At 65.6% G+C, this 54,743-nt stretch carries 55 protein-coding genes and 5 pseudogenes (2 of these 60 cut by a window edge); 35 read left to right on the top strand and 25 right to left on the bottom strand.

The genetic code is table 11. The annotated features are described in order from the left end of the window. The 3 genes from BKK80_RS11020 to BKK80_RS11010 all read left to right on the top strand — a co-directional run. Window positions 1-182 carry the final stretch of a TetR/AcrR family transcriptional regulator gene (locus BKK80_RS11020; RefSeq protein ID WP_071012747.1) on the top strand. It extends 433 nt beyond the left edge of the window, so only the last 182 of its 615 coding nucleotides appear in the window; its start codon lies off the left edge, out of view; its stop codon occupies window positions 180-182. Window positions 183-267: 85 nt separating this feature from the next. Then, window positions 268-1,407, top strand: coding sequence for an efflux RND transporter periplasmic adaptor subunit (locus BKK80_RS11015; RefSeq protein ID WP_071012745.1), 1,140 nt, complete (start codon window positions 268-270; stop codon window positions 1,405-1,407). Beyond that, window positions 1,404-4,541 carry an efflux RND transporter permease subunit gene (locus BKK80_RS11010; RefSeq protein ID WP_071069415.1) on the top strand — a complete coding sequence of 1,046 codons (3,138 nt, stop codon included), beginning with the start codon at window positions 1,404-1,406 and terminating at the stop codon, window positions 4,539-4,541. Before BKK80_RS11015 ends, BKK80_RS11010 begins: the two co-directional genes overlap by 4 nt. A gap of 141 nt (window positions 4,542-4,682) precedes the next feature. Here the strand turns inward: BKK80_RS11010 and BKK80_RS11005 are convergent, their stop codons facing one another. After that, window positions 4,683-5,648, bottom strand: coding sequence for a TIGR01777 family oxidoreductase (locus tag BKK80_RS11005; protein WP_084545552.1), 966 nt, complete (start codon window positions 5,646-5,648; stop codon window positions 4,683-4,685). Between the two features lie 509 nt (window positions 5,649-6,157). Here BKK80_RS11005 and BKK80_RS10995 point away from each other — a divergent pair. The 3 genes from BKK80_RS10995 to BKK80_RS10985 are packed head-to-tail and all read left to right on the top strand — an operon-like array spanning window position 6,158 to window position 9,254. Next, window positions 6,158-7,360 carry an SAM-dependent methyltransferase gene (locus BKK80_RS10995; protein WP_071036941.1) on the top strand — a complete coding sequence of 401 codons (1,203 nt, stop codon included), beginning with the start codon at window positions 6,158-6,160 and terminating at the stop codon, window positions 7,358-7,360. 2 nt (window positions 7,361-7,362) lie between these two features. Continuing rightward, window positions 7,363-8,160 carry a DUF1295 domain-containing protein gene (locus tag BKK80_RS10990; RefSeq protein ID WP_071012738.1) on the top strand — a complete coding sequence of 266 codons (798 nt, stop codon included), beginning with the start codon at window positions 7,363-7,365 and terminating at the stop codon, window positions 8,158-8,160. Then, window positions 8,157-9,254 (top strand): SAM-dependent methyltransferase, encoded by a 1,098-nt coding sequence (locus tag BKK80_RS10985; RefSeq protein WP_071012736.1) that lies wholly within the window; start codon window positions 8,157-8,159, stop codon window positions 9,252-9,254. The genes BKK80_RS10990 and BKK80_RS10985 overlap by 4 nt, the downstream gene beginning before the upstream one ends. Here the strand turns inward: BKK80_RS10985 and BKK80_RS10980 are convergent. Beyond that, a complete protein-coding gene (locus tag BKK80_RS10980; protein ID WP_071023256.1) occupies window positions 9,244-9,804 on the bottom strand; it encodes a DUF2878 domain-containing protein in 561 nt (186 codons plus the stop codon). The genes BKK80_RS10985 and BKK80_RS10980 overlap by 11 nt on opposite strands. A 54-nt stretch (window positions 9,805-9,858) precedes the next feature. Here BKK80_RS10980 and BKK80_RS10975 point away from each other — a divergent pair, with 54 nt between their 5' ends. Together BKK80_RS10975 and BKK80_RS10970 are read left to right on the top strand one after the other, a co-directional pair. Beyond that, window positions 9,859-10,422, top strand: a complete 564-nt coding sequence (locus BKK80_RS10975; RefSeq protein WP_205683693.1) for a lipocalin family protein — start codon at window positions 9,859-9,861, stop codon at window positions 10,420-10,422. 55 nt (window positions 10,423-10,477) lie between these two features. Beyond that, window positions 10,478-10,987: a chalcone isomerase family protein gene (locus BKK80_RS10970; protein WP_156811590.1), complete on the top strand. Its 510-nt coding sequence runs from the start codon at window positions 10,478-10,480 to the stop codon at window positions 10,985-10,987. Between the two features lie 112 nt (window positions 10,988-11,099). Here BKK80_RS10970 and BKK80_RS10965 read toward each other — a convergent pair whose 3' ends face one another. Then, window positions 11,100-11,942 carry a DUF1365 domain-containing protein gene (locus BKK80_RS10965; protein ID WP_071012732.1) on the bottom strand — a complete coding sequence of 281 codons (843 nt, stop codon included), beginning with the start codon at window positions 11,940-11,942 and terminating at the stop codon, window positions 11,100-11,102. After that, complete coding sequence (locus BKK80_RS10960) at window positions 11,939-13,234, bottom strand: NAD(P)/FAD-dependent oxidoreductase (protein ID WP_071069411.1); 1,296 nt, start codon at window positions 13,232-13,234, stop codon at window positions 11,939-11,941. Before BKK80_RS10960 ends, BKK80_RS10965 begins: the two co-directional genes overlap by 4 nt. Before the next feature lie 144 nt (window positions 13,235-13,378). Here BKK80_RS10960 and BKK80_RS10955 point away from each other — a divergent pair, with 144 nt between their 5' ends. Further along, window positions 13,379-14,002: a TetR/AcrR family transcriptional regulator gene (locus BKK80_RS10955; protein ID WP_071036944.1), complete on the top strand. Its 624-nt coding sequence runs from the start codon at window positions 13,379-13,381 to the stop codon at window positions 14,000-14,002. Between the two features lie 124 nt (window positions 14,003-14,126). Here BKK80_RS10955 and BKK80_RS10950 read toward each other — a convergent pair whose 3' ends face one another. The 5 genes from BKK80_RS10950 to BKK80_RS10930 form a co-directional block, all read right to left on the bottom strand. Further along, the gene (locus BKK80_RS10950) at window positions 14,127-15,722 is read right to left on the bottom strand and encodes a TolC family protein (protein WP_071069410.1); all 1,596 of its coding nucleotides are present in this window, start codon (window positions 15,720-15,722) and stop codon (window positions 14,127-14,129) included. Then, window positions 15,709-17,763: an FUSC family protein gene (locus BKK80_RS10945; protein WP_071069408.1), complete on the bottom strand. Its 2,055-nt coding sequence runs from the start codon at window positions 17,761-17,763 to the stop codon at window positions 15,709-15,711. Before BKK80_RS10945 ends, BKK80_RS10950 begins: the two co-directional genes overlap by 14 nt. Next, a complete protein-coding gene (gene mdtN / locus BKK80_RS10940) occupies window positions 17,744-18,793 on the bottom strand; it encodes a multidrug transporter subunit MdtN (RefSeq protein WP_071069406.1) in 1,050 nt (349 codons plus the stop codon). Before mdtN ends, BKK80_RS10945 begins: the two co-directional genes overlap by 20 nt. Beyond that, on the bottom strand, window positions 18,790-19,086 hold the full coding sequence (locus BKK80_RS10935; protein WP_071012721.1) for a YtcA family lipoprotein: 297 nt from the start codon (window positions 19,084-19,086) through the stop codon (window positions 18,790-18,792). Before BKK80_RS10935 ends, mdtN begins: the two co-directional genes overlap by 4 nt. Window positions 19,087-19,506: 420 nt before the next feature. Beyond that, window positions 19,507-19,941, bottom strand: a complete 435-nt coding sequence (locus tag BKK80_RS10930; RefSeq protein ID WP_418235896.1) for a CBS domain-containing protein — start codon at window positions 19,939-19,941, stop codon at window positions 19,507-19,509. A gap of 346 nt (window positions 19,942-20,287) precedes the next feature. Here BKK80_RS10930 and BKK80_RS37380 point away from each other — a divergent pair. From BKK80_RS37380 to BKK80_RS10920, 3 genes and pseudogenes are all read left to right on the top strand, one after another. Next, window positions 20,288-20,481 (top strand): annotated as a pseudogene (locus BKK80_RS37380) (hypothetical protein); the annotation flags it as partial. 22 nt (window positions 20,482-20,503) lie between these two features. Beyond that, the gene (locus BKK80_RS10925) at window positions 20,504-21,328 is read left to right on the top strand and encodes an MlaD family protein (protein ID WP_071012716.1); all 825 of its coding nucleotides are present in this window, start codon (window positions 20,504-20,506) and stop codon (window positions 21,326-21,328) included. Continuing rightward, window positions 21,325-21,930 (top strand): ABC-type transport auxiliary lipoprotein family protein, encoded by a 606-nt coding sequence (locus BKK80_RS10920; protein ID WP_071012714.1) that lies wholly within the window; start codon window positions 21,325-21,327, stop codon window positions 21,928-21,930. Before BKK80_RS10925 ends, BKK80_RS10920 begins: the two co-directional genes overlap by 4 nt. Window positions 21,931-21,947: 17 nt before the next feature. Here the strand turns inward: BKK80_RS10920 and BKK80_RS10915 are convergent, their stop codons facing one another. Then, window positions 21,948-22,499, bottom strand: coding sequence for a cytochrome b (locus BKK80_RS10915; protein WP_083384055.1), 552 nt, complete (start codon window positions 22,497-22,499; stop codon window positions 21,948-21,950). A 353-nt stretch (window positions 22,500-22,852) separates the two neighbouring features. Beyond that, the gene (locus BKK80_RS10910) at window positions 22,853-23,743 is read right to left on the bottom strand and encodes a LysR family transcriptional regulator (protein WP_071069402.1); all 891 of its coding nucleotides are present in this window, start codon (window positions 23,741-23,743) and stop codon (window positions 22,853-22,855) included. Window positions 23,744-23,884: 141 nt separating this feature from the next. Here BKK80_RS10910 and BKK80_RS35505 point away from each other — a divergent pair, with 141 nt between their 5' ends. The 9 genes and pseudogenes from BKK80_RS35505 to BKK80_RS37970 form a co-directional block, all read left to right on the top strand. After that, window positions 23,885-24,265 (top strand): cupin domain-containing protein, encoded by a 381-nt coding sequence (locus BKK80_RS35505; RefSeq protein WP_084545551.1) that lies wholly within the window; start codon window positions 23,885-23,887, stop codon window positions 24,263-24,265. A 456-nt stretch (window positions 24,266-24,721) separates the two neighbouring features. Further along, window positions 24,722-25,936 (top strand): chromate transporter, encoded by a 1,215-nt coding sequence (locus tag BKK80_RS10905; protein ID WP_071012708.1) that lies wholly within the window; start codon window positions 24,722-24,724, stop codon window positions 25,934-25,936. A gap of 18 nt (window positions 25,937-25,954) precedes the next feature. Next, the gene (locus BKK80_RS10900) at window positions 25,955-26,305 is read left to right on the top strand and encodes a hypothetical protein (protein ID WP_071012706.1); all 351 of its coding nucleotides are present in this window, start codon (window positions 25,955-25,957) and stop codon (window positions 26,303-26,305) included. After that, window positions 26,302-26,763 (top strand): chromate resistance protein ChrB domain-containing protein, encoded by a 462-nt coding sequence (locus tag BKK80_RS10895; RefSeq protein WP_071012704.1) that lies wholly within the window; start codon window positions 26,302-26,304, stop codon window positions 26,761-26,763. The genes BKK80_RS10900 and BKK80_RS10895 overlap by 4 nt, the downstream gene beginning before the upstream one ends. Window positions 26,764-26,784: 21 nt before the next feature. Continuing rightward, window positions 26,785-27,411: a LamG domain-containing protein gene (locus BKK80_RS10890; protein ID WP_071012703.1), complete on the top strand. Its 627-nt coding sequence runs from the start codon at window positions 26,785-26,787 to the stop codon at window positions 27,409-27,411. An 82-nt stretch (window positions 27,412-27,493) separates the two neighbouring features. After that, window positions 27,494-27,799 (top strand): hypothetical protein, encoded by a 306-nt coding sequence (locus BKK80_RS35500; RefSeq protein WP_084545550.1) that lies wholly within the window; start codon window positions 27,494-27,496, stop codon window positions 27,797-27,799. A 1-nt stretch (window position 27,800) separates the two neighbouring features. Beyond that, window positions 27,801-29,063, top strand: coding sequence for an MFS transporter (locus BKK80_RS10885; RefSeq protein WP_071069400.1), 1,263 nt, complete (start codon window positions 27,801-27,803; stop codon window positions 29,061-29,063). A gap of 159 nt (window positions 29,064-29,222) precedes the next feature. Beyond that, window positions 29,223-29,549 carry a hypothetical protein gene (locus BKK80_RS10880; protein WP_157903202.1) on the top strand — a complete coding sequence of 109 codons (327 nt, stop codon included), beginning with the start codon at window positions 29,223-29,225 and terminating at the stop codon, window positions 29,547-29,549. A 110-nt stretch (window positions 29,550-29,659) separates the two neighbouring features. Then, window positions 29,660-29,836, top strand: a pseudogene (locus BKK80_RS37970) (hypothetical protein); the annotation flags it as partial. A 326-nt stretch (window positions 29,837-30,162) separates the two neighbouring features. On the opposite strand, the gene BKK80_RS35490 reads toward BKK80_RS37970, so the two are convergent. Further along, the gene (locus BKK80_RS35490; RefSeq protein WP_084545549.1) at window positions 30,163-32,022 is read right to left on the bottom strand and encodes an amidohydrolase; all 1,860 of its coding nucleotides are present in this window, start codon (window positions 32,020-32,022) and stop codon (window positions 30,163-30,165) included. A gap of 569 nt (window positions 32,023-32,591) precedes the next feature. Here BKK80_RS35490 and BKK80_RS37375 point away from each other — a divergent pair. Then, window positions 32,592-32,729, top strand: a pseudogene (locus tag BKK80_RS37375) (ISNCY family transposase); the annotation flags it as partial. Between the two features lie 93 nt (window positions 32,730-32,822). Here BKK80_RS37375 and BKK80_RS10865 read toward each other — a convergent pair. Next, complete coding sequence (locus BKK80_RS10865; protein WP_071036987.1) at window positions 32,823-33,356, bottom strand: DUF2867 domain-containing protein; 534 nt, start codon at window positions 33,354-33,356, stop codon at window positions 32,823-32,825. Then, window positions 33,356-33,817: a lipocalin-like domain-containing protein gene (locus BKK80_RS10860; protein WP_071069391.1), complete on the bottom strand. Its 462-nt coding sequence runs from the start codon at window positions 33,815-33,817 to the stop codon at window positions 33,356-33,358. The genes BKK80_RS10865 and BKK80_RS10860 overlap by 1 nt, the downstream gene beginning before the upstream one ends. A gap of 295 nt (window positions 33,818-34,112) precedes the next feature. Here BKK80_RS10860 and BKK80_RS36360 point away from each other — a divergent pair. From BKK80_RS36360 to BKK80_RS10845, 4 genes and pseudogenes are all read left to right on the top strand, one after another. Next, window positions 34,113-34,250, top strand: a pseudogene (locus BKK80_RS36360) (ISNCY-like element ISCARN63 family transposase); the annotation flags it as partial. A 212-nt stretch (window positions 34,251-34,462) separates the two neighbouring features. Further along, complete coding sequence (locus tag BKK80_RS10855; protein WP_071012651.1) at window positions 34,463-34,894, top strand: GNAT family N-acetyltransferase; 432 nt, start codon at window positions 34,463-34,465, stop codon at window positions 34,892-34,894. 35 nt (window positions 34,895-34,929) lie between these two features. Continuing rightward, a complete protein-coding gene (locus BKK80_RS10850; protein WP_071069389.1) occupies window positions 34,930-35,436 on the top strand; it encodes a hypothetical protein in 507 nt (168 codons plus the stop codon). Window positions 35,437-36,342: 906 nt separating this feature from the next. Next, window positions 36,343-36,850 (top strand): annotated as a pseudogene (locus tag BKK80_RS10845) (IS5/IS1182 family transposase); the annotation flags it as partial. A gap of 182 nt (window positions 36,851-37,032) precedes the next feature. On the opposite strand, the gene BKK80_RS10840 reads toward BKK80_RS10845, so the two are convergent. Next, on the bottom strand, window positions 37,033-38,256 hold the full coding sequence (locus tag BKK80_RS10840; RefSeq protein WP_071069387.1) for an FAD-dependent monooxygenase: 1,224 nt from the start codon (window positions 38,254-38,256) through the stop codon (window positions 37,033-37,035). Between the two features lie 137 nt (window positions 38,257-38,393). Here BKK80_RS10840 and BKK80_RS10835 point away from each other — a divergent pair, with 137 nt between their 5' ends. The 7 genes from BKK80_RS10835 to BKK80_RS10810 all read left to right on the top strand — a co-directional run bounded on the left by BKK80_RS10835 (window position 38,394) and on the right by BKK80_RS10810 (window position 44,300). Beyond that, entirely contained in the window at window positions 38,394-39,335 is a 942-nt protein-coding gene (locus BKK80_RS10835) for a LysR family transcriptional regulator (protein WP_071012648.1), read from the top strand. Between the two features lie 84 nt (window positions 39,336-39,419). Continuing rightward, the gene (locus tag BKK80_RS10830; protein WP_236903661.1) at window positions 39,420-40,007 is read left to right on the top strand and encodes a methylated-DNA--[protein]-cysteine S-methyltransferase; all 588 of its coding nucleotides are present in this window, start codon (window positions 39,420-39,422) and stop codon (window positions 40,005-40,007) included. A 2-nt stretch (window positions 40,008-40,009) separates the two neighbouring features. Beyond that, window positions 40,010-40,660, top strand: a complete 651-nt coding sequence (locus BKK80_RS10825; RefSeq protein WP_071070781.1) for a DNA-3-methyladenine glycosylase family protein — start codon at window positions 40,010-40,012, stop codon at window positions 40,658-40,660. A gap of 18 nt (window positions 40,661-40,678) precedes the next feature. Then, entirely contained in the window at window positions 40,679-40,942 is a 264-nt protein-coding gene (locus tag BKK80_RS35485) for an Ada metal-binding domain-containing protein (protein WP_071036995.1), read from the top strand. Between the two features lie 218 nt (window positions 40,943-41,160). Next, window positions 41,161-41,796: a TetR/AcrR family transcriptional regulator gene (locus BKK80_RS10820; RefSeq protein ID WP_071012637.1), complete on the top strand. Its 636-nt coding sequence runs from the start codon at window positions 41,161-41,163 to the stop codon at window positions 41,794-41,796. A gap of 7 nt (window positions 41,797-41,803) precedes the next feature. Continuing rightward, window positions 41,804-42,913 carry an alkene reductase gene (locus tag BKK80_RS10815; protein ID WP_071069385.1) on the top strand — a complete coding sequence of 370 codons (1,110 nt, stop codon included), beginning with the start codon at window positions 41,804-41,806 and terminating at the stop codon, window positions 42,911-42,913. A 286-nt stretch (window positions 42,914-43,199) separates the two neighbouring features. Beyond that, window positions 43,200-44,300: a helix-turn-helix domain-containing protein gene (locus BKK80_RS10810; protein ID WP_084084446.1), complete on the top strand. Its 1,101-nt coding sequence runs from the start codon at window positions 43,200-43,202 to the stop codon at window positions 44,298-44,300. A gap of 2 nt (window positions 44,301-44,302) precedes the next feature. Here the strand turns inward: BKK80_RS10810 and BKK80_RS10805 are convergent, their stop codons facing one another. The 5 genes from BKK80_RS10805 to BKK80_RS10785 all read right to left on the bottom strand — a co-directional run bounded on the left by BKK80_RS10805 (window position 44,303) and on the right by BKK80_RS10785 (window position 48,957). Continuing rightward, window positions 44,303-45,307, bottom strand: coding sequence for an aldo/keto reductase (locus BKK80_RS10805; protein WP_071069383.1), 1,005 nt, complete (start codon window positions 45,305-45,307; stop codon window positions 44,303-44,305). An 82-nt stretch (window positions 45,308-45,389) separates the two neighbouring features. Then, window positions 45,390-46,505, bottom strand: coding sequence for an alkene reductase (locus tag BKK80_RS10800; protein WP_071016314.1), 1,116 nt, complete (start codon window positions 46,503-46,505; stop codon window positions 45,390-45,392). A gap of 88 nt (window positions 46,506-46,593) precedes the next feature. Continuing rightward, window positions 46,594-47,400, bottom strand: coding sequence for a 2,5-didehydrogluconate reductase DkgB (gene dkgB, locus BKK80_RS10795; protein ID WP_071069381.1), 807 nt, complete (start codon window positions 47,398-47,400; stop codon window positions 46,594-46,596). Window positions 47,401-47,651: 251 nt separating this feature from the next. Further along, complete coding sequence (locus BKK80_RS10790) at window positions 47,652-48,620, bottom strand: LLM class oxidoreductase (protein WP_071016312.1); 969 nt, start codon at window positions 48,618-48,620, stop codon at window positions 47,652-47,654. Window positions 48,621-48,633: 13 nt separating this feature from the next. Continuing rightward, the gene (locus BKK80_RS10785) at window positions 48,634-48,957 is read right to left on the bottom strand and encodes a MoaF-related domain-containing protein (protein ID WP_071036999.1); all 324 of its coding nucleotides are present in this window, start codon (window positions 48,955-48,957) and stop codon (window positions 48,634-48,636) included. 193 nt (window positions 48,958-49,150) lie between these two features. Between BKK80_RS10785 and BKK80_RS10780 the strand changes: the two genes are divergently transcribed. Next, window positions 49,151-50,077 (top strand): LysR family transcriptional regulator, encoded by a 927-nt coding sequence (locus BKK80_RS10780; RefSeq protein WP_071069378.1) that lies wholly within the window; start codon window positions 49,151-49,153, stop codon window positions 50,075-50,077. A 242-nt stretch (window positions 50,078-50,319) separates the two neighbouring features. On the opposite strand, the gene BKK80_RS10775 is transcribed toward BKK80_RS10780, so the two are convergent. From BKK80_RS10775 to cydP, 5 genes are all read right to left on the bottom strand, one after another. Continuing rightward, entirely contained in the window at window positions 50,320-50,610 is a 291-nt protein-coding gene (locus BKK80_RS10775; protein WP_071037001.1) for a cyd operon YbgE family protein, read from the bottom strand. Further along, window positions 50,607-50,720 carry a cytochrome bd-I oxidase subunit CydX gene (gene cydX, locus BKK80_RS10770; protein ID WP_071012625.1) on the bottom strand — a complete coding sequence of 38 codons (114 nt, stop codon included), beginning with the start codon at window positions 50,718-50,720 and terminating at the stop codon, window positions 50,607-50,609. Before cydX ends, BKK80_RS10775 begins: the two co-directional genes overlap by 4 nt. A 123-nt stretch (window positions 50,721-50,843) precedes the next feature. Next, window positions 50,844-51,986: a cytochrome d ubiquinol oxidase subunit II gene (gene cydB, locus BKK80_RS10765; protein ID WP_071012623.1), complete on the bottom strand. Its 1,143-nt coding sequence runs from the start codon at window positions 51,984-51,986 to the stop codon at window positions 50,844-50,846. A 10-nt stretch (window positions 51,987-51,996) separates the two neighbouring features. Then, the gene (locus BKK80_RS10760) at window positions 51,997-53,553 is read right to left on the bottom strand and encodes a cytochrome ubiquinol oxidase subunit I (RefSeq protein ID WP_071069375.1); all 1,557 of its coding nucleotides are present in this window, start codon (window positions 53,551-53,553) and stop codon (window positions 51,997-51,999) included. Beyond that, a complete protein-coding gene (gene cydP, locus BKK80_RS37020) occupies window positions 53,550-53,702 on the bottom strand; it encodes a cytochrome oxidase putative small subunit CydP (protein WP_335582875.1) in 153 nt (50 codons plus the stop codon). The genes BKK80_RS10760 and cydP overlap by 4 nt, the downstream gene beginning before the upstream one ends. Window positions 53,703-54,032: 330 nt before the next feature. Here cydP and BKK80_RS10755 point away from each other — a divergent pair, with 330 nt between their 5' ends. Beyond that, window positions 54,033-54,743, top strand: partial view of a hypothetical protein gene (locus BKK80_RS10755; protein ID WP_071069373.1) — the 5' portion only. 126 nt of this gene lie beyond the right edge of the window; the window shows 711 of its 837 coding nt (coding positions 1-711); it begins with the start codon at window positions 54,033-54,035; its stop codon lies beyond the right edge, outside the window.

Raw genomic sequence — 54,743 nt, 5'->3', positions numbered from 1 at the left:
TGCAGGAGGGCCGGGAGAGCGGAGACTTCGAGCGCAAGACACCGTTGGACGAGGCGACCAAGGCGATCTACCTGGTCATGCGCCCGTACATGAATCCTTTGCTCTTGCAGCACAGCTTTGATTACACGGAAAGTGCGCCCGGACTGCTTTCCAGCCTCGTGCTTCGAAGTCTTTCCCCTTGAGGCGTTTTCTTTCTAAGTGACCATTGACTAAAACAGTCACTAGAACCAAAATGAAAGCCACGATCATCTCGTCGATGGGGCTTTCATGCTGTCGCGTCGCTTCGTTACCTCTACCGCTGTTCTTGCCGTTGTTCTTGCCGTTGTTCTTGCGTTACCGCTCGCACTGAGCGCTTGCGGCGCAAAGGCCCCTGCGGACCCGCGCACCGAGGCACCGCTGGTGCGTGCCACGGTCGTCCAGGCAGCGGGATCCGTCTCGCGTTCATTCACGGGCGTCGTCGCTGCCCGGGTGCAGAGCGACCTCGGCTTCCGTGTTTCTGGCAAGGTGCTGGAACGCCTTGTCGATGCGGGACAAACCGTTAAGCGCGGGCAGCCGCTCATGCGTATCGATCCGGTCGATCTGAAGCTCGCCGCGCATGCGCAGCAAGAAGCCGTGAGCGCTGCACGAGCGCGTGCGCAACAGACGGCGGAGGACGAGGCCCGTTACCGCGATTTGCGCGGAACCGGCGCCATCTCCGCTTCCGCCTATGACCAGGCAAAGGCCGCGGCGGACGCGGCCAAAGCCCAGTTGAGCGCGGCGCAAGCGCAGGCCGATGTGGCGCGTAACGCCAGCCGCTATGCAGAGCTGGTCGCGGATGGCGACGGCGTCGTGGTGGAAACGCTGGCCGAGCCCGGCCAGGTCGTGAACGCGGGGCAGACTGTTGTGCGCCTGGCCCACGCGGGCCGTCGCGAGGCGGTCATTCAGTTGCCGGAAACATTGCGGCCGGCGATCGGCTCTGTCGCACAAGCCGCAATATTCGGAAAAGACGGCACCAGCGTGCCGGCGCAACTGCGGCAGTTGTCGGACGCTGCAGATCGGCTTACCCGCACCTTCGAAGCGCGCTATGTGCTGAGCGGGGAACTGGCCAATGCGCCGCTGGGCGCCACGGTGACGATCCAGGTTGCCGATGCACTCACCACCGCCCAAGGCAATCTGCAGGTGCCGTTGGGTGCGCTGTTCGATGCAGGCAAGGGTTCGGGCGTGTGGGTGATCCAGGGGGATCCCGCCAAGGTGACGTGGCGATCCGTCACCATCGTCCGCCTGGGCGATGAAGGTGCCCGGGTGGCAGGCCAGGTCAAGCAGGGGGACCGGATCGTCGCGCTTGGTGCGCAGCTGCTGCGTGAGGGCCAGCAAGTCCGCCTGGCGGGCCAGGACGCCGGCACTGCCATCGCGGGGGTGCGTCCGTGAACCAAGGCCGCTTCAGCCGCTTCAACCTCTCCGCGCTCGCGGTGCGCGAGCGCGCCGTCACATTATTCCTTATCTGCCTGATCTCTCTGGCGGGGCTCATTTCCTTCTTCAAGCTGGGGCGCGCGGAGGACCCGGCGTTCACGGTCAAGGTGATGACGATCATCACCGCGTGGCCGGGCGCTACCGCGCAGGAGATGCAGGACCAGGTGGCCGAGAAGCTTGAAAAGCGCATGCAAGAATTGCGCTGGTACGACCGTACGGAAACGTACACACGGCCGGGCCTGGCATTCACCACGCTGACCCTGCTCGACAGCACGCCGCCATCGGAGGTTCAGGAGGAGTTCTATCAAGCGCGCAAGAAAGTCAGCGACGAGGTGGCCAACCTGCCGCCCGGCGTGATCGGGCCGATGGTCAACGACGAATATGCGGACGTGACGTTTGCGCTGTTTGCGCTGAAGGCGCAGGGTGAGCCGCAACGCGCTCTTGTCCGCGACGCGGAGACGCTGCGCCAGCGCTTGCTGCATGTGCCCGGCGTGAAGAAGGTCAACATCATCGGCGAGCAGTCGGAGCGCATCTACGTCGAGTTTTCGCATGACCGGCTGGCGACGCTGGGCGTGAGTCCGCAAGAGGTGTTTGCCGCGCTCAACAACCAGAATGCCCTCACGGCAGCCGGTTCGGTCGAGACGAAAGGGCCGCAGGTATTCGTTCGCCTGGATGGCGCGTTCGACGAACTGCAGAAGATCCGCGATACGCCGGTTGTATCGCAAGGCCGCACGTTGAAGCTGTCGGACATCGCCACAGTCAAGCGCGGTTATGAAGATCCGGCCACGTTCATGGTGCGCAATGGCGGTCAACCGGCCTTGCTGCTGGGCATCGTCATGCGCGAAGGCTGGAACGGGTTGGACCTGGGCAAGACGCTTGACAAGGAGGTCGGCGCCATCAACGCAGGTATGCCGCTCGGCATGAGCCTGACCAAGGTGACGGACCAGGCGGTCAACATCAGTGCTGCGGTCGATGAGTTCATGCTCAAGTTCTTCGCCGCGCTACTGGTGGTGATGCTGGTGAGTTTCGTCAGCATGGGCTGGCGTGCAGGCCTGGTGGTGGCTGCGGCTGTGCCGCTGACACTGGCGGTCGTCTTCGTGGTGATGGCCGCCACCGGCAGGAACTTCGACCGCATCACGCTCGGATCCTTGATCCTGGCGCTGGGCCTGCTGGTCGATGACGCCATCATCGCCATTGAAATGATGGTGGTGAAGATGGAAGAGGGCTACAGCCGTGTCGCCGCTTCGGCCTATGCGTGGAGCCATACTGCGGCGCCCATGCTATCGGGCTCGCTGGTGACCGCCGTCGGCTTCATGCCCAATGGCTTTGCGCGATCCACCGCCGGTGAATACACCAGCAACATGTTCTGGATCGTCGGCATTGCGTTGATCGCATCCTGGGTGGTCGCGGTGGTGTTCACGCCTTACCTGGGAGTGAAGATGCTGCCCGAATTCAGGAAGGTCGAAGGCGGCCATGATGCGATTTACGACACGCCCCGCTACAACCGCTTCCGTCGATTGCTCGGACGCGTGATTGCACGCAAATGGTTGGTCGCGGGTTCGGTGGTGGGCCTGTTCGCCTTGGCCATCGCGGGCATGGCGGTGGTCAAGAAACAGTTTTTCCCGATTTCGGATCGACCTGAAGTCCTGGTCGAGGTGCAGATGCCGTACGGCACGTCGATCCACCAGACCAGCATGGCCGCCGCAAAGCTGGAAGCCTGGCTCGCCAAACAGAAGGAAGCCAAGATCGTGACGGCTTATGTTGGCCAGGGTGCGCCCCGTTTCTATCTCGCGATGGGGCCGGAACTGCCCGATCCGTCGTTCGCCAAGATCGTGATCCGCACGAATAGCCAGGAAGAGCGCGACGCATTGAAGCAGCGCCTGCGCCAGGCCGTTGCCGATGGTCTTACCCCCGAGGCGCGCGTGCGTGTCACGCAACTGGTGTTTGGCCCGTATTCGCCGTTCCCGGTCGCTTACCGCGTGACCGGCCCGGACGTAGAGACCTTGCGCCGCATCGCGGCGGATGTCCGGCAGGTGATGGACGCCAGCCCGATGATGCGCACGGTCAACACTGACTGGGGGATGCGCGTCCCCACGCTGCACTTCACCTTGCAGCAGGACCGCCTACAGGCCGTTGGGCTGACCTCCAGCGCCGTTGCACAACAATTGCAGTTTCTGCTCAACGGCATTCCGGTGACGGCGGTGCGCGAGGACATCCGCACCGTCCAGGTGATCGCGCGCGCGGCCGGAGACGTCCGACTGGATCCGGCCAGGATTGGCGACCTGACGCTGGCTGGTGCCAACGGGCAGCGCATTCCACTCTCGCAGGTGGGCAAGATCGAGGTGCGCATGGAAGAGCCGATCGTCCGCCGGCGCGACCGCATGCCGACGATCACAGTCCGCGGCGACATTGCAGAGGACCTGCAGCCGCCCGATGTGTCGGCGGCCATCAGCAAGCAGCTTCAGCCGATCATCGAGAAACTGCCCAGCGGCTACCGCATCGAACAGGCGGGCTCTATCGAAGAATCGGGGAAGGCGACAAAGGCCATGCTGCCGCTTTTCCCGATCATGCTGGCCGTCACGTTGCTGATCCTAATCTTCCAGGTGCGTTCCATTCCGGCGATGGTGATGGTGTTCCTGACCAGCCCCCTCGGCTTGATTGGCGTGGTGCCAATGCTCATTCTGTTCGGGCAACCGTTCGGCATTAACGCCCTGGTGGGTTTGATTGCGTTGTCGGGCATCTTGATGCGCAACACGTTGATCCTGATCGGGCAGATCCAGCACAACAAAGACGAAGGGTTGGACCCGTTCAGGGCAGTGGTGGAAGCCACAGTTCAGCGTGCGCGGCCGGTGATACTGACGGCGTTGGCCGCCATCCTGGCCTTCATTCCGCTGACGCATTCGGTGTTCTGGGGGGCGCTGGCTTACACGCTCATCGGCGGGACGTTTGCCGGAACGATCCTGACCCTGGGATTCCTGCCGGCGATGTACGCCATCTGGTTCAGGATCCGGCCCACGAGCACAGCCGATGCTCGGCACGAGCGGCAACAGGCGGCAGGGCTCGCGAGACAACCGGCAGCTGAGTCATCTTGAGTTGCGAGGCCATGTTTTCGTCACATGGCCTTGCTGAGCGATATTGCAGCCTGCACAACTGGTCATTGTTTTGCTCGAATGAGACGTCGAGGCAGGGCAAGGCGAAGGGGGGTGTCTTTCTATTGCTTTTCTATTGCTTTTCTATTGCCAAAGCGATGTAAGCGCGTTTCGCAATTCGCAAAATCGGAACTGGTAGCCGTTCTGCAACAGCAGTGTCGGGATGACCTCCGTGCTGCCTAGCAACAAGGCCGACTGTTCGCCAAGCGCCAGGTGGAACAACGCGGCGGGCAAGCGTAGGAGGACCGGCCGTCGCAGCACGCATGCTGCCGTCCGCACGAACTCGGCCTGGCTGCAGGCGCTGGGTGCGGTCAGGTTATAGACCGACGCCTCGCCGCCCCGGCCACCATGGCGGCACGCGATCCACTCGAGCGCACCGAGCACATCGGCGATGTGCACCCAACTCTGCATCTGCGTCCCGTTCCCGATCACCGCCCCCAGTCCCACCTGCAAGGCCCGACGCAAGGCCGGCAATGCGCCGCCGTGGCCCAGAACAATGCCAAGTCTCATGCAGACCGTGTCGACGCCCAGCGCGCAGGCCGCACGCGCTGCCACTTCCCACTGCTGGCACAGCCGGGCAGCGTAGTCGCTGCCCGGCGCGCTGGTCTCGTCGAGACGACCCGGCGCGGCGGCGCCATAGTAGCCGATTGCGGAAGCACTCACCATCAGCCGAGGGCGCTGCTGTCGTGTCGCCAGCCAGGCCACCAGTTGCTGTGTCAGGCCGATGCGGCTGTCTTCCAGCACGCGCTTGCGGCCCGCCGTCCAGCGCGGGCCCAGGATGGGGGCTCCGGCCAGGTTGATCACCACGTCGAAGACAGCGTCCGCCGGCAGCGCCTGCAGGCTGGCCGTAAGACGCGCGCCCGCAGGCAATCGCCGCGCCGCGCCGGCGGGTTGACGCGACAACACGGTGACGGCGTGGCCTCCCATCAGCAGGCGGGATACCAGTGCGCGCCCGATAAAGCCGCTGCCGCCGGTGACGAGGAAGCGCTGCGCAGCGGTTCCCGCATCGCATGCGGCCCGCGCACCTGGGGCAATCGAATAAGCGGTCATAGTCTGATCAAGTCGTGGTTACCCAGGAGGGTCGGCTTGCACAACACGCGATAAGCGTCCGCGTCAGACGCGGGGGCGAACCGGCGCGGCCCCTCCGTGCGGACGTGGTCGGTCTCATGGCCCGGCCGACCCAGCTGAAGCATCGGGCGCACGCCGGCGCTCATGCGCCACGACGAGCGTCGTTCTTGCGAGGTCCGGCGCATGAAGGCGTCCACGTCATCGAGCACTGGTGCCAAGGCGCGCAATGGTGCTGCAAGCGCTCCGACCATCAAAGCGTGGACCAGCGCATCGTGCTTCTCCTCGGACGATCTGCTTTGGGTGGGTGAAAACTATCTGGTAAATATTGCTACTGTGTAGTAACTTTACTTCCGAGATAGTATTCAGGCAACCGGTCATTGGGCCTCAAGTGCCACGACCACGCGCTTTGCAGGTCGGTCACGATGGCAGAAGTGCACAGAAATCCATGCGAGTCGCAAGCGAGTAACCGAAATCGTCACCTTCCTGTAGCTATGACACTGGCCACCCCGCTTCCCTTGGATCTCCGTCAAGTGCCCTCGGCTGGACGGTTGCTGCTGAACCTACTGCGACGCATCGTCGCTGGCAGCCTTGTGCTGGTGACCCCTCATGGCGAGAGTATTCGTCTCGGTGAGCCTGGGGCCTTGCCAAGTGCCGAACTGCATATCCACGACTGGCGTGCCTGCGCGCGTATTCTCGCCAGTGGCGATGTGGGGTTCGCCGAGGCGCTGCGGGAGCGTTGGGTCGACTGCCACGACCTGACCAGCTTGCTGCGGCTGGCCCTGGTCAACCGTGCCGCCCTGGATCCGGCCATCTTCGGCAGCGGGCTGGCGCGACTGTGGCTGCGCCTGCGTCACCTGCTGCGACGCAACAGCCGGGCCGGCAGCCGGCGCAATATCCAGGCCCACTACGATCTCGGCAACGCTTTTTACCGGCTCTGGCTGGACGCGGGGATGACCTATTCCAGCGCGCTGTTCGACGGTGACTTCAGCCTGTCCCTCGATCTCGCCCAGCAAGCCAAGTACCGCCGCATCTGGGAACGGGTGGGCGGGCGCGCCGGCATGCATGTGCTGGAGATCGGTTGCGGCTGGGGGGGCTTCATGGAATTGGCCGCCAATGAAGGTGCCTCGGTGCTCGGCATCACGCTCTCCGGGCAGCAGCACGACTTCGCGCGCGAGCGCCTGGCGGCATGGGCCGGGGCCGAGGTGGCGCTGCGCGACTATCGCGAGGTGTCGGGCGAGTACGATGCCATCGTCTCGATCGAAATGTTCGAAGCAGTCGGCGAGGCCTATTGGCCGGCCTATTTCGGCACGCTGCAGCGCTGCCTGCGCCTCGGCGGGCGCGCAATGGTGCAGTCGATCACCATCGATGAGGCGCAGTTCGAGCGCTACCGCGCCGGTTCTGACTTCATCCAGCAGTTCATCTTCCCGGGCGGAATGCTGCCGAGCCGCGAACGATTCGCCACCGCCGCGCAGCGGCATGGACTGCGCGTCGTCGAGCGCCACGATTTCGGGCGCGACTACGCCGAGACGCTGCGCCGCTGGCGCGCCAGGTTCGAGGCTGCGCAGGAACAGGTGCTGGCGCAGGGCTTCGACGAGGCCTTCCTGCGTATCTGGCGTCTCTACCTGTGCTACTGCGAAGCCGGCTTCGACGAGGGTCGCATCGGGGTGTCGCAATTCCTGCTGGAGCGCAGCTGACCATGGCGCCGGCAGACTTGCTAATGCTGGCAGCCGAAGGGCTTGCCTTGGTGTTCCTCGGGGCTTGGCTGTGGCAATTGCGCACCGGCAATGCCGGCATGGTCGATCCGCTCTGGGCCCTGTCGCTGGGGGCGCTCGCGCCGCTGTATGCGGCGTTGGCCGGCGGCGCGCCGCTATCCCGGTTGCTGGTTGCCATTGGTGGTGGTTTGTGGGGCTTAAGGCTCGGCTTGCACTTGTGGCGGCGCAATGCCGGCAAACCGGAGGACGCGCGCTACCGCAAGCTGCGCGAGGACTGGGGAGACAGCGTTCAGCCGAAGTTGCTGGGGCTGTTTCTTCTTCAAGGCATCATCTCCCTGGCCTTATCTGTTGCGTTCCTTTTTCCGTGCTTGCGCGACCATTCGCCCGGGGCAGCGACCGTGCTGGCGTTTATCGTTTTATGGCTGATTGCCGTCATCGGGGAGAGCGTGGCCGATAGCCAGTTGCGGCGCTTCGCGTCGCAGCCGGAGAACCGTGGAGAAGTCTGCCGCGTCGGCCTCTGGCAATGGTCGCGCCACCCTAATTACTTCTTCGAATGCCTGCACTGGGTGGCCTATGTGCCGCTCGCGCTGGGCACGCCGTGGGGGTGGCTGACAGCGCTGGCCCCTGTGCTGATGGGCGCGCTGCTCTGGTACGTGTCCGGCATTCCGCTGCTGGAAGCACACCTGCTGGCAACCCGCTCGGGCTATGCCGACTACATGCGCACCACCAGCGCCCTGGTTCCCTGGCCACCGCGCCACCCAACGCAAGAGAGGAAAGCATGAGCATCCTGACCCCGACCTTGTCCCCCCGTGTCGCACCGGAACCTGGAGAGCACTGGCTGGTCAAGGCCTCCGAGCGGGGCTGGTTACCGGATTGGCTGATCCGTTTTGGAATGCGCCAACTGATGCGGCAGCGCTTGATCGAAGAGGGGCAGGACGACGGCGAATTCCGCTCGGATCGTACGCGTCGACTGCTCGACGAGCTGCGCCAGGGTCCGATCGCGATTGCCACCGAGATGGCCAACCAGCAGCACTACGAGTTGCCGCCGGCCTTCTTTGCCGCGCATCTGGGGCCAAACCTGAAGTATTCCTGCTGTCTCTACCCGTCTGGAGCCGAGTCCTTGCAGGTCGCAGAGGAGGCGATGTTCCAATGCTATGCGGAGCGCGCCAAGCTGGCAGATCGACAGACCATCCTTGACCTGGGCTGCGGCTGGGGTTCGCTGTCGCTGTGGATGGCCAAGCGCTATCCGCGTGCGACCATTGTCGCGCTGTCGAACTCGCACGGCCAGCGGCAATGGATCGAAGCGCGCGCGGCCGAACTGGGCTTGGGCAACCTGACCGTGCATACCGGCGACATCGTGGAATTTGATTTCCCTGACATGCCGTCGGGCGGGCGTTTCGACCGGGTGGTCTCGATCGAAATGTTCGAGCACATGAAGAGCTACGGCAGCCTGCTGGCCAAGGTGGCGCGCTGGATGAAGGCGGATGCGATGTTGTTCGTGCACATGTTCGCCCACCGCACGCTGGCTTATCACTTCGAGGTACGCGACGCGACGGACTGGATGAGCCGCCATTTCTTCACCGGCGGTACCATGCCGTCGGAAGCGCTCCTGCTGCATTTTCAGGACGACCTGCGTGTGGAGCGCCAATGGTGGCTGAGCGGCGAGCATTACGCACGCACCGCCGGGCACTGGCTGGCCGGCCTTGACGCGGCGCGCGGCCAACTGATGCCAATCCTGGCGCAGGCCTACGGCGAGGCCGGGGCACCGCTCTGGTTTCAGCGCTGGCGCATGTTCTACATGGCCGTGGCCGAGTTGTTCGGCTATGGCGGCGGCAACGAGTGGGGGGTGGTCCACTATCGCTTCGTCAAGCGCTGAGGCGGGTGCACTGATCTTCCGGTGTGCCGGTGCCGTCGCAGCGGGCAGCCGCATGGACCAGCAGCGGCAGGGCCAGGGCCCAGCCAGCGGCCAGCACCGCCAGCGCGTGCACGGGATCGGGAAACGTGGCGGCGCCCAGCGCGACGCCGGCACGGAACGACAGCGGCCCGGCCACGGCGCCGAGCAGGGCCGCCAGCCATGGCCGGCCACGCAGCCAGGAAAAGAGGACATTCAATTGCAACGCGAGCAATATCCACAAGCCGACCAGCCAGAGCGGCGCGCCGCCCGGCAGCGTGATGACGTGTGCGTATTGGACGAGCCCCAGACGGACGAGAGTCGTTTCCCAGAATGCGCCGCCCAGCGCTACGCCGGCGAGCAGGCACGCCTCGCGGCCCGGCCGAGGCACCTGCCACAGGTGGAGTGCCAGAACCGTGAGCGTGAAGGCCGGGCCCAGCCACGCCGCACCGTGCGCGGCGCCGAGCACCGCGGCGAACCAGCCGGCCTGGCCGAGCAGGGCGTAGGCAAGCCGGCGAGAGGTGGTGTGACGCATGCTGATTCCCGGTCAGCCCGCTGGAGACGGGCAATCCGACTTGGCGCCGTGGCGATGACGCTGGCGCTCGTCGCCGCCTGCGGTGCATCCCCACCCAACCAGAACCCGCGTGCGGAACTGCCGCTGAAGACGGTGCCGGTCGACCTGCCACGCTATATGGGCAAGTGGTATGTCATCGCCAACATCCCTTACTTCGGCGAGCGCGGCAATGTCGCCAGCTATGCCGAGTGGGTGCTGCGCGATGACGGCCGTATCGATGACCACTATGTCTACCGGCCCGGCAGCTTCGATGCGCCGACCAAACGCATGACCTTTCTCGATACGCCAGTGCCCGGCTCGGGCGGTGGCGAATGGCGCGTGCGGCTGTTCTGGCCGGTGACCGTGCAGCAGCTCACCCTCTACGTGGATCCAGACTACCAGGTCACGCTGCTCGGCTATCCAGGCAAGAGCCTGGGCTGGGTGTTTGCGCGCCGGCCGGACATGGACGACGGTACGTATCAGGCGCTGCTGCGGCGGCTTGACGAGATGGGCTACGATACCTCGCGCTTCCGTCGCGTTCCGCAATTCCCGTCGCAGCTGGGCCAGCCGGGCTTCCAGTCGCCGGGCGACAAGGAGTGAGTGCGCAATGGCGTCGCGTCGGGTCGCGCAACGCCACTGACAAAGGGGAAGCGGGATGCGATGGCTTGTCATCGGACTGGCGGCGCTGTGGTTAGGGTCGGCCTGGGGCCGTTGCGAGGACGGCCCGCCACCGCTGCGCCTGCACGGTGAGGGGCAACTCTGCCTTCTGGGATTCTGCCTGTACGACGCTCGCCTGTGGACCGCTCGACCCGGATTCAGCTATGAAGCGCCGTTCGCGCTCGACATCGTCTACCGACGCAGTATTCCTCGCGCGCGCATGATCGATACCGCGCTCGACGAGATCCGGCGCCTCAGCGATCCACCGCCGCCGGAGGTCACCCTCGAACGCTGGCGTGCGGCCATGATGCCGGCTTTCATCGACACGCGGCCGGGCGACGCCATCTGCGGCGTCTATCTGCCTGGCCGGGGCGTACGCTTCTACGTCAACGGTAGCGCCAGCGCGGAAATTGATGACCCCGTCTTCGCGCGGGCTTTCTTCGATATCTGGCTGTCTCCCGCGACCCGGGCCGGCAGCTTGCGGGAGCGCTTGCTCGGCGGCCGATGAAGGAGTTCCGCATGTGGCGTCTGCCTGGTAAGGGCTGTTGCGGGGGCAGGTGGAGGCGTTCGCGATCGCTATTTTCAATCCACTGCTCAATCCACTGCGCAAGCCACGATGCTCAGGTCGAAGGCGGTTCACGAGAGGCGGCATGAGATGCTGCGTTCGCCTGCGTCGTGCCGCCGGCGGTCGCTACAGCCGCCTCCGGCGGGCGGCTGCCGTAGAACGGCACCTTGCGCCGCCACAGCCGCAAGGCCTGCCAGTGGATGCGCACGATCACCGCGAGCGCCATCCATGGTTGGCGACACAGCGCGCCCAACACCGGGCCAGCGGTGAAGGGGAGCAGGCGGCCGCCGATGGCGGTGCGGATCAGCGGGCCGTCGGCGTCGTGGTAAGTGATGCCTACGAAAGCGGTATCGGGCGTGGTGCGCACGCGGAACTGGTAGCCACCCTCGACGCGGCAGAAGGGCGATACGTGCAGCACTTTGCGGCAATGGAGGACGGTGGCGGGCTCGATGGGGCCGCCGTCGGGCGCCGCCAGCAGGTAGGCGTGGTGCTCGCCGAAGGTGTTGTTGACCTCGGCCAGCAGGGCACGCAGGTCGCCGGAGCGGTCGTGGCATAGCCAGAAACTGACGGGATTGAAGGCATACCCGAGTACGCGCGGGAAGGTCTGCAGCCAGATCTCGCCGTCGGCGGCCAGGCCGGCCTCGCGCAGGCGGGCGCGCATCCAGGGCGCCAGTTCGCTGCCGTCGCGCGGGCCGTAGTCGCGCCTCCGCAGGCTCAGCAGGCGAAGACGGTCGACGCCGAACCACCAGCGCCGCAGGTGCGGCAGGGCATCGAGGTTCAGGCGCAGGCAGAACACCGGGTAGACAAAGCGATGGCGCACTGGGCGCAGGCGCTCGTGCATCACGTCGGCGCGCAAGAGTTGCGCATCGCTGCCGCCCGCGCCCGGCATGTGGCTCATGGCTTGCCCCAGGCCGGCAGGACGTCGAAGTCGGTCGCCACGCGCAGCGCCGAGCGCAGGCCATCCTCGTGGAAGCCGTAGCCGGTCCAGGCGCCCGCGAACCAGGTACGCCGCCGTCCCTGCAGCGCTGGCAGGCGGGCCTGCGCTGCCACCGCGGTCAGGTCTAAGAGTGGATGCTCATAGACGAAGCGGCGCAACTCGCTGCCGGGCGCCGGCGCCACGATCGGGTTCAAGGTCACCACCACCGGCTGGCGGAAGGGCAGGCGCTGGAGCTGGTTGAGCAGGTAGCTGACGCAGACCGGCCGCTGCCCGGCGTCGTCCCGGCCGCCGACGTAGTTCCACGCGGACCAGGCGCGGCGCCGGCGCGGCAGCAGCGCGGCATCGGTATGCAACACGGCGATGTTGCGCTGGTAGCGCACGGCGTCAAGCACTTCGCGCTCGGCGCCGTCGGCGTCCTGCAGCAGCGCGGCGCTGATCGGGGCGTGCGTGGCCAGCACCACGGCATCGAAGCGCTCCATGCCGGCATCCGTGCAGAGGTCGACACCGTCGGCGTCACGTCGCACGGTCCGCACCGGCGTGCGCAGGCGCACATCGTCCAGTGTGGCGGCAATGCGGCGCACGTACTCGCGGGAGCCGCCGGCCACGGTCTGCCATTGCGGCCGGCCGTTGACCTGCAGCAGGGCATGGTTGAGGCAGAAACGCAGGAAGGTGGCGGCGGGAAAGCGCAGGATGTCCGCCGGCGCGCTCGACCAGATAGCTGCCGCCATCGGCAGCAGGTAGTGCTGCCGGAAGGGCTGTCCGTAGTTGCCGGCCACCAGCAGTTGCTCGACCGAGCAGCCGTCGCGCAGACTCACCTTCAAGTGCTGCTCGGCAGCACGGTTGAAGCGCAGGATATCGCGCAGCATGCCGAGGAATCTGGGCGAGAAGGCATTGCTGCGCTGGGCGAATACGGTATTCAGGTTGCTGCCTGCCCACTCCAGGCGGCCCTGGTCGAGCGATACGGAGAAGGACATGTCGCTCGGGTGCGTCTGCACGCCCAGTTCGGCGAACAGTGCGAGCAGGTTGGGATAGGTGCGCTCGTTGAAGACCAGGAAGCCGGTATCGACGGGATGCGTGCGGCCGTCCAGTGTGATATCGGCGGTGTTGGCATGGCCACCCAGGTAGTCGCCTGCCTCGAACAGTGTGACGGCATGGCGGCGCGCCAGCAGGTAGGCGCTGGCGAGGCCGGCGATGCCGGCACCCACCACCGCGATACGCCGCCCGCGCGGATACGTGCCAGGTGCGCCACTCATCGGTAGCCCCAGGCGCTCGTTCCTGGTATGCCACGAAGCTTGGGCGTAACTTTTACAGTTCTTCTCATGGTCTCGCCGGATTGAGTGCTAAGATAAAACTACCGCTTTGGAAGAAAGATTACTACATAGTAGCGAGATTTACTAATGAGTATTTTTGGCAGGCTCAGCTTCAAGGATCAAGCTTTCAAGCTCCGCGAGGACGCCATTCTCGATGCCGCCACGCGCACCTTGGCGGCCAAGGGCTTCGACCTGATGACGATGGACGACGTGGCGGCCGAGGTCGGCATCTCCAAGCCCAGCCTCTACAAGCACTTCAAGTCCAAAGAGGATCTGGTGGGCGAGGTGATGGTGAGGCTGGTGGACGGCGCCTTGGAGCAACTCGAGGCGCAGCCGGCCGGCCTGACACCGGCTGGCCGTCTGCGTGCGCTTCTGGAGTGGGCGCTGCGCGTGCGCCTGGGTGGCGGGCTGCCCTTCCTGCCATCGACCAGCCCGCATGTGCGCGCCATGCTGACGCGCAACCTGCGCTATGTGACGCGCGTGCTCAAGCTCAACAAGCAGTTGGAGGGACTGGTGGACGAGGCACGCCGCAACGGCGAGTTCAATGCCGACCTGCCCACCGATGTCATCCTGTTCAGCTACTACGCGCGCAGCTGCGATCCGGCTGTGGAGTACCTGCAGCTCTACAGCAAGATGGATACGGACGCCATTGTCGAATCGATGCTCAAGGTATGCTTTGATGGCCTTTGCACTGCTTCCGGGCACCGGTAGCACAAGTGAATCGGCGCTTTACGATTCAACCTTCGTCTTCGCTGCGCATTCGCGCACCATCGTCCGTCTTCTCTTCCAGCTTCTCTTCCAGCTTTTCTTCCAGCCGCGGTTCCATCCGCCGCGTCTACCGCTCGGTGCCGTTGCCGCCGCCGAGGGAACCCGTCGCCAGGGCCAGTGTGGCCGCGGCCGCCAGCGCGCCGCTGTACGCGTCGGCGGCCGCGTTCCTGGCCAGCAGCAACTGGTTCTGGGCCAGCAGCGCGTCCGTGATGGTACCGACGCCGCGCCGGTAGGCAGCGAAGGCGGCCTCGTAGGTGGTCTGGGCCGCCGCCGCTAGTGCCGTGGCGGCTTCCTGCGCAGCCAGGCTGCTTTCCAGCGCGTTCTGGCTGACCACGATCTGGCGTACCGCTTCCTGCCTGGCTTGCGTGAGCCGGTCCGACGCGCTCTCGGCATCGTTGCGCGCCCGCGCCAGCACGGCCGCGCGCAGGCCGCCGTCGTAGAGGGGAATGGTGACGCCGAGGAAGACGCTGCCGCCGTAGCGGCTGCCGTTCAGGTTGACGGTCGGCGCCTGCTGCCCGACCGACGGGATCGCCGTGATGGCCGCGCCGCCCGAAGCGTAGGAGGTGTTGGCGGAGAGAAACACCTTGGGCAGGAACTCGGCCTCGGCCGCTTTCACCTTGGCCTGGCTCGCCCTTTCCAGCGCGTAGGCGCCCAGCACGTCCGGCCGGCTGGCCATGGCGTTCTCCACCACCTGCTCCACCGAGCGGCGCAGGGACGGTGGCAGCGGCCGCGCGGGAAGCTGCGCGATCTTCGGCCGGGACAAGGGCGAGATGCCGATCGCCGATACCAGTCCCAGGTAGGTATCGCTCTGCGCGCCTTCCGCCTGGACCTGCGCGAGCCTGGCCTGGGCGCGGTTCTGGGTCGCCTGCGCGACCTCGAGCACGGTGCCGATGCCCTGGCGGTAGCGCGCCTGCGCGGCGTCCAGCACGGCGTCGGCATTCTGCCAGGCCTGCTGCGCGGTACTGGCACGCACACGGGCGGCCTGGTAGGCATAGAAGGCCAGGCTGACCTCGTGGATGATGCGCTGGTGGGCCGCGGTGAACGCGATATTGCTTGCCACCGATGCCTGCTCGGCGGCTTCGACCAGGCCGCCGCGCTCGCCGAAATCGAACAGCAGCCATTGCAGCGACAGCACCGAGACGGCGCCATGCGTCGAGGTACCGGACGACAGCGGCCCGAGCGCGGTGGAGACGGTGCCATGCCCCGACTGGTAGCCCCCCAGGGCACTGGCCGAGATCTGCGGCAGGTAGGCGCTCTTGGCGATGCCGGCGGCCAGGGCCGCGTTGCGCGCATCGTTCCAGGCGATCCGCGTCGACGGATGGCTCGATTCCGCCAGGTCGATCAGCTCGGGCAGGGTGTAGGCGTGCCCCGGGTCCAGCGCTGCCGCCGGCGGCACATTGGCCAGCGCGGTATTGGCAGGCAATGTATAGGGTGCCGCGGCAGGCAGCCTGGTCGCCTCGCCCATGCCTGCTTCAGGCCGTTCCGGAGCCCGCCCCGGCGCGCCAGCGACGATCTCGCCCGCGGCGGTCGTTTCGGGCTCCCATGGACGGTCGGGCCGCGGCGGCGCCAGTTCCAGCGCGGTGGTCGCGCACCCGCCCAGGCACGCGCCGGCGCTGGCGACGGCGAAGGCCAGCGAGGCCGCGGAAAAGCTAAGTCGGCGCATGAATCGGCGATTCCCTCGGGTCATCCGGTGCGGGCGCAGGCGCGACCGCCGTCAGTCGTTGATCGATCAAGGCCAGCAGGCTCGCACGGAGGCCATCGTCGGACCGCGCGCCGGAGGCCATCGTCGTGGCGCCGGCTTCCAACGGCGGCGCACCGCGGCTGTGTCCGGCCGCGCGCCGCAGTCGCTCGACGGCGCCGGCATCGCCCGGCCAGCGTACTGCCAGCAAGGCCAGCGGCCCGGCCACGGCCTCGGCCCGTGCCAGGGCGAGGCGGCGCTCGGCAAGCCAGGCGGATGCCGGGCGGATCCCCGCCGGCTCGTAGCGCGCCAGCGCGATGTGCTCGCCGAGCTGGCCTTGCCGGGCCAGCAGGCCCGCCACGACGGCGCCGCGCGGCTCCGGTCCGGCGCCGCCAAGCAGGCGTTCCCACTGCCGCCACAGTTCATCCAGCGCAGCGTCGATGGAGGCCGCGATGCTGACCGGCCAGAGACGGGTGAACACCAGGTAGACGGCGAGGTTGCCCACCAGTATCCCGATGACGCGGTCGCGCGCGATGGTGAGGTCGAAGCCGGGCGCGGCGCCCTGCAGCACGCACAGGAAGAAGGCGAAGGCGATCTGGAAGCCTGCGTAGGCGATGCGCGGCGAGCCCTCCGCCACCCAGGCCGACAGCCAGGCGCCGGCGAAGACCAGGGCGATGAGCCCGCCGATGGAAGTCAGCGCCGGGGTGACGAAGACCAGGGCGGCGGTGCCGAACACCGCGCCGACGGCGCAGCCGGCAATGCGCAGCGTCAGCTTCTCCACGGTCTCGGCGGTGGTGCCGAGCGACACCACGTAGCAGGTGATGAAGCAGGTGTGGATGCCCGGCCAGTCGAGCTGCGCGTACAGCAGGTAGCAGAACATGGCGGCGGCGGTCGTCTTCAGCGCGTAACGCACGTGCACGGGATTGGTGAAGGCGTCCGGCAGCAGGAAGCCTCCCTTCCTGGCGGAACCGGCGCCGGCCTTGCTGCCTCCCTCAGCCGCAGTGGTGGGCACGGGCATCGGTGCCGGCGCGGCGAAACCGACCATGGCCTGCTGCAGTTCGACCGCCACGGCACGTGCCAGCGGCGGCAGGCCGGCGACCGCCGCGGGCGCCAGCGGCGGCTCGATCTCCACCGGATAGCCGCCGGCATGGAGCATCGCGGCCATGGCTTCGAGGCTATCGGCAAGCGCAGCGGCAATGGCTGCGGGAAGGCGTGCCGCCGGCTCGCGGCCGGCCAGTTGCGCGGCCAGCAGGATGGTCGTGGTCGAGGCCAGGACCTGGTGCAGCGCGGCTGCGTCAGCCGGCGTGACGCTGCCCTCCAGCCTGGCCAGTTTCAACCAGCCGGCCACCGGTTCGAGTCCTTCCCGCAGGCAGGCCTGCAGCGCCGGCGCCGTGGACGCCGGCGCACGAAGCTCGTCCGCCGCCAGGCGCAGGCCCGCCGCCAGCCGCCGGCCGGCCAGGCGACGCGGGGAGGGCGCCATCAGCAGATTGATCGCGACATTGGCGCCGATCGGGATGGCGACCATCAGCCAGGCATAGAGCAGCGCCCGCGTGGCCGCTTCGCCGACCGGCGCCAGGCCGAGTTGATCGAGCCCGAAGCCGACGATCATGGCCAGGATCGCGCCGACCGGCCGCAACTTGCTGGCCGAGGTCAGGAACAGCAGGCCGGCCGACAGCACGGTCATCCACATCACCCGCCACAACGGCCAGTCGATGCTGGCCATGGCAACCAGCAGCACCAGCCCGATCACCAGCGAAATCAGCACCAGCGCCCCGATGCTCATCACCACGCTGCTGGTGCGGTCGGCCCGGTTGAGGAAGAACACGAGGTAGGCGGAGATTGCCGCCTCGGGGGTTCCGTACAGGGACGTCACCAGCACGGTCAGCGCAGCGGCCGCGGCCACGCGCGTGGTGAGCTCCAGCCGGCCCGGCAGGGGGCCGAGCAGGCGCAGGATGCCCGCCGCGCCGGGGCCGGCGGGGCCCGCCGGATCAACCGGTGCCGCCGGTTCAGCGGCAGGCCGCGCCATGCCGGATCTCGACCGTTGCGCTGGCGCCGACCCGCACCAGCGGTTCCGGCGGTGCCTCCAGCTTGATGCGGACAGGGAAACGCTTGGCCACGCGGACCCAGTTCACCGACGGCTGCACATAGGGCAGGGAACGCGGCAGGCTCACGCGGTCGGTATCGAGCACGCCCGCGCCGATGCCGGTCACGGTACCGCGCAGTGCCCGGCCGCGATCGATCATCGAGTAGACCGTTGCGCAATCGCCTGCATGGATGTCGGCGAGCGCGGTCTCGCGGATGTTCGCCACCGCGAACCATTCGCCGGTATGCACCAGCAGGAACAGCGACTGGTTGGGCGCGACCACCTCGCCGGTCAGCACGGCCAGGCCGGTGACGCGGCCGGCATGCGGCGCGCGCACCAGGGTGTCGTCCAGCGCCCGCTGCGCGATGGCCAGCGCCGCTTCGCGCGCATGGACCGTGGCGATGGCGCCGGCTTCGTCGCCCACCGCCTGGGCCGTGGCAGCCTGCTGGACGGTGGCCTGCTTGAGGGAGATTGCCGCGTCGCGCTGCGCCACCTGTGCCTGGTCGAGCTGCTGGGTGGGGACATAGCCGTCCGCCGCCAACGGCCGCAGGCGCTCCACCGTGCGCGCCGTCAAGGCATAGTTCTGTGCCGCCCGGCTCGCCTGTTGCGACGCCACCGAAGCCGAAGCCCGTTCGCTGGTGATGGTGCGCCGCCGCGTGCCCAGCGCCGCCTGCGCCAGTTCCAGGTCGGCGCGCGCTTGCGCCAGCGCCAGCCGGTAGGGCACGGGGTCGATCTCGAACAGCGGATCGCCCGCTGCCACCTGCTTGTTCTCGCCTACCCAGATCCGTGCGATGCGCCCGCCCACCGGCGACGCCACATGCACCACGTCCGCATCGATCGTCGCATCATCGGAGGCAGGGTAGCGCTGCGCCCGGAAATAAACGAAGGCCGCCAGCAAGGCGGCCAGCGCGACGATGATCACCGCCACCCACTTTCCGCCTAGCGAAGGCTTGCGCATGCCGGCCATCTTCATAGGATCTGTCCTGTCCCGAGCATCCAGACCACCAGCGCCACGATGACGCCGACCGAGGTATTCACCAGCAGTGGGAACGGCACCGCCGCTGCGAAGCCGGTACGCACCGACAGGCGGTAGGCCAGCACGGCGCCGGCGATGCCGACCAGGGCGCTCAACAGCCAGAGCGGGAAATAGGCGCCGAACAACTCGAAGGCGGGCGCGCCGCGCAAGGCGCAGCCAGGCAGCAGCAGTCCCGGCAGGGACAGGGTTACCACCCTGACTGCGGAACGCGGAATCGGTCTATCTGACATGTCGCGGCTCCCTGGCGAAACGACCGCCGGCCGGGCGCGGCCGCGGTGGAACGGCTGACGATCGGGGTCAGGCTGGGGTGGGGGGCGATGAGCAGGGAGGAGGGGGCGGGCGTCCGCCGGCATGGTGGCGTCGCATCGCCGTCGGCACGCGCACCGCGCGGCCGCCAGGGGCCGGGGCCGCGGCAGCAAGCCTGAAGGAGACGTTCACTTGGCGCGCCGAAGGCGCAGGATGCCGGCCGGGATGGATCATGGATCGCTCGCCTTCCTGCCACGGGATCTGGCTAAGTGGAGGCAATATAACAGTTGCGTCTTAGCCCTGTCCAAGAATTTACCTAGAGCACCGGAATCCCCAAATGGGGTGCCCGAATTGCCCGGCCCGCCCCATCCCGTCCCTGGCGACCGTCGTCCGAAGGACCGGCATCATCGCTGTGCCGCCTCCTGCCGGTCGCCGCCGGCCGTCCTGGCATCGTTCTCGGCCGCCAGCGCCCGCAGGACGTCCCGCCAGCTGACGATGCCGACCGGGCGGAACAACTCGTCCACGATGGGAATGCATGAGATCTGGTGCGTCAGGAACAAGGCGATGGCATCCGCAATTCCGGCTTCCGGCCGCAAGGTCACCGGCTGGCGCGACATGATCTGGTGCACGCGCTTGTTGAGCGTATTGAGATCCCGCGCCGATTCGACCGTACTGCCGATAAACGGGCTCATGGCCCGCAGCAGGTCGCGGTCCGACACCACGCCATGCAGGCGGTCGCCCTCGACGACCAGCAGGTGGTGGAACTTCGCCTCGTCGAAAATATGCTTGACCGTCGCCAGGGTGTCGTCGAATCCGATGGTGACGACTCTTTTCGACATGATGCTATCGATGCTCACTGCTGCCTCCGTTTCCTTGCTCCGTTCTGGCTCGCGCAGCGCTCTCACGGGCGCGAAGCGGCTGATCACCCACGACGCCGTCGTTGCACGTGGATATCGGTGGCACTGCGGGATTCTTGAGCGGTCCGAAGGGGGATGCGCCTTGGGCCAAGAGGAAACGTCGGATGGCAGGGCAAGCCGGAAGTCCAGCAGCCATTGCACGTCCCGCAGGCGGGGATTCGAACTCAGCCGGATGTCTGTGCAGGTGTGCGGCGCAGAAACGTGGTCCTTGGTCTGCGCGTTCCCCTCGAGCGCTCCGCAGACCCATCGGATAGCGCCATAACCTAAGATTAATCAAGACAATGATTGCCTTCGCGGGTTGCTGGGGCTGGCGCTTGCACCCAATGGCGATCTGGTGACGGCGAGCGGCGACGCGATCCCCCCGAGTTCGCAGCATCCGAGCGAAATCATCGAGTTCTCGCCCGATGGGGTTTCATCGCGGCGATGCAGGTCGACCCGACGCCCGGCTCCGCTTTCGGCCTGGGCAAGCCCGGAGGACTTCGCAATGACAATCGGCATCGACACAAAGGCAAGGCTCCTGTTCGCGGCCTGCCTGCTTGCTTCGACGATCGCCGGGGCAATCTGGTACTCGCTGTCTCTCGATCAATACGCGACCTACCACGTCTATACGCGAGAGCCGGTCTCGGGGCTCATGGCTCAGGCACCGGTCGAGTTCCACGGCATCGAAGTGGGCAAGGTCAAAAGCGTACGCCTCGTCAACGCGCAGATGGTGGACATCCTGCTGAGCATTGACAAGACCGCTCCGGTGAATGGGGCTACGGTAGCTACGATTACTTCCCGCGGGCTGGCAACACGGGGATTCACCGGCTACGTTTTTATTGCACTCGAGAACATTGGTATCGATTCCGGGCAGTTGGCCCCACGGCCCGGTGACCGCTATCCCGCGATTCCGGCGGCGCCTTCGAAACTCGTGACGCTCGACACGGCCATCAGTCAGGTCAACGACAATTTCCAGGCCGTTACCGCCTTGCTCACCTCGATTCTCGACAAACCGACCGTCGCGTCGCTGAAGCAATCCGCCGAAAGCCTGCAGAAAATCACTCAGGCCATGGCGGAAGACACAAGAAAGCTGGATACCATCGTGGCCAATACGGAGCGCGCCAGTCAGCGGTTTGCGCCACTCATGGAATCGACCGACGAATCGCTGAGGGCACTTCAGACCCAGGTGCTCCCCGAATCCTACAGGGTGCTGGCCGACCTTGATAACCTGTCGACTTCCCTCACTGCCGTCGCGAACAAGATCAACCGGGACCCATCAGTTCTGATCCGCGGCACCGCAACACAGCGCGGACCGGGGGAGAAGCCATGATGGTCGCCATGAGAATCGGCGCGTTGTGCATTGGTATTGTTTCACTTACAGGCTGCACATTGATGGCACCGGTCGAGGTCGAGACGAAGAAATATGCGCTGACTACGATCCCGACCGAGATTCCTACCGCAAGGACACATGCGGCGACACTGTTGGTTCTGGTTCCGGTGAGTGCGCCGGCCTACGCCACGCCGCGCATGGCTTATACGGCCCGGAAGTATCAGATCGACTACTTCAGTCAGAACGAATGGATTGACACACCCGCGCAGATGATGCTGCCGCTGATCGTAGAAACATTGCGGCGCACGCACTATTTCAGCGCGGTTCTCGCGCCTCCCTACTTTGGTCGGCAGACATTCTCGCTTCGCACCGAACTCATCGAACTGCAGCAGGATTTCACGTCGGATCAGGCTGTAGTGCGGTTCAAGGTACATGTCGATCTCAGGCTGGCTACGACGGACCGGTCGATCGCGGAGAGGGAGATCTCGGTACAGGAGCGACTCGGCGAAAGGAATCCTTACGCGGGAGTTGTAGCAGCCAACGTGGCCGCTGGGCGAGTGTTGCAGGAACTCTCCAGGTTCGTGATCGAGAATGCCCATTAGAAGTCCATTGCCGGACTCTAGGGCAACATTCTGCGCAAGGTGTCATCCCTGAAGACGAAGTGATGGCGCAGGGCGGCACCCATGTGGATGGCGAACAAGAGAATAAGCGCGTATCCCAGCCACTTGTGGACGCCGATGAGCAGGGAAAACAAATGGTCGCTGCGATGAATGAAGTCGGGCAGCGTAAAGAGGCCGAGAAACGATACCGGAATGGCGGCGGCGGACGACATGAGCCAGCCCGTCATGGGCAAGGCGAACATCAGGCCATAGAAGCAAAGATGAACAAAGCGGGCGGCGATCATTTGCCAATCCGGCAGATGTCCGACCGGTTTTGGCAGTACCTGGGTGACACGCCAGCACAAACGCAAAGCGAACAGAACGAAAGCCAGCACTCCGAATTGCTTGTGGTAGAGAATCAGCGTGATTTTTCTGGTGTTGAAGCCGACATCCGGTAGCGAGACCATGTAAAGCCCCAGTCCCGCAAGCCCGACCAGAAGGAGGGCCATCGACCAGTGGAGCAGGATCGCGACAACGCCGTAATGGTCTTCGCTGTTTTCGATCGGGATCATCTCTTGCGCTCTCCGTTCACCCATCTGGTCCTGTGCCCGAGCGTCATCCCCGCGACGCCGGCGGGCTCCGCCAGCCTGACGCTGGTGCAGGACCGGCAGCGATCGCTGAACCCACCTGAAGTCCGTTCGCCCGGCCGATGGCCCGCTCGGGCATTTCAGCGGAAGTACCAGCGCACTGCCGCGCTGATGACACGGATGACGGCCACCGGAAAGCGGTGGCCGCCCCAAAGAGGGTCTTTGCTCCGTCCATCGCGCCAGCGTAGACCGAACCCCTCGTACCAGCAACGCCAGCGACGTCCCGGCAGCCTTCGACCTGGCTAAGCCTTGGCGCAACCTTGGGCGGCGAGGCGCCATCAATGGCCATGCAGGGTTTCCAGCAACGCGACCAGCGCGCGCACCCGTGGTGGTTGCAGCCGCGCCGAAGGCATCACGATGCTGATGGGCATAGCCGGCGGTCGGCACTCCGGGAGAAGCTCGACCAGGGCGCCGCTCTCCAGTTCTCCCACCACCATATTGTCCGGCACTTGCGCGACCCCCAGGCCGGCCACGGCCGCCGCCACCATGCCTTCTCCGTCGTTCACCTGCACCTGCGGGGACGGCGACCACGCCAGATCGCCGTGCGGTCCCGATAGCTGCCATGCCCGCCCGCGTCCGGTGTCGGGCTGCCGGAAGACGATTGCCGCGTGCGCACGGAGCGCATCGGTGTGCGTCGGTCTGCCGCGAGAGGCAAGGTAGCCAGGGCTGGCCACGAGCACCTGGTGCTGCCAGTCGAAGCGCCGAGCCACGAGAGAGGAATCCCGCAGCTCGCCCACCCGGATCGCGGCGTCCAGGCCTTCGCGCGCCAGATCGGCGTAGCTGTCGCGCAGCCGCAGATCCAGCTGCAGGCCAGGATGCGCCTGCAGCAGCCGGGCCAGCAGCGGCATGAGTACGCGCCGGCCATAGGTAAGGGGGGCATCGAGCCGCAGCGTGCCGCTCACGGTGCCGCGGCTGCCTGCAGCTTCGGCCTGGAGTTCGTCGACTTCGGCCAGCACGCGCTCGCAGCGGTGAAAGAGATGTTCTCCGTCCGGTGTCAGGCTCACCTGCCGCGTGGTGCGGTGAAACAGCTTGACGCCCAGGGCACCCTCCAGGCGCGCCACGCTCTTGGCCAGGGTGGATGGCGCACATCCCAGTTCGCGCGCCGCGGCGGCGAAGCTGCCGAGCCTGGCGGTACGGGAGAACGCAAGCAGCTGTTGCAGTCCGGTCATGGCGGCGAGGATTGAGGAAGTTTTGTCGGCAATGTTAAGGCAATTCCGATCATTCCGGAATCGACGACAAGGTGTCAGACTGCTTCCTCCGTGGCCGCGGAACCTGGTTTCTTCGATCATTCTTGACCATGCGAGGACAATGTGACATCTGTAATCGAACAATGCCAGCCCGAACCCACCGCCATTGCGGGTATTGCCCACGCCACCTGGGCAGGTGAGGCCCACGGCCTGGCGCAACTGTCCGTGTGGCGGCAGTCGCTGGCACCTGGGGCCGGAACGCCGCCGCATCTGCACGACTGCGACGAGGCAGTGATCTGCCTGGGTGGCGAAGGCGAGCTCCACACCGAAGGGAGACAGCAACGCTTCGGGGCCCGCAGCATCCTCGTCCTGCCGCGAGGCCGTGTGCACCAGATCTTCAACATCGGCACGGAGCCCTTGGAAGTACTGGGAATGTTCGGCCAGTCGCCCGTGCCGACCCGACGGCCCGATGGCGAACCTCTGCCCTTGCCCTGGCGCAGTTGAGGCCCCGGGCGCATCGCCTGCTGCCGTGGACATCCGCGCAAGCCGCGTGGCCGCCGTGATCGCCCATGGTCACGGCGCGTCCTCTACCCAGACCTCGGGCTTTTGCCCCAAGGTCTTCGGCATAAATGACCGCGGCAAGGCCATCGGGACGTAGTGACCGCGATCTTCGGCATACCCGGGCCGACGCGCCTGCGCCATTCCAAGCAACGCAGGGCCGCCAGTCGATTGTAGCGATCGCTACAGCATTGCAGCGGCTGATACGGCAGCCTAAGCTGCCGTCATGGCTACCAAGCTCAACTCCAGGTTCCTGCTGGTTGTCGGCCTGCCGACAGCAACGGCGAAGCGATCGCGACCGCGACCGCGTCGCTTGCACCTGGCTGATCCGGCGGTTCATCGCCCCCTTCTCTGCACAATTCTCCGGTAGTCGGAAGTCAAGCCAAGGCAATTGAAAAGACCATGAACTTGTCCCAACAGATCGAGAATCCCCCACCGGGTTTGCCGGGCTCAACCCAAGAATCCCCGGACTACACGCTCTGGCAGATCGTGCTGTACTTCCTGCGGCTCGGCACCTTTGGCTTCGGCGGCCCGGTGGCGCTGGCCGGCTACATGCACCGCGACCTGGTGGACGCACGCCGGTGGATCACCGACGGCGACTACAAGGAAGGCCTCGCACTGGCACAATTGGCGCCCGGTCCGCTGGCCGCGCAACTGGCCATCTACCTCGGTTACGTGCATTACCGCATCCTGGGGGCAACGCTGGTCGGCATCGCCTTTGTGCTGCCGTCGTTCTTGATGGTGGTGGCGCTCGGTTGGGCCTATGTCCGCTTCGGCGGACTGACCTGGATGCAGTCGGTGTTCTATGGCGTGGGCGCCGCCGTGATCGGCATCATCGCCATCAGCGCCTACAAGCTCACCAAGAAGAGCGTGGGCAAGGACAAGTTGCTCTGGGCCGTCTACCTCGTGCTCGCGGCCGTGACCGTGATCACCGAGTCGGAAGTGGCGTGGCTGTTCCTGGCCGGCGGCGTCCTGGTGTGGTTCTGGCGTGCGCCCCCCAAATGGTTGCGCCAGGGCAAGGTCAACGCGCTGGCGGCAACGCCTCTGCCGGCGGCAAGCGGCGTGCTGAGCACGATCGACTGGCCGCTGCTGTCGCAGATCGGTGTGTTCTTCGCCAAGGCTGGCGCCTTCGTGTTCGGCTCGGGCCTGGCCATCGTTCCTTTTCTCTACGGCGGCGTGGTGACCGAGCACCACTGGCTGAACGACAAGCAGTTCGTCGACGCCGTGGCCGTCGCCATGATCACACCTGGGCCGGTGGTCATCACGGTCGGATTCATCGGCTACCTGGTCGCCGGCCTGCCGGGTGCCTGCGTGGCGGCCGCTGGAACCTTCCTGCCGTGCTACCTGTTCACCATCCTGCCGGCACCGTACTTCAAGAAGTACGGCAAGCTGCCCGCGATCCTGGCCTTCGTCGACGGGGTCACGGCCGCGGCCGTCGGCGCCATCACCGGCGCGGTGATCGTGCTGGCCAAGCGCTCCATTGTCGATATTCCGACCGTACTGCTGGCTCTGGTCACTGTCGCGTTGCTGCTGAAATTCAAGAAGCTGTCAGAACCCGTAATCGTCGTCGGCGCCGCCTTGATTGGTCTGGCGGCATATCCGCTGCTGCATCACTGAATCGAGCGGGGTGAGCCCATGATCCACCCGATGAAGCCGCGCGCATGCGATCCGTCGAGGCTGTCCGGCTTGTCGGAGAAGCTGATCGTCAGCGAGGACGAGAAGAGCGATGGCGGAGCCGCAGAGTGCTTGAACGCGATCACGGCGCTCATCGCTGTGCCGGACCTGGTGGCCGCTCCGGTCTTCGTTCCCAATGGCCGGAAGCGAGAAGGGCTGATTGCGATGGATTCCATGATCCAGCACGAGGTCTGCTGCGCGGCAAGGCTGGACGGGGCAGGGATCGCAGCGGTGTACCGCAAGGGCGGCATCGAACCATGGATCGCGGAGCTTCACCCCACGGCCAGCAAACCATCGCGGAGCTCATCATGAAATGGATTACCCGGGAACGCCCCAAGATTGACCGGATTGCCTGTCCGTGGCTGATCGCACGGTTCATTGACGAGCGACCCGAATTTCTCTACGTGCCGGCCGGCGAGGTCCTGCGATCTGCCGGCGAGACCGGTGCGATCCCGTACGACATCCCGGGCGTCGAGTTGTCCCACGTCGGCGAGCTGTGCAGCTTCGACGCCTTTCTCAGCAAATATGACCTGGGTCGTGACGCCGCGCTGCAGCAACTGGCCAGCATCGTGCGCGGTGCAGACACCTCGCGACTGGACCTGACGCCGCAGTCAAGCGGGCTCTATGCCATGTCACTTGGGCTGTCGCATATCTTCGCGGATGACCATGAGATGCTGGAGCACGGCATGGTGATGTACGACGCGCTCTATGCCTGGTGCCAGAACTGCCAGGCGGAGACGCATCGGTGGCCACCCAAGATGCCGGGGTGACGGCGTAACGGTGCGCGCGCCATGAAACGGAACCTGCTGATTCCACTGCTGCTCTTGAGGCTGATGCCCGCAACGGGGGAGACCTTGATGTTCAATCATGAGAAGCCGGGAGCAACGCCTTCTGGATGGCTGTCTGGCGTCACCGGTCGTGGCGCACCGAAATGGACCATTGAGCCGGACCCGACCCTGCCGAACGGTGGCAACGTCCTCAAGCAGTCGGGTTCGGGGGATTTCCCCTGGTGTGTGAAACAGGGGACTTCGATTGCCGATGGCTATGTGGAAGTGAAATTCAAGCCAGTCGCTGGCCATGAGGACCAGGCTGGTGGTGTCGTCTGGCGCTGGAAAGACGGTAACGACTACTACGTTGCGCGGGCGAACGCGCTGGAGAACAACGTCTCCCTGTACTACACGACGGGCGGACGCCGGCACACGATCCGGTATCAGAGCACACCAGTGGCCGCACAGGTCTGGCACACATTGCGCGTGGAGTTCGAGGGAAACCACATTCAAGTCTCCCTGGACGGCACGCGCCGGATCGACGTGACCGATGAGCACATCAGTGGGGCGGGTGCCGTTGGCGTATGGACCAAGGCCGACAGCGTAACGGTCTTCGACGCGTTCTCGTTCGGGTCGAGTTCTGCCCGGTAACGGCCAGGTAACGGCCAGGTAACGGCCTGGTAACGGCCAGGAGGCACGGAGTCCATGCCCCCATCTGAGATCGGAGCTTGCCATGTCTGCCCGCACGCCAAGACTCGTTACCACGCTTCTTCTCAGCGCCTTGAGCCTTGCCATGGCCGGCTGCAAGTGGCATCCGTCGGGACCGCGAACGCTTGAAGCCGCTGACATCGCACAGGTTCCGGCGCCGGTGCGAGCGGCCATCGAGAGACAAGCAGGAGCGCGCTCCGTTGGCGAGATCGAGAAACAGACGGCAAATGGGAGAACTCGCCATGAAGTCACGCTCGGGTCGAGCGCTGGCCGCGCGACGATTCTGATCGACGAAGATGGCAGGCGAGTCGCCGCCGCCGCCGAGGACTGAGATGCGGTACCAACGGCATGAGGCTTCAACGGTGGGTGGAAATGCTGGCCGTTTCGCCCGCCTGGTGTTGCCTCCGGGGGTCGATGCCAGCGCCCGGTTCCTGCTCCTCGGGCGAGCGCTGCGTGGTATCTGCGACGGATTCATTGCCGTGCTGCTGCCGGCCTATCTGCTCGGCCTCGGCTTTGCCCAACTGGCCGTCGGATTGATCAGCAGCGCCACCCTGATCGGCTCAGCGCTGGCGACCATCCTGGTCGGATTGCTCGGCAACCGCTTCCCGCAACGCCGCCTGCTGATTCTGGCCGCCGTCCTGATGGCCGCGACGGGGGCGAGCTTTGCCGGACTGTCCACCCTCTGGCCGCTGCTGATCGTTGCCTTCGTTGGCACGCTGAACCCGAGTTCAGGCGATGTGAGCTTGTTTCTGCCGCTCGAGCAGGCACGCCTGGCGGAGGCCGCGGCGCCCGATGCGCGCACCGCGCTGTTTGCCCGCTACAGCCTGATCGGCGCCTTCTCTGCCGCCGTCGGGGCGTTGGCTGCAGCGCTGCCCAGCTGGCTGTCGATGCGGCTTGGCTTGCCATTTCTCGCAGCCATGCGTGCCATGTTCGCCATCTATGCGCTGGCTGGCATCGCGCTCTGGGTACTCTACTCGCGCCTTCCGGAGCCGCATCCACAGGCAACGTCGGCAGCAACCCCGCTGGGGCCGTCGCGTCCGATCGTGGTCCGCCTGGCATTGCTGTTCAGCGTGGATGCGTTTGCTGGCGGCCTGGTGGTCAATTCGCTGCTGTCGCTGTGGCTGATGCAGCGTTTTGGCCTATCGCTCGCCGCGGCCGGCCGGTTCTTCTTCGCGGCCGGACTGCTGACGACCGCCTCTCAGCTTGCCGCCGTGCCGTTGTCCCGCAGGATCGGCCTGCTGAACACGATGGTATTCACACATATTCCTTCCAGCCTCTTCCTGATCGCTGCGGCATTCTCCCCCTCGCTGACGCTAACGCTGGCGCTGTTGCTCGGGAGAAGCGCGCTATCGCAGATGGACGTGCCAACGCGGACTGCTTATGTGATGGCGGTGGTGACGCCACCCGAGCGCACCGCCGCGGCGAGCCTGACCGCCGTCCCGCGAAGCCTGGCTGCAGCGATCAGCCCCACGCTTGCGGGCGCCTTGCTGGCGATGGGATGGGCAAGCGCGCCACTGCTCGCCTGCGGCGTGCTGAAGATTGCCTATGACCTGGCGATTCTGGTCGTTTTCCGGCGCATCAAACCATTGCATTGAGGCGTTTCCGGCCTATGTCGGCTTATGTCTGGCGATCCATTCTCCGTAGTGGGTCGCGGCGGCCGCAGAGGGAGGAGGGCAGAGGGGAATCCCGCCAGCTGAATTGCCTTGGCTGATCTTCTCAACGCCGAAGGCATCTTCACGGCCATGATCGCCTAGGTGGTGTTCAAGAAGAACGCCGATCGGCCGATTGTGCCGGGAATGATCGCGATTGTGACTGGTGGCCTGTTGCGTTGGTGGCAGCCAGGATGGCTACGGATGTCGAACGGCCCGTTTCTGATCGTCGGAACCTGGCTAGTCGTCGACAACAACTTGACCGGGAAGGCATCGAGTAACGACGCACTGGTAGTGGCCTGTCTGAAGGGGCTCGTTGCCGGGGTAGGCAACACGGACCTCGCTCTGTTGCTGGGCGCCATTGGCATTGGGGTGTGGTTGCACCTCCGGGAGCGGCACGAGCATCGACGCAACGAATATGATTTAACATAATATACATTATGCGCAATTCAACTGTGGCGGCTAAGTTGTAATGTCCGGATCTGGCTAAGTAGAAATGTCCGCCTAGCCTGTCGTTCATGGTATCCAGCCTGCCCGGTTAGATGCGATGGAGACGCCAAGCGATGGCTAGATCTGAGGTCATTGCGGTAAGCATGCGCGAGTTAGACAGGCTCAAGACCGTCCAGGCGGTCGTAGACGGCGAATTGCGGCCCAGTGTGGCCGCTGAGCGGTTAGAGATCACAGATCGGCAATTCCGGCGGTTGCTGGATCGCTACCGGCAGGAAGGCGCGTCGGGATTGGTTTCTCGCCGACGCGGGCGGCCCAGCAACAATCGACTGCCGGTGAAGCGAGAGGCTGCGGCGCTCGACTTCATTCGGGAGCACTACACCGACTTCGGCCCAACGCCGGCCGCGCAAAACCCTGAACTGGCACTCCCCGCTACAAGTCCTCGCGCAGGTTCTGGTCAATCCCACGGACGGCTTCCTGTTCAATAACTGAGGGGTGTTGCACTTCGCACTTGAAACCGCCCCACATATCGGAGGCGTGGTAGTAGCCGATCGCATCATGCCCTCTGTAGTGCATGGCCAGCCTCCAGACCACCCGATCAGACGCCGTCACGGTGTGTAATCCCTCCATTCATCATGGTTAATTGGATCTTAACCTTACTGACCTCCTGGGTGGAGACCTCAAAAAGATTACGCTCCAGCACAATAAGATCCGCCAGCTTTCCCGCTTTGATCGAACCCAATTCGTGCTCTCGTCGCAATTGATAAGCACCATTGATGGTATAGCCATGAATCAATTCAGCCAAGCTCAATCGCTCTGTGGCTGGCGGTAGAAATGGACCATCTTCTCGACCTACTGTTTGCCGAGTCATGCCAGATTGGATGACTTCAAGAGGCTTGTAGACCACCTTGTAGCCTGTCGCCAAGGCATCGGTGCCGAGTGAAACCGTGGCACCAGCCTTGAAGAATGACTTAAAAGAATACATACGATGCCAGCGTTCTTCGCCTAGAATATCGCGCACCTTTAGTTGGTAGGGGTCGTAGACACCCCACTGAATCTGAGTGTTAGCGACGACGCCGAGCTTCTTAAAGCGTGGAATATCTGCGGGATCGGTGAGGAAAGCATGGCAGATCGTATGACGCGAGCCTTTACCAGTACGCGTATTCTGCGCGGCTTCGATTGCGTCCAGCGACATCCGCACTGCAGCGTCGCCGGTGCAATGGATGTGCGTGTCGATTCCCTCGGCATCGGCTTCTCGAATCAGGCGATCTAAGGTCGCCTGTGGAAATATCGGCTCTCCCCGCCAGTCCGGTTGATTGGCATAAGGTTGTAGATAGTAAGCGGTACGCGTTAGTTCTGTCCCATCTGCCAGTAGCTTTAACACGCTGGCCTGCACAAGCTTACTTTGATAGCGCTGGCGATGTTTCCTCAGGATAGGGAATGGATCGACATCCGGATTGTTGTGATAGTACGAACCGATGACCCGGTGGCGCAGTTTTCCCCGTCGCTCGATACTCTGGAAGATTTCGTATCCGATATGTTGACTATCTGGCCAGAGGACGAATCCAGCATCAAAAACGGTGGTAATTCCTGCACTGGCCAGCCGAAGCTGCCAGTCCTCGATGGCACTGGCCACACTTTCGGTGGGGAGAAAATCAATACCATGCTCTCGCTTTAGTTTTCCTAGTGCGGAAAATAGGGCCGGGACCTCGCTTATAAAGCCAGTTGGTTCGCCGGTTCTGTCATCTTTCTCATACCATGACTGGCCAGGTACGACATCACGTGGCGTGTCCTTGGTAATTCCGGCCATTTCGAGAAACTTTGAATTCGCCCAGTAATTATGCAGGTCATTGCTGATCAAAAGGACTGGGCGGTCGGCCACGATGGCATCAAGTGCTTCCTTCTTCGGGCCTGTGGCGGGAAAATTTGAGGCCATCCAGCCAAAGCCAGATATAAGCTGCTGATCCGGATGGCTTTTCGCATATTCGCGTATTGCCGCATATATTTCTTCAGGGTCTTCGTGGTTGACCCAGGCCCCTGCAGCAAAACCAAATGTCGACAAATGACTGTGAGACTCGATGAACCCAGGCAACATCATGCGACCTTCAAGATCGATAACAGTCGCTGTCGTTCCGGAAAACTGCGTCGCGCCCTGGTTGTCGCCAACATAAACAATGTGCTCGCCTTTGACGACTACCGCTTCAGCCCATGGTTGCGATTGTTCGACCGTATAGATCTTGCCGTTGCGGAAGATAGTTATCGTATCGTTTTGACTCTGGTCGGCTGCATTGGCGCGGTACGGTACGCCAAGGAGAGTGCCAGCGACAGTACTTAGTCCAAACGCAATGGCGCGACGTCGTGACAACTGCAACGGTTGCCCATCGAGTTCGGCTTCGCTATCGGGGTCGACGTTCAACAGCGGGACCAATGAGAGATTTACGCAGGCGAAACACATCATCTATCTCCTAGGGGCGGAAGGGGCGGCTGCCGCAACAGCCTGTGGTCTCGTTGCGCACAGCATCGTTCTGCGACGGTAGCGGTTTTGATCGGCGCATCCCTCGGATCTCGCCAGCCTGCACATTACCTATCTGTTCGGCAGGTACCACCATCCGGCTGCGCCTTCCGTGATTTTTATCACCAGCGCTGGCGGCCCGATGAGGCCTTCCAGCGCTCAAACAGTCAAACATCGTATGGCACGGGAACACCTGTTCAGCCTCTCACGGTTGGTAAGCAGGGGGTCGGCGCCAAAGGGATGCGACCTTCCTTTGATCCCTGGCCAATAGTAAAAGAGGATTTCTATTTGTGACTGAGGAAATCTCATGATCTAGTGCTCATTCCCTGCGGAGACGAGGCGATTTGATTTGCATCAACCTCCAGGCGGATATGCCCTGGGCCAGGGCAGACAGCTACCTCGGTCGCCATGGCACGGCACAAGGCATCGCGCGCCTGCAAGATGGCCGGTTCGTCGCTGCTTCTCGGAAAGGTCGGCAGTGCACTGGCGTCAACGAACGCATCCTTACGAATCCCGCCTATTTCATCGCCACCCGGGCCTACCTCGAGCGGCACGGCAAGCCGCAGGCGTTCTATTCGGACAAGTTCAGCGTGTTCCGGGTAAGCGCCAAGGCCAATGCCGAAGGCTGCGGCTACACGCAGTTCGGGCGCGCGCACGCTGCAGGGCGAGCCGCCGCGGCCGCAGCACCCGCCGGGGTACGTGAAGCGCTCGCGGCTGATCAACCGGCTGCACCTGGGAGCGGGCGATCAAGGGCACGCCCGTGCCGTAGTTTGCTTCCTTGCCGCCTGTTCCAGACTAGCCCGCGCGATGACACGATGGAACGGTGTGATTACCGCGAGGTACGTCCGTCCCAGCCAGTTATGGCAATGCACTACGGTCACCAGGACAAGTTCCCTGCCGCCTGCCGCATCCGCGCGCAGCTGGACCGCGAGCCGGAAGTCGAGATGGCGATCGTCCTCGCCCATCACCAGTTCCCCTGCACTCTTCGACCGCAGCGGAAAGAAACCGATCACCGGCCCTCGCGCCGCCGCCGCAACGCCGACCGCACGAGACGATTTGACGCCGACTGTCGCCATAATCGTGTCCCGTACCCGCGTCAGCGCACGAATCCACCACGCCTGCCGCTCGAATCCAGCGCGCGCCAACACTTCGAGATCATCGCTGGCTCCCGCCGGCAACTGAACCGCATACGCATCCAGCAAGTCCGCGCCCCGATAAAGCGGCGCCAGGATGCTGTCGGATGGCATGGGTATCGCATAAGCTTTATGGGCATTGATCATCAACCAATCTCTCCATGGTTTGGGTAGAGCGCGAGCCTGCGCTGGACATGGCTTCTCTGTGCCATCAGCACACCGCGAGCCGTTCGCCCCGGGAACGATGGATGGATCTGCCACGCAGTTGTCATCGCCAGGACGCCGCGATCTACCTTGAAGAACCGAACCTGCTCGGTGCCAATCCAGGCTGGATGCCAAGCCGTGTCGACCTTGATGATGAGTTTGTCCTCATCCTCGACACGACAGAAACCAGAATAAGCAATCATCGTCTCGAAAAGGGCCGCCGGATCGCTATTCGGGCGCTCTCTGGATGTGAGTATCGACATCATCCGGTCGCGTTCGATGACCATATGGCCGAGTGGTTCGACACCGTATGTGTCCGCGCGCTCGCCTGTATCCTCGAACTCGACCTGAAAAGATAGGATCTTCCACCACCCGGACAACGGGTGGGCGTCGATGTCGGACATGGTCATCTCATCTCGGTGAATTGGTCGAACGTGACCAGTGCGAATCCTTTTCCTTTCAAGCTGAACTCCCGGAAAAGCGCTGCAGTGCAAAATGCAGCGGCGGTCTACGCTAATGTTCGCAGCGTAGCAATCCAGATCGCACCATACACAGTCTGTATGGCGCAGACCTGTGAGCAGCTGACGCGCAGCCACTGGTTCCCGGTGGTCAGCAGGCGGAACCGCGACGTGACGCCAGTCGCTTCAACAGGCTCTTGCAGGATGCGTTTGCCCTCTTCAAAGACACACTTCCACCGCGCAGTTCGGGCGCGCATTGTGCGAGCTGAATGTCGACATCTTCTGTGCAAACTCCAGTCACGCCAAGGGTCACGCCAAGGGTCGCGTCGAACGGATGAACGGCACGCTGCAGGACCGCCTGGTGAGTCAGCGGCGGATCAACCGGCTGGACCCGGAGCGGGCAATCAAGGGCACGCCCCGGCCCTGATTGGCCGCTGGCTGCACGATAGCGGATGCCGGGCCCGCCCGACGCCGAAGGGCGGCTACCGACCCACAGCGCCCTCTCGCGCCACTCGATACCGGACATTTGACGGGAGCGAAAATGGTCGGTTATGTGTAAGAATTACGCGTCTATTCAAACTCGACTGATCCATGAATGCGAGTCTCCGCGCCGCTATATCCATTCGACGGCTTTTGCCAGTCGAATGGCCGCAAGCCTTCCCTGTTATCTCTCAGTTGCGCAAGCTGGACGAGGCTGAGTTTCTCAGGCGAACCCTCAGGCAATCGTATTCCGGCTACGAGCTGGTCGGAGCGTTCAGAGGCGGCGAACTTATCGGCGTCTTGGGCATGCGGCCGGTCCACACGTTGGCACGCGGGGCGTATCTGCACGTCGATGATTTAGTCGTCGTGGCGGAAGCGCGAGGAAGCGGCGCAGGGCACGCCCTGATGGATTACGCCGAAGCTGACGCACGCGCACGCGACATGAGTGCGGTGTTTCTCGACGCGAGACCAGAAGCCGTTTCGTTCTATGAGAGTCGGGATTTCGCGCTGCACCCTGCACCGTCGATGAAAAAGATTCTCTGATCACGCGACCGCGGGCATCAAAGGCACGATCAGACATGAACACACTAGTCGCCCTCGTTGTCATGGCCGCCTTCACTGGGCAACATGCGCAAGCCAGCGAGCCTGGCGAGAAGGCTCCTTTTACCGGCGACTGGTCAATGATCTACTCGTGCGAGAATGCAACAGGTGTGTACGCCGCGCGTTGCCAACAAGGCATCCGAGACGGTTTTTACCTGTACAAGTTGACGCAGGAAGGCCGCGCGCTCTGCGGGTACCATCTGGCCACTGGCCAGATGGGGAACCGTATCGATGATGGGTACCTATCCGGTGAAGGGCCATCAATTCACGGGATCATTCAAGGCAAGACCGCCGAGGTGGAATTTCGCAGCGGACGCACCGGAGAGGTGGGACGCGCGATATTAACCAGAGATGGCGACACCCTGATCTGGCATGTCACGCGCCACATCAAGACCGCCGAGGAAAACTGGATCCCTTCCGATGCGGTGCTGCAAAGAGCTGAGAGCAAAAGCCCGCAGCACATCAGAGGCTGCTCACGTGACTGAAGGGAGGGCTTTCCTCTCGGCTCTTTCAACGCGCAATCACCATCACGCCCGCATCAGCTGGAGCAATAAGCACCTGCACGAGGCTCCGCGCCACTGCACGAAGCGCGAGCGTCGCGCGGACACTTGACTTGGCCCACCGCGAGGCCACCGCCCCACCCTGCGCGGGCCTCGTCCCTCTCCGGCCCGCCGCCAAAACCCCGCCAAAGCATCCAACTCTGCATAAAAAGCACGCCTGTGCCGATATTTGATTGTGACTGGCGCCGCGATCTTTCAAAACCGCACAGGGAACCCGCAAACCAATTGCCGTGTCATCGAGCCCCCATCAAGCGCCGGGACGAGGACCGGGCGCGCCCCGCGGGAAGGCGATCCACGCGTGCAGCGCCCCCGCATGCGCGAACGAGGCCAGGCCGAAGGCAAGTGCGGCGCGCGGGTGGGGATCAAGAGAGGAATGCATCGAAACTCCAGTGCTTCGTCATGGCGAACGCACGCCCGCGAGCCTCCGCGGTGTCGTGCTACCAGGACGAACCGCAACGGCCGGAGTTGTCGCATGTCATAAAAATTTCACGTGCACCACCTGGCCCGCATTCGGGGCCGCAAGCTTCCGGCTGATGTATCTGCCGGGGGAACGCCTCGAACATTGCCGCCCATCGCCACATCGAAGTGGCCGACTCTCGGGGCGGGCACGCGGAACCGTGGGCCGACGGCACGGCCCTACCCTGCACCACCTATGACCGGCTGGCCGAGATCGACCAGGGCGAGACCGTCGAGCACAAGCGGCCGGGCCACGTGCCGGCCATTGCGGCGCAGGTCCAGGCGCAGCGCGACAACTGGCATCAGGCCGGTCTTCGCGAACGCCGCAGGGTGAGCCGCCGCGACCGCAGCCCCGCGACGTTGCACATGGCGCGTCAGCTGTTCTCACAGGCCCAGGTCGCCATCGACGGCAGCAAGTTCAGGGCAATCAACACTCGGGACTGCAATTTCATTGCTGGCAAGGTCGACAAGCGCCCGCAGCAGATCGAGGAAAGCATCCAGCGGTATCTAAGCGCGCTGGAGACTGCGGATCGCACGCAGCCAGCGGAGATAGCGTTCCAGTCAACCCGACTGCGCGGGTAGTTTGCGCCACTGCGCCAGCAGATGTATAGCCTTGACCAGATAGAGGAAGAAATCAAGACGCTGCCAGATGGACAGAACTCGATGACGGATCCCGATGCGCGCTCGATGGCGACAAGTGACAAGGGCTCTGGGATGGTGGGCTTCAACGTACAGATGGCCGTCGATGCCAAGCACTAACTGATCGTCGCTCATCAGGTCACCAATATCGGCAGTGATCGGGCGCAACTCAGCTCGATGGCTCGAGCCGCATCGCGATGCGATGGGTAAGACCAGGCTTAAAGCCATAGCTGATCGTGGCTACCTACCTCAGTGCGCAGGAGATCAAGGCGTGCGCGCATACGGGACATGAGCAACATGATTGTGCGCTGCCAAGGCGGCGTGGGCCCCTTCTTTGCCCAGCCAGAGCGCGACCATGGGCCGACCCGGCAAGATCAACATTGTCGCGGCGTGACGTGGCGGGTCTGCCCAGTCTGGCCCACTCTTTCAGACGCGGTACAGGCTGCCGGCGCCGGCGCCGTCCGCCGGCGTGCTGTCCACGCGGCCAGCCATGGGCAAGCCCTGCGCCCATCCTGCGGCGATGGCCTGCACGTCACGCATGGGATCGCTCGCCTTGGCGCGCTGGTTGCGGAGTCGGCAGGTTTCGGGATCGGTGGCGAACAGCCCGCGTGCGAAGACCCGGCCTTGCTCGGTCAGGCGCGCGGTCTTCGGCCCGCGGATTTCCGCGAAGCGCAGGAAGGCCTGATCCAGGCCGCCGTCCGCCTCGTCCAGGCAGCGGGCCAGATGCCAGGCGTCTTCCAGCGCCTGGCAAGCGCCCTGCCCCGACGTCGGCAACGGCGCGTGCGCCGCGTCACCCACCAGCAGCACATTGGCCCGGCTCCATGTATGCAGCGGCTCCAGGTCGTGCACGGCAATCAGCCGGATGGCGTGCGCCGGCGTCGCCCGGAGGATGCGGGCGACAGGCTCCGGCCATGGCGCGAACAGATCCTCGACTTCCTTGCGCATGTCCGCTGCGGGCTCCGCAGCAGGCAATGGTCGCGCCTGCGCCGCCGCCCAGTAGACCAGCTCCGGCTTGACCGCCACGCAACCAAAGCGCTCGCCCGAGCCCCAGAAGTCCTGAATCGCGATATCGTCCACCAGCGCGCCCCGCCCCTGCGCCACGCCTATCCAGTTCACGAAGCCCTGGTAGACCGGCGTGTTGTGGCCCGCGACGAAGCCGCGCGCCACCGAATCCATGCGGCCGTCGGCGCCGATGAGCAGGTCCGGACGGATGCTCACCCCGTTCTCGAACCGTGCCACGGCCTTGCCGACGGCATCCAGGTCGATCGCCACCGTCCGATGTCCGTATGCCACCGGGATCCCGGCCCGCGCCGCATGGTCCAGCAGCACAGCCTGCAGGTCGCGGCGCAGGATCGTATGGGTCGGATATCCCATCAGCTGGTCCAGCAGCGCAATATCGAGGCCCCCCAGTGCGTTGCCCGCGGCATCCTGGCGGCGCATCGCCACCGGCCGCCCTCCCGCTGCCGCGATGTCTTGCAGCAGCCCCAGTTCCTCCAGCACAAAGCCGGCATTGGGCCAGAGTGTCACGCCAGCGCCCATGGACGCCGGCCCTGCCCTGCGCTCATATACGCGGGGACGGTACCCCCGCTTGCGCAAGGCAAGTGCCACGCTGAGGCCCGCAACGCCGCCGCCAAGTATTCCGATTTCCACGTTGAATCTCTCCTGTCCAGGCCGTCCTGACGAGCCGCCGGCGGCGGTCCATCGGACGAGACGGCATCTTAGATTCCGCCAATCCTGGGAACTAGCATGTGAAAATGGGATGCTTTCATACCCCAAACGGGATAGTCATGCGTGACTCACTCGACCTGAATACCGTCCGCGTCTACGCGGCGGTCGTCGACGAACAGAGCTTCGCCGGCGCGGCGCGCCTGCTGGCCCTGCCCTCGTCCAACGTCAGTCGCCACGTCGCCTCGCTGGAGCGCAGGCTGGGCGTCCGCTTGCTGGAACGCAGCACCCGCCATCTGCGCATGACGGAAGCCGGCAGGTTGCTCTACGAACGCGCAAAGCCCCTGCTTGACGCCTTGCTCTCCACCGAAGAGGAACTCGGTGCGGCGCAGCGCGAACTGCGCGGCCCCCTGCGAATGTGCATGCCAGGCGAAGCGCCAAGGCTGCTGGCCCCCATCCTGGCCGAGTTCTGCAGCCTCCATCCCGGCGTGGAGCTGGAATGCGACACGCGCCTGACCGGCCTGGAAGCGCTGCGGGAAGACGTGGATCTCTCCATCCTCTTCCATCGCGGCCGCCAGGACGACAGCACCTTCATCACCCGCGAACTCGCTACGTTGCCCAGCATCGTGGTCGCGGCGCCCGCCCTGCTGGCCAAGACCGGAATGCCGCGCCAGGTGCGGGAACTCAGGTCCCTGCCCTGCATCACCACCCTGAGCGCGCTGAAGGGCCAGCCCTGGCAGTTCCAGGACGCTGACGGCGAGATCGTCAAGGTGCCGGTCCGCAGCCGCTACCGCGTCAACAGCGGAGAGCTGGCACTGGCGGGCGCGCGGCAAGGTATCGGCTTCGCAATCGTGGCGGCCTATCCATGCCAGGAAGACCTTGCCGCGGGCCGGTTGCGGGAAGTGCCGCTGGACTTGTCCCCTGCGCCGCTGCAATTGCTGGGCGCGTACAGCCACCGGCATTCCGTGACCACGCGGGTCCGGGCCTTGCTGGATCTGATACAGCTGCGCCTGGATGGCGTGGGGAGCGGTTCGAGACGAGGGGCGAATCCTCTTGACCCGTGATGGGCCTCCGAATTCGAGCGCAAGGGACGGAGTTTCTTCTTACGATGCGGTCGCTAGAGTGGAGCCAATTGCCGAGGGTTCCGCATGAACGCGATATCCCTGGCCGACAAGGAGTCGATCATGCAGATGTTCAAGAGTCACCTGGAGTCGCCGCTGGGCGGCCTGCTCCTGGTCACGGATATGGCGCAGCACGTGCGCGCGCTCGACTTCGCCGATCATCGAGCGCGCCTGCAGCGAGGCCTGCGCACGCACTATGGCATCGTCGACCTCACCGAGATTCCGCCGCCCGCCGAGATCGCCCAGGCAATCGCACGCTACTTCGCGGGCGACCTGGAGGCGCTCGGCGTCCTGCGCACATCGACGGCGGGCTCGGTGCTCCAGCGTCGGGTGTGGGCCGCGCTGCGCCGCATACCCGCGGGAGCGACCACGAGCTATGGCAAGCTGGCCAGGGAACTGGGTTTCGACGATCCCCGGGCGGCCATCGACGTCGGTGCCGCCAATGGTGCCAACCCGATCGCCATCGTCGTTCCGTGCCATCGGGTCATCGCCAGCAATGGTGATCTCAAGGGCTATGCCTGGGGCTTGCACCGCAAGCGCTGGCTCTTGGAACACGAAGGGGCGATCAAGCCAGCGCGCACCGAAGCGCGGACCGCCATGCTGCCGGGGATGTGATCTTGACCGATAGCATCGCCGCCGACCTGTCTCCGCGCGCATACCGGCGGGCTGCGCAGTTCTTGTCCGGCCTCGATGCCGACTGGGCTCGCCATATCGCCGCGACCGGCCCGTGCAAGCTTCAGGCCAAGCCTGACCGCGAACTCTACGAGGCCCTGGTGCGGGCCATTGCCTACCAGCAACTGCATGCCAAGGCCGGCGATGCGATTCTCGCGAGACTGCTGGCCCTTTACCCGGAGGTTTCCTTCCCAACGCCCGGCCAACTGCTGGCAACCGATCCCGGGTTGCAGCGCGCGTGCGGCTTCTCCGCCGCCAAGCTGGCCACCATACGCGGCATCGCCCAGGCGGCCGTCGACGGCATCGTGCCCAGCCTGGAGGAGGCGCGGCGTCTCCCCGATGCCGCGCTGATCGAGCGCCTGATCCCCTTGCGCGGCGTAGGACGCTGGACCGTCGAAATGTTCCTGATCTACTCGCTGGAGCGTTCCGACATCCTGCCGGTCGACGACTTCGGCGTGCGGGAGGGGTACCGCCGCCTGAAGCGGCTGGCGCAGGCGCCCACGCCCCGCCAGATGCGCGCGCTCGGCGAGACCTGGAGTCCCTGGCGCACGATCGCGGCGTGGTACTTGTGGCGGCTTCCCGCCACGTCACAGTGACGTGACATGACACCGCCCATGCCCACCCTGGATCGAACGTTTACTTTGATCGGGCCTGACGGCAGGCCATACGCCAGCGCCATGCCCGGCACTCTCGGCGGCCATCGGGGTGGCAAGCTATACGGCCGGCTGGATTGCCGTGCGGCGCTGCGAGCGATTGCCCGTGGTGGCTATGAGAAGCATCGCGTGTTCTTCCTGGACGAGATGACGGCCATCGCTGCCGGCTATCGGCCGTGTGCGGTCTGCATGCCCGTGGAGTACGCCGCGTGGAAATCTCGATAATGTCCGGGCGAGTCATCGGTGAATGAGCCGGGGGGGGGCACGCCGGCGGTGTCAGCCGTATCCGTATCGCATTGTCTCCACGTCTCCACACCACTACGGCGCGTCAAGCTGAGTATTTCCTCATTAAATCAATGGATTAGTCGAAAGCCTTCGGCCTCCCGCTGGAATGCGGCAGGGCTCTGTTGCTTTTTAAGACGACTGGTCATATTATTCCCGCCATGGCCCGCACCGCAGACAAGACCGACATCCCCAACCGCCTGACCAAGGCCGGGCGCGAGTTGTTCTCGCGCCTCGGCTACAACGCCACCGGCATCCAGCAGATCACCGATCATGCCGGCGTGCCGAAGGGTTCGTTCTACAACCACTTCGAAAGCAAGGAAGCGTTCGCCGCGGCCATCATCGCGCAGTACGCGGACTACCTGCATCGGTCGTGGGAGGCCATGATCGAGATGGCGCCACCGGAGCCGATGGAGGCGATCCGCTATGTGTTCAGCCGCATGATCGCCTACCACCAGTCGAGGGCGCTGCAGGCCGGCTGCCTGATCGGCAACTTCGCGGCGGAGATCGCCTTGTCCAGCGAAGCCTGCCGTGCCGCCCTGCAAGCGGCGCAGCTGGCCTGGCGCGAACGGCTTGCCGGCATGATCGGCCAGGCCCAGGCATGCCATGCCATCCGCACCGATATCTCCCCTTCCGATCTTTCCGGCCTGGCCTGGGATGTCTGGGAGGGCGCGCTGCTGCGCATGAAGATCGAGCGCTCGACCGAGCCGCTGCGGCGCAGCGTCGACCTGATGTTCGACCACCTGTTCCAACCGGCGGCCCCGGCCGCCGCAAGCCATCGTCCCATCACGGAGTAAGCCACTCATGGGTGCACAGACCGAAGCCTTCCTCACCGATGCCCTGTTCCAGCCGATCCAGCTGGGCAAGCTCGAGCTCGCCAACCGCATGGCCATGGCGCCGCTCACGCGCAGCCGCGCCGACGACGACCTGGTGCCGACCGACATGGTGGTCGAGTACTACAGCCAGCGTGCCAGCGTCGGCCTGATCATCGCGGAAGCCACCCAGGTTTCCACCACGGCCCAGGGCTATACCAATACGCCGGGCATCTACACCCCGGAACAGATCGCGGCCTGGAAGAAGGTGACCGACGCGGTGCACGCGAAGGGCGGCCGGATCTTCCTGCAGATCTGGCACACGGGCCGCATGTCGCACACGCACTTCCAGCCGGACAACCAGTCCCCGGTAGCGCCGTCGGCCATCGCCGCCAATGCCAAGACCTTCATCAATGGCCAGGGCTTCGTCGAATGCTCGCTGCCGCGCGCGCTCGAGACGGCCGAGATCGCAGGCATCGTCGATGACTTCCGCACGGCCGCGGCCAATGCCGTCCGGGCAGGCTTCGACGGCGTCGAAGTCCACGGCGCGCATGGCTACCTGCTCGACGCCTTCCTGCGCGACGGCACCAACAAGCGCACCGATGCCTATGGCGGCAGCATCGAGAACCGCGCCCGCTTCCTGCTGGAGGTCATGGCCGCGGTGATCGCGGAGATCGGCGCCGACCGGGTCGGCGTCCGCCTGGCGCCGGTCTCGCCGGTCAACGACGCGCTGGAGAGCAACCCGCAGCCCTTGTTCGAGCACGTCGTGCGCGAACTGGAGACGCTGCATCCCGTGTATATCCACGTCGTCGAAGGCCACACCGGCGGCCCGCGCGACAACGTCGCGTTCGACTACGAGGCGCTGCATCGCCTGTACAGCGGCGTGTGGATGGTGAATAACGGCTATACGCAGGAGATGGCCGAGGAAGCCATTCGCAGCGGCCGCGCCGACATGGTGTCGTTCGGTCGCAAGATGATCACCAACCCCGACCTGCCGCGCCGCTTCCGCGAGAACAGGCCGCTGAACAAGCCGTTCGAGGACGCCTCGCTGTATGGCGGGAATGGCGCGCACGGCTATATCGACTACCCGGCGGTGGCCTGACAGCGGCATGCTCGCCTGACAGCGGAGGACGCGCCGGGCCGCCGGCGCTTGCCTCGAGGCCGCCGGCGCGTCCGCGCGCGGCGGCCTGCGGCATTTCCGGCACCCACTGCCGGCAGCCCCCGGGCCGAGCCCCGGGCAAGTCGTGGCCGTCCGTTGCGTACTGCCGCCCTGCCCCTACTGGTAAGCTCGCCTTCTGCATCAACGGATTCCATGCGGGACATCGGCTCGTCGATAGACAGTCAAGGTCCGGCCGCGTGGGACGGGTCAAGACCGGACGAACACAGCCATGGGCGCCGCACTGCATGACGACGTAGTAGAACGAAGCCGGTTGTGGCTGCCGCCGCAGCCGCCGGAGCCGCCGGCACTCGCGCCGGGCATCGTGCGCAGCAGCTTCAGCGTCCAGGGGGACGCCCGCCGGAGTTTCCTGGCCTGGCAGGAGCGCATGAGTCCTGTCTATGACATACATCCTCCTTCGAAGCGGCCCGAGGATACTTTCAAGGCGTCGCTGTCCCGCTATACCATCGACGACCTGAGCCTCTTCGACTTCCTCACCGGACCGAACCTGGCCGTGCGCTCATTAGGCCGGGTGTCGACCGAGAGCGTGCGCGACATCACCTTCAGCGTATTCCTCGAGGGGCCGCCGGCGCAGTTCCTGGGCGGCCGGTCGGGCCCTGATGCGGCGCACGCATCGCAAGCATCGCATCCAGCGCAGGGGCCGAGCATCCTCGCGCTGGACATGGATCAGCCTTGCACCATCCGGAGTTTCCAAGGCCGGATTCTTCTCCTCTTCGTGCCGCGTGCGCTGGTGGAAAAGTCCTTCCCGGACGCCGCTTCCCTGCATGGCCGCTGGATTCACGCCACCACTCCCCTGATGCGGCTGCTGATCGACCATCTGGTGGCGCTGAAACGGCAGATCGCCGGACTGAGCAAGGCGGACGCGCAGCGCGCCTTCGTCACCGCGGTGGAGCTGCTCGTTGCCGCCTTCAGTCACCAGGCAGGCCTTGCCGGCAGCGCCCGCGCAGCGGTGCGCGCCGCGGCCTACGGGCAGGTACGGCGGCATGTCGAGGCGCGGCTGCACGATCCGGATCTGTCGCCCGAAAGCGTGCTGGCCTCGCTGCAGCTCTCACGTGCCAGCGTGTACCGCATGTTCGAGCATGAAGGTGGCCTGGCGGCCTATATCCGCAACCGCAGGCTGCGCATGGCGGCCGATGAGCTGGTGCGCTTTCCGCACCTGGAAGTCCAGGACATCGCCTCGGGACTGGGCTTCAAGGACGCCTCGAGCTTTACCCGCGCCTTTCGGCGTGCCTTCGACATCGCCCCACGGGAATTGCACGAGTACGCCCCGTTGCTGCCGCGCCCGGAGTCAAGGCGGCAGCGCTTTGCCTAGCGTCATGCGTTGCCGGCCGGCGTGGGTGCATTGACGTCGATCAGCCGCTCGGCCTTGAGCGTTTCCCACAATTCCGCGGGAATCGGTGCTGCCGCCAGCCGGAGGTTCTCATCGATGCGGCCTGGCCGGCTCGCGCCGGGAATGACGCCCGCGACGGCCGGATGGGCAAGCGGGAACTGCAGCGCGACCGCCTTCACATCCACGCCGAAGCGGTCGCAGATGCGCCGGACGCGCGCGACGCGTCCGAGCATCTCCGGTGGCGCGGGCTGATACTCGAAGTGCTGGCCGCCGGCCAGCACGCCGGAGTTGTAGGGGCCGCCGACGACGATGCCGAGTCCGCGCGCTGCGCTGGCCGGCATCAGGCGCGCGAGCGCGCCGGCGTGATCGAGCAGCGTATAGCGCCCGGCCAGCAGGAAGCCGTCGGGGTCGGCACGCTCCAGCGCCAGTGCGCAGGGCTCGATACGGTTCACGCCCAGCCCCCAGCCCCTGATGACCTTTTCCTCGCGCAGCCGCGACAGCGCCTTGGCCGCGCCCGACATCGCGATGTCGAATACCTCGCGCCAACGGTCGCCGTGGAAGTCGACCGCCGGATCGTGGATCCATACGTAGTCGAGCCGGTCGGTGCGCAGCCGCCGCAGGCTCGCCTCGATCGAGCGCAGGGTGCCGTCCGCCGTGTAGTCGTAGACGATCTTGTTCGGCAGCCCGTGACGGAACAGGCCCCCTTTCTCGCCGAGGTCGCGCTGCGAGGCGTCTTCCTGTTCGTCGAGGATCAGGCGGCCGACTTTCGTGCCGAGCGAGTAGGCATCGCGCGGCCGCCCGGCGAGCGCTTCACCGAGCCGCAGTTCCGCCAGGCCGGCGCCATACAGCGGTGCGGCGTCGAAATAGCGGATGCCGCTTTGCCACGTGGTGTCGACCGTGGCCAGCGCCTCTTCGTGCGGAATGTCCCGGTACATATTGCCGAGCGGCGCGGTGCCGAAGCCGAGCGGGGACGGGAGCGTGATTCTCATGCGATATCTCGAAGGTAAGAATGGGTCACGGCGGACGGAAGCCTGGCGCGCCTGGCTTTCATTGCGCGTCGCCCCCCAGCGCTCAGGCCGCCGCCTGTGCGAGCGCCGGATAGTCGGTCAGGCCCCGCGCGCCGCCGCCGAACAGCGTGCCGCGATCGTGCGGCGTGAGCGGCGCCCCGGTGCGCAGGCGCGCCGGCAGGTCAGGGTTCGCGACGAAGGGGCGGCCGAACGCGACCAGGTCGGCCCAGCCTGCGGCGATCGCTTCGCGCGCGCGCTCGGCGGTGTACTTGCCCGCGTAGATCAGCACGCCGGGGTAGGCCGCGCGCAGCTTCTGCTTGAACCCGACCGGCATCAGCGGGGCATCGTCCCAGTCCGCCTCCGCGATGTGGAGGTAGCCGACGCCCAGTTCGGCCAGCAGTCCGGCGGCGGCGAGGTAGGTCGTCTCGGGATCATCGTCGACGCAGCCGTTCAGCGTGGTCAACGGCGCGAGGCGGATGCCGACGCGCGCGGCATCGCCGGTGCCCTCGATCAGCGCCTGCGTGACTTCGCGCAGGAAGCGCAGGCGCTTGTCGAGCGAACCGCCATAGGCATCGCTGCGCGTGTTGGCGTTCGAGTCGATGAACTGGTTGACGAGGTAACCATTGGCGCCGTGCAGCTCGACGCCGTCGAAGCCGGCCGCGAGCGCGTGGCGGGCGGCAGTGCGGTACTGGTCGACGGTTTCGTGGATCTCTTCGATGCTCAGCGCACGCGGCGCGGATGCCTGGACGAAGCCAGGCGTGCTGCCGTCCTCCCCGGCGATGAACACGTTCACGCCCTGCGCCTGGAGCGGCGATGACGACACCGGCTGGCGGCCGTCGAGCAGGCTCGTGTGGCTCAGTCGCCCGACGTGCCAGAGCTGGGCGAAGATGCGGCCGCCGGCAGCGTGCACGGCGTCGGTCACCTTGCGCCAGCCGGCAACCTGCGCGGCGGTATGGATGCCCGGCGTCCAGGCGTAGCCCTTGCCGAGCGGCGCGATATAAGTGCCTTCGCTGACGATGAGGCCGGCGCTGGCGCGCTGCGCGTAGTAGGTGGCCATCAGGTCATTGGCGACGTCGCCCGGCTGGCTGGCGCGCGAACGCGTCATCGGCGGCATCACGATGCGGTTCGGCAGCGTCAGCGCGCCCAGCCGCAGCGGTTCGAACAGAGGGTCCTGGGTCATCATGGTGGGTATCCTTTCGGTGGCGCGGCCGGCGGGCCGCGCACGGTTGAGTACGGTTGCGTACGGTTGCAATAAGGGCGCGCCGGCGTCAGTCCCATTGCGGCGCCAGGCCGTCCGGGTCGACTTCGCGGCCGTTGCGTTCGAGCGCGGCGATGTGCGCCATGTCGTCGTCGCTCAGGCACAGCGACTGCGCGAGCAGGTTGCTGGCGAGATGCTCGCGACGGGTGGACGACGGGATCACCGAGTAGCCGAGCCGCAGCGCCCAGGCGAGCACGACCTGGGCCGGCGTGGCCTGGTGCCGCTGCGCGATGGCGCCGATCACCGGATCGCCGAGCACCTTGCCGTAGGCGAGCGTCATGTAGGAAGTCACGTGGATGCCCTCGCCTTGCAGGAATCCGACCAGCTTGCGGTTCTGCAGGTAGGGGCTCAGCTCGATCTGGTTGGTCGCGATGGCGTCCCTGCCGACTGCCGCGATCGCCTGCCGCGCCAGCTCGATGTTGAAGTTCGAGATGCCGATCCGGCGCGTCAGGCCCTGCGCCCTGGCCTCGGCCAGCGCGCCCATGAAGGTGTCGAGCGGCACGCCGTTGCCCGGTGCCGGCCAGTGGATCAGCGTCAGGTCGACATGGTCAGTGCGCAGCTTCGCCAGGCTCTCCCGCAGGCTCGGCACGAGCTTGTCGGGCGCATAGTTTTCGACCCAGATCTTGGTCGTCAGGAAAAGGTCTTCGCGGCGCACGCCGGAAGCGGCGATCGCTTCGCCCACTTCGGCTTCGTTGCCGTAGATCTGCGCGGTGTCGATCGCGCGGTAGCCGAGTTCCAGGCCGTTGCGGACCGAGTCGATGACAACCTGGCCCTGCAGGCGGAAGGTGCCGAGGCCGAAGGGAGGAATCTTGTTCATGGTGTGCTCCGATCAGGGAGGAGGCAAAGTTCGACAGCCGCATTCTGCGCTGCCGAACCATTGCGATAAACGTCGCTAATGGCGAATGACAATTGAACTGAAATCAAGAGTTGGCGGACTCTGCGAGCGCAGTTGCCGCCGTGGCTGTGGTCCCCGGTCCCTGGCGCTTCATGGCGATCTGGAGGCGCGCCGGCAGCGACGGCCAGGCCCAGGCACGACGCGGGCGAGCCGCCTCGGCGGGATGGTCGGATTCACGCGGCGGTTTCCGCGTCGGGCGCGATCGTGGCCGCGGCCTCGCCTCGATGGAAATGCGGAAGGACTTCACTGGCGATCTCGGCCAGCGTCTCATCGAGCGGGCGTCGGTTGCGGCGGAAATGCAGGCCGATGTGCGCCACGCCGGCGGCGCGCAGGGCCGCCAGTTCCGCGATCAGCGCGTGACGTCCCGTGCGTGCGCCGAAGCGGTGGCGCTGCAACGGTTCGTGCGGATCGGCGGCGAGGTCGAGATGAAAGAAGGTCACGTAGGGCTTGTCGCCAGCGACCGCGCGCCACGCGCCGGCGCGCCGCGCGTGATCGTCGGGCGTGCCCGGATAGGCGAGGCAGCCGTCCATGTGCGCGCCGATCCAGGCGGGCGTCTGTTGCGCGAGGCCCGCGACGAACAACGGTGTCGGCGTGCGCGCGGCCGGGAGCACGTCGAGGCCGGCCGGCAAATGGCCGCGCGCGCCGTCGCGCAGCAGCGCCACCTGTTCGCGGAAACTCGCCCCGCGCGACTCGAAGTCACGCCCGAACAGCGGATACTCGACCGGCCGGTCGCCGCTGGCGACGCCAAGCAGCAGGCGGCCGCCGCTCAACTCCTGTATGGTCGCCGCCGATTTCAGCGTCAGCAGCGGTTCGCGCAGCGGCAGCACGACCGCCGCGGTGCCGAGCAGGATGTCTCGCGTGACACCGGCCAGGTAGCCGAGATAGGAAAATGTCTCGAACACCTGCGCCGCGTCGCCGAACGAAGGGTCGTACACCGGCACGTCGCGTACCCAGAGCGCGCGAAAGCCCAGTGTGTCAGTGAGCCGCGCGAGTACCGCATGGTGTTCGAGGTCGGGCACGCCGGGGCGGCGTCCGTCGCGCTGGCGCTCGGCGTCGCCGGCTGGCGACCAGTCGTTGTCGAGCGGCAGCTCGACGCCGATGCTGAGGCCGCCGCGCCTCAGCGTTGCGAGGGGGGTGGACATGGCCGGCATCGGTTCAAAGCGCCCGCAGGCTGCCTTCCAGGCGATGGAACTCGAGCGACGCGGCGGTGAAGAACGAGCGCGAGATGCCGGCGGTGAAGTCGTCGAGATGGACCACCGTGGCGCGATCGGCTTCCTGCCACGAGATCGCGTAGAGCTCCCCGGCGACATGCTTCCATGTGTAGGCGACCTCGCCTGCCGCCCCCGCGAACGCGCCTTCGGTGATTTCGTAGCGCATGTGGACGCCATCGCCGGCGTACGCGTTGATCGCGGTGAGTCCCGGGTAGCGGACTTCGAAGGACTTGCCGGCGAACGGCGGATGAGAGTTCGGTGCGTGCATAGGGGTGCTCTCCTGCTGGAAATCGGCGGAGCCGGATCGGTGGAACCGATGGAACCGATGGAACCGATGGAACCGATGGAACCGATGGAACCGATGGAACCGACGGCCCGATTGGGCTGGAGCGCAGTTTGCCCACTTTACTTTTGCGGAAAAACCGGTCTATAAACGAAATTATTTTGATTTCAGATCAATAATGAAAGTCACGCTCGATGAGCTCCAGGCGTTCGCCTCGGTGGTCGACACCGGCTCGATCACCGCGGCCGCCCAGCAGCTCGACCTGACCGTGTCGGCAACCAGCCGCACGCTCGCGCGGCTGGAGGAAAAGCTGAAGACCACGCTGCTGCGCCGGACCACGCGCCGGCTCGAGCTGACCGAGGAAGGACGGGCCTTCCTGCAGAGTGCGCGGGCGATCATCGATTCGGTGGAAAGCGCGGAGGAGCAGATGCTCGCCCGCCGCGAGAAGCCGTCGGGGCGCCTGCGGGTCGATGCTGCGTCGCCCTTCATGCTGCACGTCATCGTGCCGCTCGTGCGCGGCTACCGGGAGCGCTTCCCGCAGGTCGAACTGGAGCTGAACAGCAACGAAGGGATCATCGACCTGCTCGAACGGCGCACCGATGTGGCGATCCGGATCGGCCGCCTGAAGGATTCGACCCTGCACAGCCGGCTGGTCGGCAAGAGCCGGCTGCGCATCCTCGCCAGCCCTGCCTACCTCGCCGCGCACGGGCTGCCGCGCAAGGTCGAGGATCTCGGCAAGCATGCGCTGCTGGGCTTCACCCAGCCGGAGTCGCTGAACCTGTGGCCGCTGGTCGGCCCCGATGGCGAGCCCTACCGGATCGCCCCGGCCATCTGGTCGTCGAGCGGAGAGACGCTCCGGCAGCTCGCGCTGGAGGGCTCAGGCATCGCCTGCCTGTCGGATTTCATGACCGCGCAGGATCGCGAGTCCGGACGCCTCGTGCAGATCCTGGCGCGCCATACGCTGGACATGCGGCAGCCGATCCAGGCGGTCTACTACCGCAACACGGCGATTTCCGCGCGGATCGCCTCGTTCGTCGATTACCTGGGCGATGCGCTCAGCGGCAGGATCCCCGCGCTGCCGGCGGCGGCGTGGACCGGAGAATGACGCGCCGAGGTGCATTCGTCATGCCGGCCTCGGTCGGCGCGAGGGAACCTGCGCTCGCCCGGCGCGACCGCGCATCCTCTGGCTGCCCGAGCGCTTCGGGCATTTCTCCATCGAATTGCTCGAAGAGCGCGAACTGGAGCGCTTGCTGCAGGACGCCTTCGACGGCAGCCCATGACTGCCCTCCCCGGCGCCGCGGGCGGTCGGCGTGAGCGCCGCCGCGGCAGGCGCCGCACCGCGTCTGCTCAGGCCAGCCTTGCCGCCACGGCCAGTACCAGCGCCAGCGCGCAGGCCCAGCCCGAGAACAGCCAGCGCCACGGCCAGAAGCGCGGCACGAAACCGACGCCGCGCACGAAGCCCGCGCTCATGGCCCAGAACATCAGCGAGGCGAAGCCGTGGTCGGCCTGGCCGGCCGCGTTCGATAGCGCGGGCGGATAGAGCGTGCCGCCCACCATCAGCAGCAGCGCCGTGGCCAGGCAGGCCAGGTGCAGCCGCACCGGCCGGGCGCCCTGCCCGCCGCGGGCGGCGCCGTTCACCGCTCTTCGGCGCGCTGTGTGCGCGCGTCGCTGGCTTCACCCCACATGGCATTGAGTACGGGGAGCAGCACGGCGAAGCCGACACCTAGAACCCAGCTGAAGTACCACATCGTCGTTTCCTCTTGTCTACGTCTTGTCTATGTCAATGGTTCCGGTGCCTGGCACCGGGCCACGCCCCGCGGGCGCCGTCGTGGCGTCCGCGGGGCGAAGGGGTCTGGCTGTCTCTGTCCGTATCAGTAGGCCGAATGCTCGTTGGCGCGGATATGCTCGGCGGTGACCTTGCCGCGCATCACGCGGTAGGCCCAGCCGGTGTAGCTGACCACGATGGGCACGAAGATCAGCGCCACCCAGAACATCAGGCCCAGCGTGAAGTGGCTGGACACGCAGTCCCAGATCGTCAGGCTGGCCTGCGGCAGGCTGGAGGACGGCATCACGAAGGGGAACATGGCCGCTCCGGCGGTGCCGATGATGCCCGCCAGCGACAGCGCCGAGGCGACGAAGGCCAGCAGCGTGCGCCCTGCCCCGGACAGCGCGGCTCCGGCCAGTGCGCCGGCCACGCCCAGCGCGGGCAGCAGCCACAGCGCCGGCACCTTGCCGTAGTTGGCCCACCAGGCCCCGGCGCTGCGCGCCACGGTCTTGGCCATCGGGTTGGACGGCGCGGCCGGATCGATGGCCGAGGTGATGGCGTAGCCGTCGATGCCGCCCCAGCGCAGCCAGGCACCGGCGGCCAGGAAGGCCAGCACCGCCACCAGCGCGGCCCAGGCGGCGGCGCGCCGGGCGCGGCGCTGCACCTCGCCCTCGGTGCGGTGCGCCAGGTAGATGCCGCCGTGCATGGTGATCATGGCGCTGGACAGCACCCCGCACAGCAGCGCGAAGGGGTTGAGCAGCTGCCAGAAGGTGCCGGTGTAGGTGGAGACCATGAAGGCATCGAACTGGAAGGGCACGCCCTGCAGCAGGTTGCCGAAGGCCACGCCGAAGATCAGCGGGGGCACCGCGCCGCCCACGAACAGGCCCCAGTCCCAGGCGCTGCGCCAGGTGGGATGGTGGATCTTGCTGCGGTAGTCGAAGCCCACCGGGCGGAAGAACAGCGCCCACAGCACCGCCAGCATGGCCCAGTAGAAGCCGCTGAAGGCGGTGGCGTAGACCAGCGGCCAGGCGGCGAAGATGGCGCCGCCGCCGGTGATGAACCAGACCTGGTTGCCGTCCCAGTGCGGGCCCACGGTGTTGATGATGACGCGGCGCTCGTCGTCGCTGCGGCCGACGAAGGGCAGCAGCGTGCCCACGCCCATGTCGTGGCCGTCCATGATGGCGAAGCCGATCAACAGCACGCCCACCAGCAGCCACCAGATGATTTTCAGGGTTGGATAGTCAAGCATGGCGGTCTCCTCAGGCGTGGCTCGGCTCGAACTGGTAGCGGCCGGTGCCGAGGCTGCCCGGGCCCTGGCGGGCGAACTTCACCATCAGGTAGACCTCGACGACCAGCAGCAGCGTGTAGAAGCCGAGGAAGCCGGCCAGCGAGCCGTACAGGCTCTGCACGCTCAGCGTGGACACGCTCAGGTGGGTGGGCAGCACGCCGTAGATGGTCCACGGCTGGCGCCCGTACTCGGCCACGATCCAGCCCAGCTCGATGGCGATCCAGGGCGCGGGCAGCATGCACAGCGCCCAGCGCAGCAGCCAGCGCGGCGCCAGCCGCTGCGGGCGCAGCGTGGTCCAGAAGGCCAGGCCGAACAGCGCCAGCATCAGGAAGCCCAGGCCCACCATGATGCGGAAGCCCCAGAACATCGGCCACACGCGCGGCACGGTGTCGTTGACCGCCTGCTCGATCATGGCCGGGGTGGCCTGGCGCACGTCGGTGGTGTATTTCCGCAGCAGCAGGCCGAAGCCCAGGTCCTGCTGGTGGCTTGCCAGGGTCTGGCGCGCGCTGGCGTCGTCCGGGTTGGCGCGCAGCGCCTCCAGCGCCAGCACGGCCGGGATGCCGTTGCGGATGCGCTCGCGGTTGCGCACCTTGATGTCATGGATGCCCGGGATCTCCTTGGTCACCGAGCGCGTGCCGATCAGGCCCATCACCCAGGGGATCTCGATGGCCCAGTCGTTCTTCTGCGCGGCCTCGTTGATGCCGGCCACCAGGTTGAAGCTGGCCGGCGCCGGCTCGGTCTCCCACATGGCCTCGATGGCGGCCATCTTGGTCTGCTGGGCCTCGCCCACGGTGTAGCCGGACTCGTCGCCGAGCACGATCACCGAGCACACGCTGGCCAGGCCGAAGGCTGCCGCCACGCGGAAGCTGCGCCGGGCGAACTCGAGGTCGCGCCCGCGCAGCAGGTACCAGCTGGAGACCGACAGCACGAACATGGCGCCGGTGACGTAGCCGGCCGAGACCGTGTGCACGAACTTGGCCTGGGCCACGGGGTTGAACACCACGGCCCAGAAGTCGGTCATCTCCATGCGCATGGTCTGCCAGTTGAAGGCGGCGCCGACCGGATTCTGCATCCAGCCGTTGGCGATCAGGATCCACAGGGCGGAGAGGTTGGTGCCGACCGCCATCAAGGTGGTGACCAGCAGGTGCTGGGTGCGCGAGAGGCGGTCCCAGCCGAAGAAGAACAGGCCGATGAAGGTGGATTCGAGGAAGAAGGCCATCAGGCCCTCGATGGCCAGCGGAGCGCCGAAGATGTCGCCGACGTAGTGGGAGTAATAGGCCCAGTTGGTGCCGAACTGGAACTCGAGCGTGATGCCGGTGGTGACGCCGAGCGCGAAGTTGATGCCGAACAGCTTGCCCCAGAAGCGCGTCATGTCCTTCCAGATGACCTTGCCGGTCATCACATAGACGCTCTCCATGATGACCAGCAGCCAGACCATGCCCAGGGTGAGCGGCACGAACAGGAAGTGGTACATGGCGGTGGCGGCGAACTGCAACCGGGACAGGTCGACCAGGTGCGTGGAGATCATGGCTGTCCCCCTTGCGCGGCCGAGGCCATTCCCAGGTGCGCCGCGGCGTGCGACGCATCCACGGCGACACGATGGCCGTCGATGAAGCACCACCAAAGCAGTGCCAGCGCCATCAGCTTCACCGCGACAGCGATGGCGAGATGGCGCACCAATTGTTGATTACCAGAAGACATGAAAGGAAGGGGTCGGATCGAATCATCGCCGGTCGCACGGACGCCGCGGGAATGGGCTCGGTCGGCAGGCGCATGGATTCTATGGGCCGCCTGGCGAACGCTCTCTTGATGCGAATCAAGAGAAAAAGCCTTTATCCCGCGGCATGGGGGGAATCGCGACGATTTGCCGCAGACGGCGTTCGGCGGGGCGGGGGCCGGTCCTGTGCGCGTTACGGTGCCCGGCGGGGTGCGTGCAGATCTCAAGTCGCGCGAAGAAGTGCCGTAGTACCGACAGGCAAAGTCAGAAAGAACAATCCCAGGGAAGACATGAACCTCAGCATCCAGGCCGCGGGCGTCGCGGCATGGCCCGCATCCGATGCGGGCGCCAGCCTGGCCCAGGCAGCGAACGCGGCCGCGCAGGCCGATCCGTCATCGGCGGCGCATGCCGCGTCGCCGCTCATCGTGAGCGCGGTCGACCCCAACGACCACTCTCGCCTCGATCGATACCTGAGCGCCCTCGGTGCGCCTTTGAAGATGGGCGGCGACGCGGAGCAGATGGCCGAGGCCCTGGTGCCCGCCATGCAGTCGCTGCTGCAGCAGCGGCCGGATCTTGGCAATGCGCACTTCGATTTCGCCCTCAGCCGCGGCTCCCTGGTCGTCAAGTCGGACACCCTGGACGACGCCGATCGCGCCTGGCTGCAGGACTTCCTCAATGGCAACAAGGAGCTCTTGCAGGCCGCCCAGGCGTTCCACGACGATGCGGTGGCCGGCTATGCGAGCTGGGCCGAGGCCGACGGCAAGCCGCTGTCCGCTGCCCAGCTCGACGCCGTCAGCCAGCAGGCCGACGGCCTGGTGAGCTTCATGGACCTGTTCAAGAAGCTGGGCCGACAGGCCCACGCGACGCTGCTGGCGCAGGTTTCCTATATGCAGCCGGACGGCAGCCGCCTCGACCTGTCGCGGGATCCCGGCAGCGCCAACGGCTTCCTGGCCTTCATGCAAGGTGCCCACACCATGCGGGACGGCACGGCGACCTATGCC

Origin of the sequence: Cupriavidus malaysiensis, from assembly GCF_001854325.1 — a bacterium.
GTDB classification, from domain to species: domain Bacteria; phylum Pseudomonadota; class Gammaproteobacteria; order Burkholderiales; family Burkholderiaceae; genus Cupriavidus; species Cupriavidus malaysiensis.
Note: the sequence above shows the minus strand (reverse complement) of the source record. Positions and strands in the feature narration are given on the sequence as shown.

Bases quoted from the DNA above. Each gene is read 5' to 3' on its own strand.
- BKK80_RS10920 (WP_071012714.1), top strand. From the start codon at position 21,325: ATGATGGTCGCCATGAGAATCGGCGCGTTGTGCATTGGTATTGTTTCA.
- BKK80_RS10865 (WP_071036987.1), bottom strand. From the start codon at position 33,356: ATGATCAATGCCCATAAAGCTTATGCGATACCCATGCCATCCGACAGC.
- BKK80_RS10785 (WP_071036999.1), bottom strand. From the start codon at position 48,957: ATGCACGCACCGAACTCTCATCCGCCGTTCGCCGGCAAGTCCTTCGAA.
- BKK80_RS10925 (WP_071012716.1), top strand. From the start codon at position 20,504: ATGACAATCGGCATCGACACAAAGGCAAGGCTCCTGTTCGCGGCCTGC.
- BKK80_RS10955 (WP_071036944.1), top strand. From the start codon at position 13,379: ATGAGTATTTTTGGCAGGCTCAGCTTCAAGGATCAAGCTTTCAAGCTC.
- BKK80_RS10850 (WP_071069389.1), top strand. From the start codon at position 34,930: ATGAACACACTAGTCGCCCTCGTTGTCATGGCCGCCTTCACTGGGCAA.
- mdtN (WP_071069406.1), bottom strand. From the start codon at position 18,793: ATGAAGATGGCCGGCATGCGCAAGCCTTCGCTAGGCGGAAAGTGGGTG.
- BKK80_RS10950 (WP_071069410.1), bottom strand. From the start codon at position 15,722: ATGCGCCGACTTAGCTTTTCCGCGGCCTCGCTGGCCTTCGCCGTCGCC.
- BKK80_RS10900 (WP_071012706.1), top strand. From the start codon at position 25,955: ATGATCCACCCGATGAAGCCGCGCGCATGCGATCCGTCGAGGCTGTCC.
- BKK80_RS10805 (WP_071069383.1), bottom strand. From the start codon at position 45,307: ATGAGAATCACGCTCCCGTCCCCGCTCGGCTTCGGCACCGCGCCGCTC.
- BKK80_RS10815 (WP_071069385.1), top strand. From the start codon at position 41,804: ATGGGTGCACAGACCGAAGCCTTCCTCACCGATGCCCTGTTCCAGCCG.
- BKK80_RS11005 (WP_084545552.1), bottom strand. From the start codon at position 5,648: ATGACCGCTTATTCGATTGCCCCAGGTGCGCGGGCCGCATGCGATGCG.
- BKK80_RS10820 (WP_071012637.1), top strand. From the start codon at position 41,161: ATGGCCCGCACCGCAGACAAGACCGACATCCCCAACCGCCTGACCAAG.
- BKK80_RS10885 (WP_071069400.1), top strand. From the start codon at position 27,801: ATGCGGTACCAACGGCATGAGGCTTCAACGGTGGGTGGAAATGCTGGC.
- BKK80_RS10895 (WP_071012704.1), top strand. From the start codon at position 26,302: ATGAAATGGATTACCCGGGAACGCCCCAAGATTGACCGGATTGCCTGT.
- cydX (WP_071012625.1), bottom strand. From the start codon at position 50,720: ATGTGGTACTTCAGCTGGGTTCTAGGTGTCGGCTTCGCCGTGCTGCTC.
- BKK80_RS10835 (WP_071012648.1), top strand. From the start codon at position 38,394: ATGCGTGACTCACTCGACCTGAATACCGTCCGCGTCTACGCGGCGGTC.
- BKK80_RS10780 (WP_071069378.1), top strand. From the start codon at position 49,151: ATGAAAGTCACGCTCGATGAGCTCCAGGCGTTCGCCTCGGTGGTCGAC.
- BKK80_RS11015 (WP_071012745.1), top strand. From the start codon at position 268: ATGCTGTCGCGTCGCTTCGTTACCTCTACCGCTGTTCTTGCCGTTGTT.
- BKK80_RS10975 (WP_205683693.1), top strand. From the start codon at position 9,859: ATGACGCTGGCGCTCGTCGCCGCCTGCGGTGCATCCCCACCCAACCAG.
- BKK80_RS35500 (WP_084545550.1), top strand. From the start codon at position 27,494: ATGTCTGCCCGCACGCCAAGACTCGTTACCACGCTTCTTCTCAGCGCC.
- BKK80_RS10800 (WP_071016314.1), bottom strand. From the start codon at position 46,505: ATGACCCAGGACCCTCTGTTCGAACCGCTGCGGCTGGGCGCGCTGACG.
- BKK80_RS35485 (WP_071036995.1), top strand. From the start codon at position 40,679: ATGCCCACCCTGGATCGAACGTTTACTTTGATCGGGCCTGACGGCAGG.
- BKK80_RS10810 (WP_084084446.1), top strand. From the start codon at position 43,200: ATGGGCGCCGCACTGCATGACGACGTAGTAGAACGAAGCCGGTTGTGG.
- BKK80_RS10860 (WP_071069391.1), bottom strand. From the start codon at position 33,817: ATGTCCGACATCGACGCCCACCCGTTGTCCGGGTGGTGGAAGATCCTA.
- BKK80_RS10915 (WP_083384055.1), bottom strand. From the start codon at position 22,499: ATGATCCCGATCGAAAACAGCGAAGACCATTACGGCGTTGTCGCGATC.
- BKK80_RS10760 (WP_071069375.1), bottom strand. From the start codon at position 53,553: ATGATCTCCACGCACCTGGTCGACCTGTCCCGGTTGCAGTTCGCCGCC.
- BKK80_RS10855 (WP_071012651.1), top strand. From the start codon at position 34,463: ATGAATGCGAGTCTCCGCGCCGCTATATCCATTCGACGGCTTTTGCCA.
- BKK80_RS10935 (WP_071012721.1), bottom strand. From the start codon at position 19,086: ATGTCAGATAGACCGATTCCGCGTTCCGCAGTCAGGGTGGTAACCCTG.
- BKK80_RS10790 (WP_071016312.1), bottom strand. From the start codon at position 48,620: ATGTCCACCCCCCTCGCAACGCTGAGGCGCGGCGGCCTCAGCATCGGC.
- BKK80_RS10995 (WP_071036941.1), top strand. From the start codon at position 6,158: ATGACACTGGCCACCCCGCTTCCCTTGGATCTCCGTCAAGTGCCCTCG.
- BKK80_RS10980 (WP_071023256.1), bottom strand. From the start codon at position 9,804: ATGCGTCACACCACCTCTCGCCGGCTTGCCTACGCCCTGCTCGGCCAG.
- BKK80_RS10990 (WP_071012738.1), top strand. From the start codon at position 7,363: ATGGCGCCGGCAGACTTGCTAATGCTGGCAGCCGAAGGGCTTGCCTTG.
- BKK80_RS10890 (WP_071012703.1), top strand. From the start codon at position 26,785: ATGAAACGGAACCTGCTGATTCCACTGCTGCTCTTGAGGCTGATGCCC.
- BKK80_RS10965 (WP_071012732.1), bottom strand. From the start codon at position 11,942: ATGAGCCACATGCCGGGCGCGGGCGGCAGCGATGCGCAACTCTTGCGC.
- BKK80_RS10905 (WP_071012708.1), top strand. From the start codon at position 24,722: ATGAACTTGTCCCAACAGATCGAGAATCCCCCACCGGGTTTGCCGGGC.
- dkgB (WP_071069381.1), bottom strand. From the start codon at position 47,400: ATGAACAAGATTCCTCCCTTCGGCCTCGGCACCTTCCGCCTGCAGGGC.
- cydB (WP_071012623.1), bottom strand. From the start codon at position 51,986: ATGCTTGACTATCCAACCCTGAAAATCATCTGGTGGCTGCTGGTGGGC.
- BKK80_RS10970 (WP_156811590.1), top strand. From the start codon at position 10,478: ATGCGATGGCTTGTCATCGGACTGGCGGCGCTGTGGTTAGGGTCGGCC.
- BKK80_RS10985 (WP_071012736.1), top strand. From the start codon at position 8,157: ATGAGCATCCTGACCCCGACCTTGTCCCCCCGTGTCGCACCGGAACCT.
- BKK80_RS10960 (WP_071069411.1), bottom strand. From the start codon at position 13,234: ATGAGTGGCGCACCTGGCACGTATCCGCGCGGGCGGCGTATCGCGGTG.
- BKK80_RS10830 (WP_236903661.1), top strand. From the start codon at position 39,420: ATGAACGCGATATCCCTGGCCGACAAGGAGTCGATCATGCAGATGTTC.
- BKK80_RS10930 (WP_418235896.1), bottom strand. From the start codon at position 19,941: ATGTCGAAAAGAGTCGTCACCATCGGATTCGACGACACCCTGGCGACG.
- BKK80_RS10945 (WP_071069408.1), bottom strand. From the start codon at position 17,763: ATGGCGCGGCCTGCCGCTGAACCGGCGGCACCGGTTGATCCGGCGGGC.
- BKK80_RS35490 (WP_084545549.1), bottom strand. From the start codon at position 32,022: ATGATGTGTTTCGCCTGCGTAAATCTCTCATTGGTCCCGCTGTTGAAC.
- BKK80_RS10910 (WP_071069402.1), bottom strand. From the start codon at position 23,743: ATGACCGGACTGCAACAGCTGCTTGCGTTCTCCCGTACCGCCAGGCTC.